This is a genomic window from Micromonospora sp. NPDC005257, from assembly GCF_042872445.1.
Taxonomy (GTDB): Bacteria; Actinomycetota; Actinomycetes; order Mycobacteriales; family Micromonosporaceae; genus Micromonospora.
Window position 1 is genome coordinate 287,397 of record NZ_JBIAKL010000001.1, and the last position, 57,671, is coordinate 345,067.

Here is a 57,671-nt window from a genome sequence, read left to right on the forward strand (position 1 = left end):
GGCCCCACGGCCGCTTCGTGGTGGCGCCGCTGGTGCCCTCGCCGGCGAGCGCGGCCGTGTCGATGTGCGTCACCCCCTCGACCCGCTCCACCTCCTCGACGTGCCGGGCGACCAGCCGGACCTCGACCTGCCGGGCGCGGCCCGGGAAGAAGCGCCGCCAGCCGGTGCGCGCGGCGCGCGGCAGCGCACCCGACCGCACCCAGCCGTCGTGGACGTTGGCCGGGTCGGTGACCACCATCTTCGGCAGGCTGCCGGAGAACGACGCCGTGCTGAGCAGCTTCTGCATCACCGGGCGGCCGGGTGCGCCGATCCGGACCAGGTCGGCCATGCCGTCCTCGGCGAGGATCGCCTCCACCTGGTCGAAGAACGTGGCGTCCGGCTCGGCCGGCCGGCTCCGGACGCTCTCCACTCCGAACCGGTCCGGCACCGGCGCGCCGAGCGTGCTCTCCGCGGCGGCCGGCGCGGTCGCGTCCCCCGTCCGCAACCCCGTGTGTACGGCGAGAGCGACGGTGCCCGAGGCCTCGACCGGTCCGGCGGCGGGACGGCCGGGCCGTACGAGCCGGGCGACGAACCGGATCGGCACCGTCACCTCGGTCAGCCCGTCGACCTTGACCGTGGTGGTGGACGTGAACGTGTCCTTGTGCTCGGTGGAGTGCTCGGTGACAGGCGCCGTCGGCATCGAGCCGCCGACGCCGACGACGACACCGGGCATCGCGGTGACCGTCGCCTTCGGCTCGACCCGCTGGTCCCGGTTGTGGCGCAGCTTGTGGGTGAGGTTCTCCCGCGTCTTGGCGGTGACCTTGCGCTTGTCGTCACGGGCCCGGTCCACGGTGAGCGCGTCCCAGTCGAGGACGGCGGTGACCCGCAGTTCGGCCGGGCGCCCGCCGACAGTGACCGGGTAGGGGCGGCCCTCGCCGAGGAACTGGTCCACGTCGTCGCGGCTGTCCGCCGCCACCGCGTCGATGACGTCGTCGGCAAGGCCGGGGTCGAGGGTGCGCAGCGCCGCGCCGAGATCCGCGTTCTCGGTGGCGCGCAACTGCTCGGCGAGCCCGAGCGTCCGGCTCTCCCGCAGGTAGGACGACAGGCTCCGGCGTACCTCGTCGGAGGACGGCAGCGGCGCTGTGGTCTCGGTGGCCGGCGACGTGCCGTCCGCGGTGTCCTCTCCGGTGGTGGTCTCTCGTGCGGTGTCCCGTTCGGCGGTGGTCTCGCCTGGGGTGTCCTCCGCGGCGGTGGTCTCGTCCTCGGCGCTCTCTTCTGCCGTGGTGTCGTCGTCGGTCGACCGGGTGGCCGGGTCGTCGGCCGGCGCGGACGTGGCGAGAGCGTCGTCGTTGTCGCTGTCGTCGCTTCTGCCGCTGCCGCTGTCGCTGTCGCTGCCGCTGCCGCTGCCGCTGTCGTGATCGCCGAAGTCGCCGTGGCCGTCGCCGTCGCCGAACAGGTCGAAGCCGCCGGAGTCGCTGTCGCTGTCGGTGTCGCTCGCCGTGGCCGGCGGTGGCACCCGGCGTGCGTAGGTGACGTGGCCCGTCGGGTCGATCGTGCGGACCAGCTCCAGCCGGCCGCGCGGCCTGGCGCCGACAACGGGATGGTCGCGCGGCGGCCCACCCTGGTCGTCGTACACGATCAGGTGCACCTGGGTGCCGCGGGCGGCGGCGAACTCGACCACGTCGTGCGCGTTGGCGATGCGCCGCCGCTCGGCGTCGTCGATCGGCGTGTCGCGGCGCTGCGGTCCGGGGTCGGGGGCGAGCACGGCGCGGACGAAGTGGCCGTTGTCGTACGGGTTGCGCTGCCGCATCGCCGCGGCCTCGTCGAGACTCATCGCGTCCCGGCCGGCGCGCAGCGTGCGCATCCGCAGGTCGTCCGCGTCGTCGCCGGGCAGCTCGGCGGCGATCGTGTCGTAGAGGGAACCCGGTTGCCGGCCGAGCCCGCCGCGGTCAGCGACGGCGGTGGCGGCGGCGAACTCCTGCTGGACGGTCCCGGAGTCGTCGGACGTCGCCAGCAGGTGCGCGGCGACGAGGCGCTGGCTGTTCGGCAGGCCCACGGTCCGCGCCGGCCGCGCCGGATCCAGGTCAGGGTCGACGGCGGGTGGGACGTCCGGTGCCGGGGCGGCGCCCGGTGCCGGCAGCGAGACGGCGGTGAGGTAGCGGTTGTGCGGTTGCGCGCCGAGCTGCCGGAGCTGCTGCGGCGTGAGCGTCTGCTGCCACGTCTGCGAGCCGGGTGCGACCTCGGTGGGCGCGGCGAACGGCTTCGGGGCGGCGACGGCCGGCTTGCGCAGTTCGGCCCGGTACTCCTTGAAGCCGGTGCCCTCGGTGTAGAACAGCTGCCGGTTGACGTTCGTCGGCACGGCGTGCGACTGCGGCAGGAAGTTGCCGACGGCGAAGTCGGCCGCGAGCCGGGACAGGTCGGTGGGCGTGGCGGCGCCCACGAAGTCCGTCATGAAGGCCAGATCGCGGTCGGGATGCCTGTTGTTCTGCGACTCGACCTGGACATCGACGGTGAGGACGTCCGCGGGCAGGTCGGCCGGCGTCGCCGCGCCGTGGGCGACGGCCAGCTCCTCGCCGTACGCCTGGTGCAGGCTCTCGGCCAGCATGAGGAACTCCGCGCCCGCCTCGCCGAACCGGACCTCGGGCCGGCCGAGGGTGAGCAGGCCGTCGACGAACAGGTTCGGCTCCGGCGAGTACGGGAGCATCGGGTGGACGGTGGCCTGCCGGTCCCGGGACCGCATGTCCTCGTTCACGGCGTCGGTGAAGTCCTGGACGAAGGCGTCCCGCCCGGCCTGCGTGTCGAACCTGGCGAGGGCCTCCTGGGCGGCGGTCAGCTTCTGCCGTTCGATCCCGAGTTCCCTGCGCGAGCCCGGGCCGCGTGCGGTGAGCTCCGCGATCCCCGCCTGGTGGTCGCTTACACGCCGTTCCAGCCGCTCCCGGGTACGCCGGATCAGCTCCTCGGTGTCGCCGACCCGGTAACCACCGGAGATCATCAAAGGCCGGGCCGGCGGCTCGTCCTGCGTTCCGGTCGACTCCGCGTCGAAGCGGGTCCGGGTGTCGATGCGGTCGAAGACGTGTGTGCCGTCGGCCGTCGTACGGGCACCCAGATCGAAGTCCTGGATCGACACGTACGGGTAGCGCGCGTCCTCGCGGGCCGGGCCGCCCTGGACGAGACCCTGGATCGCGGCCACCGTGTCGGGGTCGCGGAGCACCTGGTTGCGGGTGCGGCCGTACGGGAACTTGCCGCCCTTCGTGCCGACCGCGTAGCCGTTCACCGCGACCGGCACGTCGAGACCCTCCGCGAGCCGCGCGGCCCGGGCGACCGCGTCCCGGAAGGCGAGGTCGGGCACCTCGGCCGTGGTGTTGACGCCGAAGACGAACGCGACCGTGGTGCCGGGGGCGAGCCCTTCGGTGATGGCGCGGACCACCTCGGGGATCTGGTCGACGTCGTCGGCGGGCAGGATCGAGTTGACGACGAACCCGATCGGCGCTCCCTCGTCCTTGAGGACGGCGCTCTCCTGCCGGTAGTCGCCCGGACCGACCTCGCGGGTGTGCCGGGTCAGCTCGTCGAACCGCGCGTTGCGGGCGCCCGCCACCCGTACCGGCTCGAAGCGGACCGGCGCCGTCCGCGGCGGCAACCCGCCGCGGTCGGGCGAGAGCACGTCGCCCTGCTGACCGGCGATCCGGTCGACGTTGCGCGCCAGCAGCCCCGGATCGTGCTCCGGCGTGGTGGTCGCCATCAGCGAGGTGTCGCCCTGGACGAACGTGGGGTCCAGGGCGCGGTTCGCCACCTGGTACTCGTCGCGCAGGCCGAGGAAATGCCCGATCTCGTGCGCGAGATCGAGGTCGGACGAGTGCGTCGACCAGGTGGTCTGGGTGGTCGGTGCCGGAGTGCCGTGCAGCGCGACGGTGGCGTGCGCCTCGCTGGGCGTGGTCACGAACTCCACTGTGACGTTCAGTTGGTCGTCGCCGATCCGGAAGCCCTGGTTGTAGACGCGGTCGACCGCGTCGCGTACCCGGGTCTGGATGTCGGGCCGGGCGGACGCCGCCGTGTCGTCCCGCGCGTCGAGGAAGACCTTGACCGTGAAGTCCTGCACGTTACGGTCGCCGAGGTCCAGCACCCGATGGTCGTACGCGATGCGGTTGTCGACCGCGTCGAGGCGCGGGCGCGGGCGGTCGCCCGCCGGAAGGGGCAGACCGGCCTGCTCGTACGAGCGCGCCACAACGCCGGGCACCCGGGTGTCGGGATGGAGTCCCCGGTCGACGACGTCGTACGCGCTGGTGTTCGCGACCCGGTGCGGCGCGGTGTCGCGCTGCGCGGCGCGTGCCTGGGTGATCTCGTCGCGGGTCTTGGGCACGTCGAACCGGGGCGGCGGGACGCCCTGCTGACGCGCGGCGGTGTCGATCGGGGGCGCGCTCGGCGACGTGTCGGCGCGCGGGCGGGCCTCCGGGTCCAGCGGCAGCCCGGTGACCGTGGCCAGGGCCTGGTCGACCTGATCGGAGCCGGGCTCGCCGAGCGCCCCGCGCCACCTGTCGAAGTACGTGCGGACGGCGCCGTCGCGGTCCTCGACGAAGTCGCGCAGCGCGTCCGGGTCCGTTCCCGTACGGAGGTGGTGCGACGCCCGGGCGAGCAGCGTGCGGCCATCGCTCAGCCCGGGGTCGCCGCGGAACGACGCGGGCTCGTGCTCCCAGGGGCGGGTGTCACCGGCGGACGCGGTCACGGAGAGCGTGGGTCTGCCCGCCGCGAGCGACTCCTGCCAGGTGTTCGCGCCCTCGGTGGCCACGAACGTGGCGCGCTCGCGCAGCGCGGCCATCTGTTCCGGCGTGAGGTGGGGCAGGGCCACGATGTGGACCGGGTCCCCGGTCGGGGAGAAGGTCCGCTTCTCGTCACCGACCACGAGGACGACGGTCGGTCGGTCCTGCCGGGCGGCAGCCGTCAGCCGGCCGACCACGTCGCCGTGCTCCGGAGTGACCTGGGTCTTGCCGTAGTAGACGAGCACCACGTCCGTGCCCTTGTCGTCGACCAGGTCCGCGGGGCCGCCGGCCTCCGGACCGCCGGTGGCCCTGACGACCGCCGCGGCGCTCGGCGGCGGGGTCGCCGCCGGCCGGCCACGGTAGGACGGGACACCGGTCAGAATCCTGTCGAGATCCTTCACCGGTGCGTTCGGACTGTAGAAACGGCGGGGGAACTTGTCCCACAGGAACGGCTGGAGCGTGAGCAGGTCGTGGTCGCCGTAGGCGTCGCGTAGGTGGTCCACCCAGGCCTCCTGGAACCACTTCTCACGCTGCTCGTCGGTCATCTCCGACTGGTCGTGGTTCTTCGGCACGTCGACGGCCGGCAGCACGGTCAGGACCGTGCCCGGGGGAAGCGGGCCGACCTTGTTGAGGCGCAGGCCCTGGGTGTTGTTCTGCTCGTCCTCCGCCTTCTTCCGGAACCCCGGCTGCAGCTCCTTCTGCCAGCCGGCGGCCTGTGCGGCGCCGGGCCACTGCTTCGTCTTCCAGTTCACCTCCGTGCGGAGGGCGGCGGCGGGCGTCTGCTCGGCCGGCTGTTGCGGTCGCATGACGACGTCCATGTCGCCCCGGCGACCGGTCCACTCGCGGTGGAACAGGTCGTAGGAGCCCGTCGGGTCGTCGAGGTCGGCTTTCCGGCCGAGCTGCCCGGCGTAGTACGGCGTCTTGTTGCTGGGGTAGGTCAGCACGACGGTGCCCCGGTAGCCGGTCGCGGCCAGCCCGTCGAGCATGGCGACCGTCGCGGCCTGGTGACCCAGGCCCGGCGAACCCTGGTCGAGGACGTGCACTACCTGGTACTTCGCGGTGAGCCGCTGCCCGACCGCCGTCGGCACGGGCTGCTGCCGGGGTGGCAGCGTGGCTGCGGAGAGGTCCGCCGTGCGTGGGGCCGGATTCGGTCCGGTCGCCGGAGGCGACAGGAGCCCGGGCGCGCCCGGGGGCGGGGGCATCCCTGGGGGAGGCGGTGGGCCCGGAACACCCGGCGGGGGCGGTGGCACCAGGGCGGCCGGTGGTGGTGGCGGCGGTGGCTCCGGGGCGCGGGACGGGACCTGCGGGTTCGGGTACGGGTCCGGCGTCTGGTCGCGCGGCGCCTGCGGCGCCGGAAGGTCGCGCACCGGTCCCGCGGTCAGTGCGACGTCGTGGATCGTCGCCAGATCCTGCGCGGTGAGGTAGTCGACCGGCCCGGCCGAGGTCGCGGCCTGCTCCGGGGACGTCGGCAGGGTGGCGACGTCGACACCCATCACCCCCGGCCGGGGCGCAGTGGTGAAGAGGTGCTCGGGGGGCTGGTGACCCTCCTTGGCCCCGAGGTAGTGCATCACCTCGTGCACCATCACGGTCGGGCGGTCGCCGGTGTTCCACAGGTGCTGGTCGGTGCTCGCCCCGTTCTCCGAGGTCACCTCGACCGGCGGGTTCCGGCGCGGGTCGCCCTGCCAGTCGCGGGTCATGCCGTCGCGCCACGGCGGCGTGTCGACGACCAGGTCGATGTGCAGCAGGCGACCGTCGGGCAGCGTGTACCTGCCGTTGACCATCTCGTCGAGGGTGCGCTGCACCGTCTCCGCGACGTCGCGCAGCTCGCGCGGGGACATCTGGTCGTTCTTCGAGACCAGATCCAGGTGTACGTCGAACGACCGGTAGTCCCGGCCGTCGGCGGTGAACTCCCGGGTGGTGAAGTCGATCGTCGTGATCTCGCCGCGCAGCAGGTGCGTGCCGGGGACGACGGTGTTCTTCCAGGGCACGTACCGTTCGGTGCGCAGCCGTTTCGGCTCCGCGCTCGCCTTGGCCTGCTGGAACTGCGGGCTCGGCGTGGGCCGGGTGGGCGCGGAAAGGTCCGTGCCGGCGAGTGGCGCGGGAGGGGCCGGCGTCGGCTCGGCGGTCCCGTGCTGCTCCGTCGTCGGTCCGTCCGGCGTCGGCGTGGTGTCGACGGCACCCGTCTGCGGGTCGCCGGGCCGGTCCGTCCCCGTGCCGGGGCCGTCGGCGTGCACCTGAGCATCCGACGTGACGTCGCCCGGCGCGGCGGCGACCGGGCCGGGCGCCGCGACGACGGGCTCCGGCGAGGGCGGCGCGACGGCACCGGTATCGGTGGCCGGTGAGGCGGCAACGGCCGGACCGTCGACCGAGATGCCGCCGCCGGGCGCCAGCGGCGGCGCAGGCGCCACCGCGGCTCCGGCGACGTCACGCGGGGCACCGGTCGGTTGGCCGGTGGTCGTCGGATTCGACGACGTGCTCGTGATCGGTTGGCCGGTGCTCGGGGCGCCGGCCGGCGAACTCGTGGACGGTGTGCTGGTGGCTGTCGGCGAGCCGGTGCTCGGTGTGCCGGAGTCGGGCGTGCCGGTGGACGGTGAAGGGCCGGCCACCACTGCCGCCGGGCCGGCGGTGGTGCCGGGCGGGGTCACGGGTGCCGGCGCGTCGAAACCGGGAAGGCCGCCGCCGTGGGGCACGGTGACGTCGGCGACGGCGGCCGGGGTGCCGGTCGTGGGCGCACCGGTGCTCGCCGGGTTGCCGCTCGGCGCGCCCGTCGCGTCCGCGCGCGGTGTCGTTCCCTCGCCGCCCGTGACCGGGCCCGTGGCGGGGTCGCCGACCCCACGCGGATCGGTGCCGGTGCCCGGTCCCGCGGCGCCGAGCCCGCTCGGGCTCTGGCTCCCGGCGCCGTTCGGGCTCGTGCCGCCGCTCTGGGTGCCGCCGTGCGACCCGTCGCCGACCTGACCGCCGACGCCCGGACCATTCGCGGTCTGTCCGCCCGAGATCTGTTCGCCCGGGGCGCGGCCGTCGGCGGTCTGGCCGCCGGGGGTAGGACCGCCTGCGGTCTGCCCGCCCGGGACCAGACCATCGGAGGTCTGGCCGCCCGAGCCTCGGCCGGCCGAGGTCTGGCCGTCCGGGTCTTGGCCGCTGGGTGTCTGGCCGCCCGCAGTTTGACCACCCGCCGTTTGCCCGTTCGGGGTCTGGCCACCGGGGGTCTGGCCACCGGGGGTCTGGCCACCGGGGGTCTGGCCACCCGGGGTCTGGCCGCCCGGGGTCTGACCGGCCGGGGTCTGCCCGCCCGGGGTCTGACCGCCGGGGGGTTGACCGGCCGGGGTCTGGCCCCCGGCAGGCGGCCCCCCGGTGTTCGGGCCGCCCGAAGGCTGGGGACCCGGATCGCCGTTCTGACCGCCCGGGCCGGTGGGAGAGCCGGCGGGTGGGGGTACGGCTGGTCCGTCCACCGTCGTCGGCGGCGGCGTGGGCGCGGTGGTCGTGAGGTTCTTCGTCTCGATCGTCGGCGGTGGCGCCCCGGCACCGGCGCCGGGACCGTAGCTCTCGCCGACCACTGTGGCGTAGTGGTGGGCCATCCCGCCGATCATGGACGAGGTCATGGTGGCCCACGGGTTGAAGCCGCCGCCGCCGACCATCATGGTGAACAGACCCTCGAACAGCGTCTCGGCGAGCGCCGACAACCCTTCCCGCGAGAGGACGTTGTTGTTGATCTTCGGGAAGAACTTGCCGCCGATCATCTGGACGCCGCTGACGCCCGCCCCGATGAACGCGCCGCCGGCGAACGCTATCGCCAGATCCTTGTAGTCGAGGGACTTGCGGTTGCCCTCGATGATCTGGGTCACCTGGGCTGCGGCGCTCTGCCAGAGTTCCTCAAGGCCCTCCTGGAACGCCTCCCAGGCGAGCCGCATCAGCAGGTTCCGCAGCCGCTGGCGGAACAGGCTGATCAGAGCCCCGACGATCTCCTGCCCGATCCTGATCAGAGCGGGCACCGCCGCCGCGCCGAAGCCCGAGGCCAGCGCGATGGCGATCTCCACGACCTGGGTGAAGGCCGCGATGACGATGTTGTACTGGGTGTTCTCCGAGTCCAGCGCGAAGTTGTAGGCCGAGCCCCCCAGCGCCAGCGCGATGTTGCCGCCCGCCGGCACGTTCTTGGTGATTCCGACCTGGTACTGCTGGAACGCGTCCATCGCCGGGCCGGACAGGCTGCCGGCCAGTCCGTAGCCGAGGTTGGCGGTGGCGCCCATCCCGTTGAGGATGGTGCTGCTGAGCGCGTACAGCTCGTCGCCCATGGCCCGCAGGGCGGTGGGGTCGGCCTTCGGGTACTCCTCGCCGACGGCGACGAGGATCAGGTCGTACGCCCACTGCCACTGCGGGTCGTTGGGGATGTGGAAGTCGGGCATGTCCTACCGGGGCGCCTGTGGGTGGCTCAGGCGCCGAGGATGATCGGGGTGGGTGTGCCGTCGGGCGCGTAGCTCAGGTACAACGGCTGGTAGCCGGGTGCGGTGGGGTCCACGACCGGGTTCTCCTTGACCACGAAGAACCGGCCCTGTCCGGGGTCGATCGGCTGACCGTCCGGAGTGGTCACGGGCGTGCCGGCCAGCGGGGTGATCGAGTCGTAGAGGTTCGCGTCCACCCGGGTGCTGCCGTCCTCGAACGGGTTGAGTGAGATCAGCCGGTACTCCTCGGGCAGCGGCCGGCCGCCGACGTGCGCGGTCGCGTACTCCGGCCGCATGAAGTACGACGAGATGGCCGGGTGGGCGGGGGTGAGCGGGGTCAGCGGCTCGGCGGGCTGGACCGGCAGCATCGGGGTGCCGTACTGCCGTGGCGCGAGCGTGGCCTGGTCGGCGGCCGGTACGGCGACCCGCTCACCGACCGCCAGGCGCCTCAGACGGGGGCGGTGCGGCTCACCCTGCTCGGCGTCCGGCTCGCCAGCCGGCACACCGACCGCCAGCCGGCGGGACATCAGACGGGCCCGGTGCGGCTCGCCCGCCTCGGTGGGCTCCAGCGCCGGGCTCGCGACCGCCCTCCGCGTCGGGTAGGTCAGGCCGTCGAAGTCCTTGGCCATCTTCCGGCTGACGTCCAGGGCGGCCTCGTCCGCCTCGCGGTACGCCCGGCTGCTCTCCGTGAGCCCCTGGGCGGTGTAGCGCAGGGTTCCCCGGACGCTGCCGATGATCGCTTCGAGGTTGTCCAGGCCCTCCAGGAACTTCGTCGAGAACTGCTCGCCCATGTCGTCGTCGCCCCACGCGTTGGCGTACCGGGCGCGCAGGGCGGTCAGCTCGGCGAGGTAGGACTCGTAGAGCTGCACGTGCGCCGCGTACGCCTTGCCGAGCCCTTCCACGCCGTCCGGGTCGACCCACAGCCGCCCGCCGGGATTGTTGCTGATCATTCGGGCCCCCGGGTCAGGAGTTCCCGCACACTCGTCACCATCCGCGGTTCCCTGGGCAGGAACGCGTCCGTCCCGGCTTGGCCCCGGACCAGCTTGTGGGCGTCCACACCGTCCGGCAGCATCGGCGCCAGCACGTCTGCCGCCTGGTTCATGACCTGCTCCTTGGCGTCGGCATAGGTGTCGAGGATGAGCCGGGTCAGATCCGCGGTGGTGAGCCGCTTGTGGGCGCCGGAGGGGAACTGGATGTCGGTCAGCACGCCGTTCTGGCCGACGGTGACGCTCACCTCTCGGCGCGGTGACATCGCGGTGGCCGAGAGCGCGCTCATCCGGGCCTGCATCTCGGCGAGGCTGTTGCGCTGACGCTCGTACTCCTGGAACAGGCCTTCGATGCGCTCGCTGTAGTTCACGACGGACCACTCCCTCGACGTCGCGGTCAAGTGAAGACGCCACGCCGTCGCGCCGGAACTCCGGTCGGGGATCAGTGCATGAAAGTGCAACCACTCTTCCCGGGCGGTCGGCCGGCGCCGCCGGTTCCGGGGGCGCTGCCGTGCAATGTTGGGTGACGTTCGGACATGGTGGCGTAGCCGGGTTGCCGCCGGGCACGGCCGCGGATCAACACTCTTCCCTGCCACCTTTCCCTGACACGAGGAGTCCGGCCGTGACGATGCCGACCGTCAGCACCACCGAAGCGGGTATGCAGCGGGCTGCCCAGGAGTTCTCCAACAAGGCCACCGAATTCACCGGCCAGCTGCGCGCCGTCAACGGGCAGATGGCCATCCTGATCTCCTCCTGGACCGGCCAGGCGTCGCAGGGCTTCAACCAGGCCATGGACAACTGGGAGAACGCGTTCCAGCGGGTGATCAACGAGCTGCTGAACATGCTCGAGGTCATGGGCGTGACCACCAAGGGCTACCAGACGGCCGAGGACGAGGCGTCGAGCGTGGCCAACTCCTTCGGCGCGGCCCTGCCGGGCATCTGAGCTTCACCCCCACCCCCGATCTCCCGAGAGGACTGACGTGTCCAACTACACCTTCGATTTCGTGCAGGCAGACGCCGTGCTGACCGATATGCACCGCATCAACGGCCAGATCCAGTCGGCGCTGGACGAGATGGAGCGCACTGTCGAGGCCAGCCTCGCCGAGTGGACCGGTGCCGCCCAGCAGCAGTACAAGGTCTCGAAGCTGGTCTGGAACCAGGCGGCCGACTCGATGGTCGGCTACCTGGAGCAGGCTCGGCAGACGCTGCTGCAGATCTCCGACAACTACGGCACCACCGAGCAGCGTCACGCCATGATCTGGAACGACGTCCGCGGCGGCTGATCCGCCGGGCGGCCGCCGCGGGCACGCGGCGGCCCGCGTCGCCCGTCCCCGGTCCGGTGAGCTGGACGACCCGGGCCGCTGGGGTCTGTGCCTTCGTTCCGCCGTCGAAACCCGAGTGGAGTGAGCTCCTTGGCCCGCATTGACTGGGGATATCCCAACGACAAAGCCATCAGCACGATGGACGCCTACGGCATGGGCGACACCGCCCTCAAGCAGCCCCACGGCACTGTGCAGGCGGCGTACGACTCCTGGATGGACTACTACACCAAGCACGGCACGAACAGCCAGTACGGCACCGGGGTGAACCTGGAGGGGTGGAAGAACCAGGTCCGCGCCGAGCATCCGGAGTGGATCGACGCCCGCGAGTGGTACGTGAACAACATCCTCGACGGCGGCGGCTGGCAGAACCTCGTCAAGACGTACAAGGACAGGATCACCGACCCGTCGAACGTGACGCCGCCCGCGTTCACCGACAAGTCCGACTGGATCGACGAGCCGACGAACTCGGGCTTCAAGCCGCCGGGGGTCGACCCGACGTTCAAGGGTGACACCGCCTCGACCAACGGCGTGGCGGTGAACACCGCCGCGCTGAGGTGGTTCGCGAACGAGGTGCTGGGCAAGGTCGCCGGCCCGGGGAACATCCTGCTCACCACGGCCGACCGGCTCAGCGCGGTCGACCCGCGGCCCGGCGCCTTCGCCCGGGCCGAGGTGCTGCGGCAGGCGGTCGTCGGGGCGACGGCCCAGGACGGCGGCGTCAAGGGCGACATGAAGGACATGTTGGTCAACATGAACACCGCCCTCCTCGCCGTGCAGGAGGCCCTGCTGAAGATGGCCACCGACTACGGGAACCTCGAAGAACTCAACGCGATGACCACGGACAAGCTCGGCGAGATCATGGGTGACTCCTTCAAGGGCCTGGACAATCTGGGCACCTACGGCCAGAAGATCATCAAGACCGACGGCAACTGACGCGGGCGGACGGGTCCGGCAGCTCGCGAAGAGGGACAGGGCATGGGCAACGGCCTCGGTGAGAGCAAACTCGACGGGTGGAACGACCCCTCGGAGGAGGCGGCCACCTTCCCGCCGAAGGTGATCCCGGTCGGCGACCTGTACGACTACCGGACCTGGGCGACCGAGACCCGCGGCTGGCGCAAGCTCGAGGCCGCGGTCAACGGCGGCGCCGCGGTGGTCAGCGAGGCGGGGCGGACGTACGCGGAGACCCGCGTCAACGTGGGGTCGGTGATCGCGGCCGCCCAGGCCTTCCAGGCGACGCAGGATCTGCTGATCTGGCTCGAACAGACCATCCGCACCGCCGTGGCGTCGATGGTCGGCGACGACAAGGCGTGGAAGGGGCCGGCGGCCAACGGGTTCCGGGACAAGATGAACTTCTACGCCGACCTGCTCGGCAAGCAGGCCGAACACCTGGCCGGCGGCGCGGTTCCGGACTCCACCACGGCAGCCAACAGCATCAACTCCTCGACGAACGTCACGTCGCTGCCGTCGCAGCTCTACGACGCCGCCAACTATCTGTCCTGGGCCCAGCAGACGATCACCTATCTGGACCGCGCCTGGGCGTCCATCGCCTCCACCAACGGGGTCGGCAACGAGAAGGACCCGGTGCCGATCAGCGGTACCGAGTACGAGAAGCCGATGGCCAAGCAGATGTCCGACGTCGTGCACACGGTCGCGGAGCAGTACAAGATCGCCACCGACAAGGCGGGCACGTCCGGGGTGACCATGCCCACGACCGGCATCAACATGCCGACGGGGCCGCCGCCTCCGTCGGTGACCTTCACCTCGCCGAATGTGACGCCCCCGCCGACGCTCACCCCGCCGGTGTTCACCACGCCACCCGTCGGCGGCATCACCACGCCGGGCTTCACCACGCCGCCGAACATCACGGTGCCCACGATCACGCCGCCGAACCTGGCGGGTGGCCCCGGCGCCGGAGGACCGGGCGCCGGTCAGGGGCCGGGAACCTTCACCCCGCCGTCGTTCTCCGGCCCCGGCGGGATCGGTGGCCCCACGCCCGGTGGCGGCGGCAGCGGGCTGCCCGGCTTCGACGCGCCCGGCATCAACCCGCCCGGCATCAACGGGCCTGGCATCAACGCGCCCGGCGGCGGCTTCCCCGGCGGTGGCCTCCCGGGGGGTGCCGGCCTACCGGGCGGGCTGGGGCCCGGTGTCGTCCCGCCGGGCATCAAGCCACCGGGCGCGGGCGGCGCCGGCGGCGGCGCGGGCGGCGCCGGTTCGATCAAGCCGCCGTCGTTCTCCGGCCCCGGCGAGGTGGGCGGTCCGAAGCCCGGAGCCGGCGCGGGCACCGGAACAGGCGTCGGCAGGCCAGGCGGGGGATTCACCGCGCCGAGTGTGCCGGGCATCGGCTCGCCCGGCGGTGCCGGGCCGGGCGCGGGCGGCAGCCCTGGGCTGCCGGAGAAGCCCGACGCCAACGGGCTGCTCGGCAACGGCGACGACTTCGCCCCCGGCGCCGTCGGCGGTGTGGACATCCCGGCCGCTCCCGGTGGCGCAGTGCCCGGTGGCGGCGGCTTCCAGTCGCCGATGATGCCGGGTATGCCGGGCGCCGGTGCGCCAGGCGCCGGCGGTGGTGCCGGCTCGGGTGTCCCCGAGGCGCCGGACGCGAAGGGCCTGGTGGAGGGCGACGAGGCGGACTGGCGGCCACCTGGGTTCGACGGCGTGCAGATTCCCGGCGCACCCGCCGGCGCCTCGTCCGGCGGCGCCGGGCTGGGTGCTCCGATGCCGGGCATGCCGGGGCCGGCGGGCGGCGCGAACAGCCCCGGTGGAGCCGAGTCGCCCGACGCCCGAGGGCTCGTCAGCGGCGACGCCGAGACCTGGGGACCGGTGGGTGTGGACGCGGGCGTGCCGGACGGGTCCGGCGGTACGCCGGCCGGTGGCGACGGGCTCGGCGTCGACGGCCCGCAGATCCCCGCCGTCCCGCCTGTGGCACCGGGCGTCGATTCGCCGGTCGCGGCGCCGGCCGGTGCCACCATGCCGATGATGCCCGGAGCGCCGGGTGCGCCGGGCGCCGGTGCGGGCACGTCCGGCAGCGGGGTGCCGGAGGCTCCCGACGCATCCGGGCTGATCGAGGCGGACGCCGACGACTGGCGCCCGTCGACCCCCGACGCCGCGGCACCGCAGGCGCCCACGGGGGCGGTCGCGGGCGGCGCCGGGTTGGGGGAGCCGGCTGGTTTCGCTCCGCTGAGCACCGGCGCGACGCCGCCGGTGGCCGGCCTGCCGGGCAGCAACGCGCCCGCCGGAAACACACCCCGCAACGCGTCCGACGCGTCCGGCCTGATCCGGCCGGACGAGGCCGACTGGATCCCGGCCGGACCGGGCGACGGCTCGCCGGAGGCGGGCGACGGCACGGCCTCCGGCGGCGGAGGACTGGACGGCGCCGTGCCGGTTACCGGCGTGCCCGGCCCGCGGCCGGGACCGGGCGAGGGCACGGCGGGCGGCCGCGCGGACGCCAGCGGTTCTCGGCCGGACGCCGACCTGCCCGGCCCGCAACCAGATCCGGCCGGTCCGGTCGGCCCGGATCCGGGCGTGCCGGAGGCCGCCGCCGGGGCACCTGCCGCGCCGGATGTTCCGGCAGCGCCAGTGCCCGCCACCGGCGGTACGTCGCCGGCCGCGCCGGTGCCCGAGGTGGTGGCGCCGCCGGTGGCGGTGGAGCTGCCGACCGTGGTCGACCTGTCTCCGGGGGTGGAACCGCCGTCACGGGCCGAGCCGCCCGCAGCCGTCGCGCCGGCTCCGGTGGCCGCGGCCCAGCCGGGCCAACCCGCCCAGCCGGGCCAACCAGGGCCACCCGGCCAGTCAGGACAGTCAGGCCAGCCAGGACAGTCAGGACGGTCAGGACAGTCCGGCCCGGCGGCGCACCCGCCGGCCCAGACGGCCGCACCGAACCCGTCGACCACCCCGGGAGGCGGAAGCCCGGAGGGGACACACCGCAGGACCGGCGTCGCCGCTGTCGTGGCCGACGGTGAGGTGGCCGTCGCGGTCCCCGGCGCGCTCGGCCTGGCCGGCGCCGCAGCCGTGGCCGGAGTCGCCGGTCCCGGCCCGCAGGGGTCCGGCTCGGACGCCGACGACGCGGCCCGGGCCGGTGGGGTCCGGCGCCGCTCCGACCGCGACGACGACGGTGAGCCCGGTGCCGAGCGTGAGCCCGCCGCCGGCCTGCGTGAGGACGACGCCGTCTGGGGAGGTGACCACGCCCGGCCGGCGGCCGACGACCACGTGCCGCTGGTCCGCCCGGACGACGACCCGGACGACACGACGGGCTGGGACGACCTCAGCGACGCGGACTGGCTGACCGGCACGTCAACTGACGACGGCAGGGAAGGGTGACCATGTCGGAGACACCGCAGCCGCCCCGCGCCGTGTGGCGGCGGGTCGCGCCCGCGAAGGCGGCGCCCCGGCCGTCCGACGGCACCGTCGACTTCTTCAGCGCCGACCCGGAGAAGATGCGCCCGTGCGGCGAGCCCGGCGTCAGCGACGCGGAGTTCACGAGGTCGCTCGCCGAGGAGGAGAAGGCGGCGGCCGCCCGCGCCGAGGCGTTCTGGGCCGAGCAGGAGCGGCTCCGCAAGGACGAGGAGGAACGCGCGAAGAAGGAGAAGAAGCGCCAGGCCGAGGAGGACGACGACGTCAAGGTCGCCGAGCGCTACCGCAACGACCGCTACGCGGTGAAGCTGCTGCGCCAGGAGCGCACCGTCTGGGGCGGCGACGACGCCGGCGCGGGGACGATCGGATGAGTACGGTCACCGTCAAGCGCCCGCCCCGCGCGCCGGGTCCGGAGGCGCCGGAAGGCTCGGTCGAGCTCCAGGAGCCGCCGCTGATGGCGGAGGAGGCCCCGCTCGACTTCCGCTCGTTCGCGATGGTCGTGCCGATGGGCCTCGGCATGGGCGCGATGCTCGCCATGTTCGGCCTCTACAACCGCACCCCGATCATGTACGTGATGGGCGGCGCGATGGCCGGCGGCATGCTGCTCATGGGCGTCATGCAGATCGGCCGGGCGGCGTCCGAGCGCAAGCGCAAGATGCGCGGCGAACGGCGCGACTTCCTGCGCTACATCGGGCAGTTGCGCAAGCAGGCCCGCGAGGCGGCCGACCAGCAGCGCCGGCACGTGCTGTGGAACAACCCGCAGCCGGGCTGGCTGTGGTCGATCGCGATGGGCAGCCGGCTGTGGGAGCGCCGACCCAGCCACGACGACTTCGGCCGGGTCCGCATCGGCCTCGGCCGGCAGACCGCGATGCTGAAGTTCAACCCGCCGTCCACCAAGCCGATCGAGGACCTCGAACCGCTGTCGTCGATCTCGCTGCGGCGGTTCTCCGAGGCGTACCGGACGGTGTCCGGCATCCCGACCTCGGTCGGCCTGCCGAGTTTCACCAGCGTCGAGTTCGAGGGCGCGATCGATCCGGCGATCGACCTGGCCCGCGCCATGGTGGCGCAGTTGGCCACCTTCCACGCCCCGGACGAGCTGCGGATCGCGGTGCTCGCCGCCGAGGTGCACCGGGGCCCGTGGGAGTGGGTCAAGTGGCTGCCGCACAACGCGCATCCCACCGCGTACGACGCGGCCGGCCCGGTACGGATGTTCGCCGGCAGCCACGACGCGCTGATGGACATGCTCGGCCCCGAGATCACCGACCGGGGCGATCACGACCGGGCCGTCAGGCCGACCACCAGCGAGCCGTTCCTGGTGATCGTCGCGCATCTGGTGGACCTGCCGGACAGCTCCCGCCTGCTCGGCGCGGGCATCCGCAACGTGGTGCTGCTCGACCTCACCGGCGCGATGCCCGGCGGCCCCAAGGTGCTGCGGTTGACAGTCACCGACGACGTCGTGGAGTTCCCGGCCGGCGCGACGACCGGCTCGGCCAGGCGTGACGGCCTGGACCGGACCCAGTGCGAGGCTCTCGCGCGGATCATCGCGCCGAAGCGGACCAGCGGCACGCTGGAGGTGTCCGACGAGCCGCTGGACACCAGCTTCGAGCTGACCACGCTGCTCGGCATCCGCGACGCGATGACCTTCGACGTGCCGGCCCTGTGGCGTACCCGGACCCCGCAACGCAACCGCCTCATGGTGCCGATCGGCGTCACCGAGGAGGGCGAGGTCATCGAGCTGGACCTGAAGGAGTCCGCGCAGGGCGGCATGGGCCCGCACGGCCTGCTGATCGGCGCCACCGGCTCGGGCAAGTCGGAGCTGCTGCGTACCCTCGTCTGCGGCCTGGCCGCGACGCACAGCTCGGAGATCCTCAACCTGGTGCTCGTCGACTTCAAGGGCGGCGCCACCTTCCTCGGCATGGACAAGCTGCCGCACACCTCGGCGGTGATCACCAACCTGGCCGACGAGCTGCCGCTGGTCGACCGGATGCAGGACGCGCTCAACGGCGAGATGACCCGGCGGCAGGAGATGCTGCGGGCCAGCGGCTACGCCTCGCTGTTCGACTACGAGAAGGCGCGCGGCAACGGCGCCCAGCTCGTGCCGTTCCCGGTGCTGCTGATCGTCGTGGACGAGTTCAGCGAGCTGCTGTCCAGCAAGAGCGAGTTCATGGACCTGTTCGTGTCCATCGGCCGGCTCGGCCGGTCGCTCGGCGTGCACCTGCTGCTCGCCTCCCAGCGCCTGGACGAGGGGCGGATCAACCGGGTCGAGGGGCACCTGTCGTACCGGCTGGCGCTGCGTACGTTCTCCTCGATGGAGTCGCGGTCGGTTATCGGCGTGGGCGCGGCGTACGAGCTGCCGCCCGAGCCGGGCAACGGCTACCTCAAGGTGGACACCACGAACCTGGTGCGCTTCAAGGCGGCGTACGTCTCCGGCGCGTACACCGGAAGTGGACGCCGCGGCGGCGTCGCGGATGCCGGGGACGAGCCGACCGCGGACGTGGTGCCGTTCACCACCCGGCAGGTGGCGGTGCGCCACGACCCCGGGCCGGAGCGTCCGGCCCAGCAGATCGAGGAGGCCGCCGCCGACGCGAACGGGCCGAGCCTGGTCGAGGTGCTGCTGGACCGGCTCGCCGGCTCGGGCCCGCCGGCCCGTCAGGTCTGGCTGCCGCCGCTGTCCTACGCGCCGAGCCTGGACTCGCTCATGCCGAGCGTGCTGCCCGATCCGGTACGCGGCATGACCATCGACGACCCGAACGCCCAGGGTGGCCTGCGGGTTCCGGTGGGCGTCGTGGACCGGCCCGCCGAGCAGCTGCGCGAACTCCTGGTGGTCGACCTGAACGGCGCCGACGGCCACGTCGGCATCGCGGGCGCCCCGCAGAGCGGCAAGTCGACGCTGCTGCGCAGCCTGATCCTGGCGCTGTCGCTGGCAAACACGCCGCGCGAGGTGCAGTTCTACGGCCTGGACTTCGGCGGTGGCGGCCTCGCCTCGATCGCCGGCCTGCCGCACGTCGGCTCGATCGCCACCCGGATGGAACGCGATCGCGTCGTCCGGACGGTCGAGGAGGTCCTGCAGGTCATGGAGAAGCGCGAGGCCGAGTTCGCCCGGCACGGGCTCGACTCCATGTCCAGCTACCTGGCCAAGGTCGCCGAGGGGGTGATCGAGGACGGCTTCGGGCACGTCTTCCTGGTCATCGACGGCTGGTACACGATGAAGCAGGACTTCCAGGAGCTGGAGCAGAAGTTCCAGGAACTCGCCTCGCGCGGCCTGTCCTTCGGTGTGCACGTGATCGTCACGGCGACCCGGTGGTCGGAGCTGCGTACCTGGATGCGGGACCTGCTCGGCACGAAGCTGGAGCTGCGGCTCGCCGACGCGATGGAGTCCGAGCACGGCTCCCGCAAGGCGGCCACCGTCCCCAACCAGGTCGGCCGGGGTCTCACCGACGGCGCGCTGCACTTCCTGGCCGCGCTGCCCCGGATGGACGGCAGCTCCGACGTGGGCGATCTGGCCGAGGCCACCAAGTCGGTGGTCGAGGAGATCGGCACGTTCTGGCCCGGCCCGGCCGCCCCGCCGGTACGGATGCTTCCGGCGCACCTGATGGTCGAGACGCTGCCGCCGCCCGAGTCCGACTTCAAGTTCGTCATCGGCCAGGACGAACAGCGTCTCGCCCCGGTCTGGCACGACTTCATGGCCACGCCGCACATGCTGGTCCTCGGCGACAGCGAGACCGGCAAGACCAACCTGCTCCGGCTCGTCCTGCGGTCCATCCAGCAGCACTACCCGCCGGAGCGGGCGAAGGTCGTGCTCGGCGACTCGCGCCGCGACCTGGACACCGCGATCGGCGCCGCGTACCAGGTGGGCTTCGCGTTCACCGGCGACAAGATGCACGAGCTGGCCGGCCAGGCGTCGGTCTCGATGAACCGGCGGATGCCCGGTGCGGACGTCTCGTCCGAGCGGATGCGCAAACGCGACTGGTGGGAGGGGCCGGAGCTGTTCGTCATCGTCGACGACTACGACCTGATGACCAAGAGCACCGGGATGGGCTCGACGCTGGACCCGCTCCTGCCGTTGCTCGCGCAGGGCGCCTACATCGGCCTGCACGTGATCGTCGCGCGCAGCACCTCCGGCGCGATGCGGGCCATGATGGACCCGGTGATCCGGCGGATGTGGGAGCTGGGCACGCCCGCGACGCTCTTCTCCTACCCGAAGGAGGAGGGCAAGTTCCTCGGCGAGGCGAAGCCCCGCCAACTGCCGCCCGGACGCGCCCAGCTCGTCACCCGGCGCGGCGTACGCCTGATGCAGACCGGTTTCGTGTCGGACACGGCCCGATGAGAGAGGCTCGCTGGTGACCGCAGCGCTGAACGACCAACTGTGCCGGATCACGGTGATCGGGCCGGCCCGCCGGGCCGACCTGGCCGTGCCGGTACGGATGCCGGTGGCGAACCTGATGCCGCTGCTGGTGCGGCACACCACCGATCTGGCCCGGGTCCCCGACGGCGAGGCGCCCGACGAGTCGTGGGTGCTGCAACGCGTCGGCCAGGCGCCGTTCGAGCTGTCCGGCACGCCGGAGAGCCTGGACTGGCTGGAGGGCGAGGAGCTGCACCTGCGCCCGGCGCAGGACCCGCTGCCCGAACTCGACTTCGACGACCTGGCCGAGGGCGTCGCCACTGTGGTCAACCGACGGGCCGACAGGTGGCAGCCGGAGTACCGCCGGGTGCTGTTCCTGGTGCTCTGTGTGGTGGCGATGGGCCTGATCGCCGCCGTGCTCGTGGACCGGGGCCCGGTGCTGCCCCAGGTGATCGGCGGCGCGGTGCTCGCGGCCGGCCTGTTCACCGCGTCGATGGTCAGCGCCCGCCAGCAGAGCGACGGCGCGTTCCCGTTGCTGTTCGGCGGCGGCGCGGCGTTCTTCGCGGCGGTCGCCGCGTCCAGCGCCGTCGACGGCGACCCGGACGGCGTGGCCTGGAACGCCACCGCCGGGCTGGCCGCCGCCGTCGCGATCGTCGCGGTGACCGCGTTCCTGCTGATCGCGCAGCGGACGGTCACGCCGGTCATGCCGTTCGCCCCGCTGCTGATCGTCGCGCTGACCGCCGCGATGGTGGTGCTCGTGCTGCTGGCCGGCGACGGCTTCGCGCTCACCGCGCCGGAGGTCTCCGCCGTGGCCGTGTCGGTGATCCTGGTGCTGATCGTGATCGCGCCCCGGGCGGCGGTGAAGCTGGCCCGGCTGCGCGGACCGCAGTTGCCCAAGACCGGCGCCGACATGTCGTACGACATCGAGCCGGAGGACTCCGACCTGGTCAAGTCGCGCGCCGACGAGGCGGACACCTACCTGACCGCCTGCATGACCGCGTCCGCGCTGGTCCTGCCGTTGCTGATGCAGCAGACCATGCGGGCGCCGGGCTGGTCCGGGTGGACGCTCGTGCTCGTGACATCGAGTGCAATCCTGTTGCGCTCGCGTACCTTCTTCGGATTCTGGCAGCGGATCGCCCTGGTGGCGGCCGGTACCGTCGGCTACCTCATGGTGGCCCTGATGTTCTCCGACAAGCTCGCCCCGACCGGCCGGTACGTCCTGCTCGGCGGGCTCGTCGCCCTCCTGGTGCCGCTGGTGATGGCCGCGCTGCGGCCGTGGCCGCGCCGGATGCTGCCGTTCTGGGAGTACACGGCCGGCGGGCTGGACGTCGCCACCGGACTGGCCGTGCTGCCGGTGCTCGCCCAGGTGCTGGGGCTCTACGCCTGGGCCCGCGGGCTCTTCGGGTAGCCGGCCGTGCAGACTCAGCGCGACCACGTCCACGCCCACCAGTTCATGATGGGCCGGTTGAGTTCCGCCCTGGTGCAGGGTGACCCGTCGACGGCGGAGATACCCGGGCAGCGCGCCGTCACCGGCCTGGCCTTCGGCGTGCTCATCAGCGTCCTGGTCGTGGCCGGGTTCGCCGTCTACGGCTGGATCGTCCCCGGCGGCAGCAAGGCGTACACCAAGAGCGGCGTGATCCTGGTGGAGAAGGAGAGCGGCAACCGGTACGTCTACCTCGATGGCGTGCTGCGCCCCACGCCGAACCTGACCTCGGCCATGCTGATCCAGGGCGGCGGCGCCACCGTGAAGCTCATCTCCAAGGAGTCGATCAAGGACGTTCCGCGCGGGCCGTCGATCGGCATCGACGGCGCCCCGCAGTCGGTCGCCATCGGGTCGATGGTCGCCGGCCCGTGGCTGGCCTGCCTGCCCGGCTCGGTCGCCGACGAACCCGGCGACCGGCTCGGCATCAACCTCGACCCGCGCGCCGAGGCCGTCCCGGTGCCGGCCGACCGCTTCGCCGTCGTACGCCGCGCCGACGGGCCCACCTACCTGGTGACCGCCGGCCGCAAGCACCGGGTCACCGACCCGGCCGTGCTCGCCGCCCTCGGCGCCACCACCACCCGCAAGGTGCCCGCCCCGCAGGACTGGCTCGGCTTCCTGCCCGACGGGCCGGACCTGGCCCCGGCCACCATCCCCGGCGCGGGCCGCTCCGGCCGGGTCGGCGACCGCACGTACCCGATCGGCACGCTGTTCCGGCAGCGACCCGACACCGGCGCCGAACAGTTCCTGGTACTGCGCCGCGACGGACTCGCGCCGCTGAGCCGGACCGAGTTCCTGCTGGCCACCGCCGCCTCCGGTGAGGAGCCGGTGGAGCTGAGCGCCGCCGCCCTCGCCGCGGCGCGGATGTCGGCCGACCGGTCGCTGCTCACCCGGCTGCCCGACCTGACCGGCCTCACCCCGCAGGAACCCGGCCCGTACGCGCTGTGCCTGCGCCAGAGCCCGGTGGACGGGACGCGGTTCGACAGCACCGCGGTGCTCGTCCCGCTGGCCCGCTCCGGCGTCCGCCCCGACGGCCGCACGTCGGTGCTCACCGCGCCCGGCAGCGGCATGGCGGTGCTCCCGGCGCCGGTCGGCTCCGGTGCGGCGCAACCCCTGCCGACGTACATCGCGGACGACGGAAAGGCGTACCCGATCGGCGACCAGGACGCGGTGCGGGCACTCAACCTCGACCGGGTCGTGAACGTTCCCTTCCCGAGAGAGCTGCTCGCGCTGGTGCCCCAGGGGCCGGGACTGAGCATGAGGGCCCTCGCGGCCGCAGAAGTGGGGTAGGTCGATCATGGCAACCCGGATCCGGGACCTGTTCGGCGGCGGCAAGGACCGTCCGGAGGGCGTCGTCCAGCACACCGTCGGCAACGCGCTCGTGGTGCACGCCGAGGACGCCATCAGTCCCGAGGCCCAGTCGCTGGCGCTGTCCATGATCGAGGACGCGGAGAACGACGTGGTCGTGCTCGACCTCGGCGACGGGATGCCGATCAGCGCCTGGGAGTCGATGGCCGGGATGCTGCCGCGCCGCCGCCGCGGCATCCGGCTCATCGCCTGCGGCCGGCACGGCAACTCGGCGGCGATGGCCGGTCAGTGGCTGTCCGAGCGCCTCAACCGCACAGTCATCGCCCCGGACGGCGACCTGGTACGCGGCTCGGCCGGAACGCTGTTCGTCCACTCCGCCCCGGGCAGCGGCTGGGTGCGGTTCCGGCCCGGCCGCCCGCCGGCCTGGGACGCCAAGCGCTATCCGACGCCGCGATGGGACCGGGCCGCGATCGACACCCGGCCGTCCAGCGCCACCGCCGAGATCGAGCCGATCCCGGCCGGGGTCTGGATCCACAGCAATCGCGACCCGCAGGTGGTCGACCCGCAACGGCAGCGGCTCACCGCGTACGTGCCCTGCCAGGCGGAGACCATGACAGTGCTGCTGGGCTGCCCCGGCACGCCGCCGCTGTCGCTCGACGACGTGGTGCGCTTCTGGCGCGGACTCGACGAGGAGAACCGGCAGCGGGTGCGCTTCGTGGAGTTCGGTGAGGTCCGGATCCCGGAGGGCGAGGCGTTCGGCCAGGCGCTCGCCGACCTGCTGAACACCGAGGTCACCTGCTACACCGGCGTGCCGATCGGCAGCCCGCAGCGCTACGAGATCCGGACCGTGCTGCCCGACGGCACGTTCGGCTGGGCGCCGTACGCGCTGGAACTGTCCTACTCGCCCCGGGCGCACCCCAACTCGCGGGCCCGCCGGCCCACAGTGCTCAGCCACCGCCCGCCGCTGGCCGGGGCGGAGGAGGTCGCACCCCGGGTCTACTGGTTCGCCCCCGGCGCGGTGGTCGAGGTGGTGCAGACCGGCCTCTGGGTGCGCTCCACCGCCGAGCCGAGGAACGCCGATCAGGTCCGGTCCGCGATGCTCGACGCGCGCAGCGGCACGCTCGTCTTCGACGACACCGTCCACTCGACCGCCCACCGGATGCGGGAACTGGCGCTGGACCTGGGCGCGCGGGTCGACGGCATGGCGGGTACGAGCCGCGCGCTGATGCCGGCGTCGGTGCTGGTACCCGGCGCGAAACCGCCCAGCCGGGCGGAGATGGTCGTCGATCTGGAGGCCGGGACGGCCGCGGCGGACACGACCGTGCCGTTGCGCGCGTACCTGGAGGTCACCCCACCCGCCGCCGTCGCCCCGCCCGCGGCGGACGGTGTGGTGGTCGCCGTTCCCGCCCCGGTCCCGGCCCTCGCCGCCGAGCGGACGCGCACGCTGCCGCCGCCCCCGGCGGTGCCCGAACTGCCGCCGTCCCCGGTCGCGCCGCCCGGATCCGACTTGCCGGCTCCGCCCGCGGTGCCGTTCGTGTCCGCGCTGCCGGATCCGCCGACGGCCCCGCTCAGGTCCGAGCGGCCGGTCCCGCCTCCGGCCGGGTCCGAGCGGCCGCTTCCGTCGCCGCCTCCGGCCCTGTCCGAGCGACCGGTTCCGGCAGCGCCTCCGGTCGCGGCCGTCCTGCCCGAACCACCCTCGGCGCCACTCAGGCCGGAGCTTCCGGAACCCCCCTCGGTGCCGCTCGGGTCCGAGCTGCCGCCGCCACCCGCGATGCCGTTCCCGGCAGCGCCGGTCGTGGTGGCCGCTCCCACGCCGCCGGTCGTCGTCGGCGAGCCGGTCACGCCCGCCGCGCCGGCCACCACTCCCGAGCCGGCCGCCTCCGCCGAGCCGGCCGCACCTGCCGCGCCTGCCGCACCCGCCGCGCCGACGGCGCCCACCGCGCCCGTGGTCGCCGGGCCGGTGGTCCCCGACTCCGGGCGCGGGCCGTCGGCGGCGCCGGTCGAGGAGACCGGACGCGAGGCGTACCCCGGCCCCTCCACCGTGCCGGCCGGCTTCGACGAGCCGGCGCCGCCGACCATGCCCGCCGGTTTCGGTCAGGCGCTCGCGACGCCACCGCCCGTGGCGGCCGGGCCGGTGGCGGCCCCGGCGTCGATGCCGGTCGTCGCCGTCGACCTGCCGCCCGCCGCGCACGCCGCCGCTGGAGCGGCGCAGACGGCCACGCCGGCGCAGACGGCCACGCCGATGGAGACAGCCGGGCCGGTGGAGACAGCCGAGCGGGCGACGACAGCCGAGCGGGCGACGACGGCCGGGCCGGCGCAGACAGCCGAGCCGGTGGAGACGGCCGAGCCGTCGGAGGTGGCCGCCGAGGCGCGGGTGCAGCCGGTGCCCTCGGCCGGCGCGGGCGCGCTGCTGTCGGAGAAGAAGGGGCTCGCCGACGAGCGCGCCTGGCTGCGCCGCACGCTGAGCCGCGAGTTCGACGTGATGGCCAGCTCGGTGTCCCGGATCATGTCCGAGCACCCCGGCATGCAGGGCTCCGGCGTGTCCACGGACGACGTGCTCGCCGACTCGGTCGCGCTACGCCTCTACCTGACCGGCCGTGGGCCGGGCGTCGACGCGGGCCTGCGGTCCGGCCGTAAGGGGCCGCACGTGCCGTTCGCGCGCTGCGTGGTCGCCGGGGTCTCCCGGCTGCCGTCCTTCCGGGGCACCACCGTCTACCGGCTGTCGCCGACCGCCGGGGAGTGGGCGCTCTACCAGGACCGGCGGCTGGTCACCGACTGGAGCTTTCTCAACGCGCTCACCCAGCCGTGCGCGTCCGAGGACGGCGACACCGACGTGCTGATCTGGTCGATGACCGCCCGCCGGACCAGCCTGCTGGAGCCCGACGGCGACGAGCACGTCGAGGACCGGGTGCTGTTCCTGCCGGGTACGAGCTTCAAGGTGCTGGAGCTGCGCCGGCCCGCGGCGGGTGAGCGCGGCGTGATAATGCTGCGGGAGATCGGCGCGAACGAGATCGACGACACCGGCCGGGTCGACTCCAACCGGCTGTCGCTGGACGAGCTGGCGATCACGTCGCTGCGGCGCAGCGTCGACCGCTGGGCCGCGGCCGAGCCCCGGGTACGCATCGGAGCGGCGGCCCGCGGGCGCCTGCGGGTGCTGCCCGGACTGGACCGGAAGGGGTGACGCGGTGAGTCGGCAGGTTCTTGTGGTGGGCGACCGGAGGCCGGGATCCCATCCGACGATCGGCGCCGCGCTGTCCCGCGCCGAGCCCGGCGCCACGATCGACGTCCATCCCGGCCGGTACGTCGAGAAGCTCGTGGTCGGCGACCGGGTGACGATCAGCGCGGTCCAGCCCGGCACCGTCGAGGTGCACGTGGAGGAGGGCAGCGTCCTCGTCGTGCGCGGTGAGGGCGCCCACCTGCGGGGCATCACGCTCAGCAGCGCCGACGCCACGCTGGCCGCCGTCGACGTGTACGCGGGTGAGGTGGCGCTCGACGACTGCCGGGTCAGCGGGGCCTCCTGGGTGACGCTGCTGGCCCGCATGCAGGGCACCGTCGCGTTGCGCGGCTGCGACGTGACCAGCTCGGCCGGCGCGGGTGTGGTGGTGATGTCGGCCGGTTCGAGCACGATCGAGGACACCGATGTCCACGACGTCGTCACGAGCAGCGTGGTGGCCGGGGAGCAGAGCGCGCTGACGCTGCGCCGCTGCCGGCTGCGCACGGCCGGCGCGAACAGCGTGTGCGCCGGCGGCGACGCCCGGCTCACCGTCGAGCAGTGCGAGATCACCGGAGCCGGCAAGCCCGCCCTGGTGGTCGAGCAGCGCGCCTGGGCGCGCATCCGCGGCCTGTCCGTCACCGGCAGCGGCAACGTCGACGTCTTCGTCCGGGGCGAGGCCGACGTGCAGATCAGCGACTCGACGTTCACCGGCGCCGCGGTGCAGTCGGCGCACATCGCCGAGGGCGCCTCGCCGTCGTTCCGCAACTGCACGTTCGCCGGCGCCGGGCACACAGCGGTCCAGGTGCTCGGCGGCGGCCGGCCGACCTTCACCGACTGCACGATCCAGGACGCGCCGGTGGGTGTCGCCGTCAACGGTGGCGCCCCGCGCTTCCTCGGCCTGACCGTGCGGGGCACGCGGGACAACGTGGCCGTGTTCGCGGGTGAGTCGGCGGTCGTGCTCCAGCGGCTGCGCGCCGAGATCACCACGGGCTCCGGGGTGCTGGTCCAGGACGGCGCCTCGCTGGAGGGCGCCGACCTCGTGGTGGACGCGGGTGAGGCGACGGCGCTCGCGCTGACCGGAGCGGCGCGGGGCGTCGTGCACGAGGCCCGCCTCACCGGCACCGGCGCGGCCTGCGTCCGGGTGGGCGCCGGCGCCGACCTGACGCTGCGCGCGGCCCTGCTGCGCGGTTCCGGCGTGCTGGCCGAGGGGGCGCTCCAGCTCGGCGACAGCGAGATCGTCGGCTCGGCCCGCGACGGCCTGCGGGTCACCGGCTCGGCGAGCGTCACGCAGACCCGGGTACGCGACGCCCGGGCCGACGGGATCGTCTTCGAGGCGGGCTCCCGCGGATCGGTGAGCGACGGGGAGGTGCTCGGCAGCGGCGCGGCCGGCATCGGCGTGGACACCGAGGAGCCGGTCGCGCTCACCCGGTGCGTGGTGCGCGACAGCGGCGGCGAGGACGTGCGCCGCGCGCCCGGCGCGACGGTGACCACCGAGGCGCTGACTGTGGGCCGTCCGCAGGCCACGCCCGCCGGCCCGCCGGCCGCCGCGCCGCTCCCGGCGCCCGACGCCGGGGGTACGCCGGAGGAGAGCGGCGCGGACGAGCTGAGCGAGCCGCTTCGCGAGTTGAACAGCCTGATCGGCCTGCGCGGGGTGAAGCAGGAGGTCACCGCGCTGATCAACCTGATCAAGATGTCGCAGGTCCGGCTCCAGATGGGCCTGCCGATGCCGCCGATGAGCCGGCACCTGGTCTTCGCCGGCCCGCCCGGCACCGGCAAGACCACAGTGGCCCGCCTGTACGGCTCGGTGCTCAAGGAACTGGGCATCCTGTCCAAGGGCCACATGGTGGAGGCGGCGCGGGCCGACCTGGTGGGCCAGTACATCGGCTCCACCGCGATCAAGACGACCGAGCTGGTCACCAAGGCGCTCGGCGGGGTGCTCTTCATCGACGAGGCGTACACGCTGTCCAGCGGCTCCGGCGGCTCCGGGCCGGACTTCGGCCAGGAGGCCATCGACGCGCTGATGAAGATGATGGAGGACCACCGCGACGAGCTGGTGGTGATCGTCGCGGGCTACTCCGAGCTGATGGAGCAGTTCCTGGCCTCCAACCCCGGTATGGCGTCCCGCTTCACCCGCACCATCGAGTTCCCGAACTATTCCGTCGAGGAACTCGTCACCATCACCTCGAACCTGGTCAGCAAGCACTACTACGAGCTGACCGACGACGCGGTGGAGGCCCTCACCGCGTACTTCACGCGGGTGCCGAAGAACGCCACGTTCGGCAACGGCCGGGTGGCGCGCAAGCTCTTCGAGGCGCTGATCAACAACCAGGCGTCGCGGCTGGCCACCACGCCGCCCACCAAGGACAGCGAACTCAACCGGCTCACCGCCGCCGACGTCGAGCCCGAGCTGGCGCTGCTGGAGGACCTGCCGGTCGAGCAGGGCGAGCAACCCGACGCGGCGACCGATCCCACCGGCGCGATAAACGCGGCCCGGAGCTGGAAGCGGATCTGTGGCCTGGTCGGCGGGCAGCGGGTGAAGGAGGCGGCTGGGCAGACGCTGTTGCAGCTCTGCGAAGGACGCAACCGCCGCCGCGGCCCCGGCCGCACCGGCAACGTGCTGCTCGGCGGCCGGGCCGGGAGTGGCCGCAGCGAGTACGCCCGGCTCTACGCGGCCTGCCTGTCCGAGCTGGGCCTGGTGCCGGTCGGTCACCTGGTGCGGGTGGGCACCAGCCGGGAGCTGGCGCCGCAGTGGCCCGGCCAGGCCGGCAGCCTCGTCGACGCGGTGCTCGACGACGCGGCCGGCGGGGTGCTTCAGCTCGACTACGTCGACGACGGCTCCGGCGTGGCACCGGAGATCGCCGAGGCGCTGGTCGGCCGGATGCGCTCCCGGCTCGGTGACCCGATGGTGGTGCTGACCGGCGAGGAGGCGGCGCTGGCGAGCCTGCGGGCAGCGGTGCCGGCCGTGAACGAGGTGTTCGGCCAGCAGTGGTCGGTGCCCGAGTTCAGCACCGACGAGCTGGCCGCGATCGTGCTGCGGCACCTGGTGCGGCGGGGCCACGAGGTGCCCGACGACGTCCGGGCCGCGCTGACGCAGATGGCCGGGCGGTTACCCGAGCGCACCGTCCTCGCCGCCCACCAGTTCTCGCTCGCGCTGACCCGGCGCACCGGCTCCCGTACCCTCGCGCTCGCCGACCTGGCCGCGCCCGGCCCGGCGGTCGGCGAGCGGCTCGGCGGCCTGGCCGCCGTCGGCTGACCACCCGTCCGTCCCAGACAGAAAGGCCCGGCATGCAGCCCGAGTCCAAGCCGGTTCCGCCCTCGTTCCAGGAGTTCATCGAGAACGCGCAGCGCCTGGAGGACCAGATGCGCAACGCGCAGTCGGAACTGGAACGGGCGATCGTCACCGGCCGCTCGCAGGACGCCACAGTGGTGGTCATGGCCAGCGGCCTGGGCAAGGTCCAGGTCGTCCGGGTCGACCCGGTGGTGTACGAGCGACGAGACGCAGCGTCGTTGCAGACGGCGATCATGGAGGCGATCCAGGCCGCGGCCGAGAATGCGGGGAAGCTCGCGACGGAGAAGATGGGCCCCGTCGAAATCAATCTTCACTGACTGAAAAAAGTCTGACCAGCGCTTACGCGTGCGTCTTCACGCCTTGTCGCCATCCGGCGGGAGACTGTGGAGATTTCCTGAAGGACTCTCCATGAGACTGTCAGCCCCTACTGACAGTGATGGAGATGGCTGTGGAGCAAGTTGCCGTCTTTGTGCACGCGCCCGACCCGCTGACCCACACCGGCCTGACCGCCCACCTCCGGTCGTGCTCCGACATCACGCTGCTGGACAGCGCTGACCGCACCCGGGCGCAGGTCCTCGTCGTCGCCGCCGAACGGCTCACCACCGACGTGATCGCCATGCTGCGCCTCGCGGCGACCGAGATCAGCGCCCCGGTCGTCCTGATCACCACGGAGGTCAGCGAGCAGGAACTGCTGACCGCCGTGGAGTGCCGCGTCGTGGCGGTCCTGCCGCGCGCGGCGGTCACCGCGGAACGCCTCGTGCACAGCGTCCGGGCGGCCGCCTCCGGTGGCGGCGTCCTGCCCCCGAACCTGGTGGGCGAGTTGCTCAAGCACATCGAACGGCTCCAGCGCGACGTGCTCAACCCGAACGGGCTGAATGCCTCCGGCCTGACCGCGCGGGAGATCGACGTGCTGCGGCTGATGGCCGAGGGCTTCGACACCAACGAGATCGCCGACGAGCTGCGCTACTCCGAACGTACGGTGAAGAACGTCATCTACGGCCTCAACCACCGGCTGAAGCTGCGCAACCGCTCGCACGCGGTGGCCTACGCCCTGCGCTCCGGCATGATCTGAGGTGATCACGCGCCACACCGTCGGCAACGCGCTGGTGCTGCACGCCCGCGAACGGATCAGCACGGAGGCCCGTACGGTCGCGCTCTCGGTGGACCGGGATCCCGACAACGACATCGTGATTCTCGACCTGCAACACGAGCTGCCGTTCGACATCTGGGACACGGTCGCGACCGAGCTGCGCCGGCAGCGCCTGCGCCGGGGCATCCGGCTGGTGGTCTGCGGCGCCCGTCCGGAGACCGGGGCGCTCGCCGGCCAGTGGCTCTCCGACCGGCTGGGCCGGCCGGTGATCGCGCCCTTCGGGCGGATGATCCCGGGTGCGGCGGGACTGCTGTTCGTGCACGCGACCGACCTGGGCGGCTGGGTCTGCTACCGGCGCGGCCACACGCCGGTCTGGCAGTCGAAGCGCTATCCCGTACCGGCCTGGGACGGCGCCGCCGTCGACCACCTGACGGTCAGCTCGACCTGCGCCGCCGAGCCGCTACCCGGCGGCGTGTGGCTGCGGGAGAGCCGCGACGAGGCCGCCGTCGCCGTACACGGAAGCCACCTCACCGCGACGATGCCGTGCCTGCCGGACGCGATGCCGGTGCTGGTGGGCTGCCCCGGAACGGCGCCGCTGCGCCTGGACGACATCGCCCGGTTCTGGCGCGGCCTGGCGCCGGAGGGCCGTGAACACGCCCGCTTCGTCCAGTACGGCCCGGTCGCGTTGCCCGAGGGCGAACAGTTCGGGCAGGCGCTGGCCGACCTGCTGTGCTGCCCGGTGCGCGTCTTCGCCGGCGTGCCCACCGGCCGTCCGGACGGTCCGGCGATGTTCACAGTCGACGCCGGCGGGCGGCCCGGCTGGCAGGTCTTCGCCGAGGAACTGGGCTACCGTCCCCGGGAGACCCTGGGCGCGAAGGCGGTGACGCCGCGCATCCTGCGCCACCGCGCGCCGCCGGAACTCGGCGAGCCGATCGGCCCTCGCGTCTACCAGTACGCCCACGACGCGGTGGTCGAGGTGATCCCGTCCGGCCTCTGGCTGCGTGGCCCCGAGCCGCCCCGGCACGCCGACCGGATCCGCGCGGCGCCGATGGACCCGAACCGCGCCCGGCTGGTGGTGGACGATCCGGCACCGGCCGTGGCCGACCGCCATCGGGAACTGGCCGGTGACCTGGCGGCGCGGCTGGACCCGGCGACCCGCGGGCGCGCTGCGGTGCAGCCGTCCTCGGTCGTGGCGCCGGGACGCCCGGGGCTCTCGGCTCGCGGGATCGAGGCCGGGACGTACCGGCCCACGACTGAGCACGCCGCCGGACCGGTTCCCGCGCCGCGGGTGCCGGCGGCCTTGCCGGAACCGGTGTCCGTCGCCGTGGCGGGTCCACCCGCGCCGTCGACCGGCGGGGTGGCCGCCGACGGGGTGGCCGTTCCCGCCGCCCTGCCGGACGGCGCCGGGCCTCCCGGGCCGGCGCCGGAGGTGGCCGGGCTTCAGGGCGCCGGGCCGGACACGGCCGGGCTCGGCCGCGTGGCGCTGGACGCGGCCGGGCCGGACGTGGCGGCGCCCGACGTGGCCGGGCCCGTGCTCGGCGGCGGCGCGGCGTGGGCGACGGGCCCGACGATGACGTTGCCGGTGCACCGCCCCGCGCCGGCGCCGGTCCGCTTCCAGCGCACGCCCGGCGACGACGCGCGCGGCGTACGCCCCGGACCCGACCTGGACGAGGAGCGGGCCTGGTTCCGGCGCGCGTTCCGCCGCGAGATCGCCGCCCTCACCGCAGACGTGGCGGACGTGCTCGCCGCGCATCCGGCGCTGGCCGGCGGCGCCGACGCGGTGGAGTACGCCACCGCCGTCCGCCTCTACCTCTCGGCCGCCGGTGACGGCCTCGACGAGGCGCTGCGGTCCGCCGCGCCGGGTGGTCACGTGCCGTTCGCCAGGTGCGTGTCGGCGGGCGTGCGCCGGCTGCCGGTGCATCGCGGCGTCGCGTACGCCGGCGCCGAGCTGACCACGGCGGACCTGCGCCGGATCGCGCAGCGCCGGGTGCTCACGGACTGGGGGTTCACGAACGCGCTCGCCGAGCCGCCCGCCGACCTGCCCGGCACGGTCGAGGTGCTGATCTGGTCGGCCACGGCGCGGCGCACCGCCGCGTTCGAGACCGGCGACGGCGTGCCGGCCCGGGTCCTCTTCCTCCCCGGTACGGCGTTCACGGTGCTCGAGGTGCAGGAGCCGGAGGCCGGCGCCCCGGCCCGGCTGCTGGTGCGGGAGCTGGCGGTGGAGGAGCCGCCGGTCGACGGGCGGGTACGCTTCGACGCCCTCGCCCTGGCCGCCCTGCGCCAGCACCTCGCGCGCCGTACCGGCCCGGGTACGCCGGTCCCGGCGGCCGCCGCGCGCCGGTTCACCGGCGTACCCGGGCTGTGCTGAGGGTCGCTACCGGTCCGGCCCGTCGAGGAGGGCGGCGAGCGTCGCCCGCTGCGCCTGCGACAGCCGGTGGCTCGCCAAGGCCCGGCGCACCAGTTCCCGGCCCGCCTCCGGCGCGTGGCGGAACAGCTCGACGCCGTGCGCGACCAGCCAGCTCACCAGCCATTCGTCCACCTCGGGCGGGCCGGCGAGCAGGTGTTCGGCGATCCGGGTGACCGCGCCTCCGTTGTCAGCGAGCGCCTGTGCCGCGTGCCGGTGCAGCGTCGGGCGCAACGCGGCGGGGATGCCGGCGGCGAGCGCCCGCCGCAGCACGGGTTGCCGGAACGCCAGCTCGCTGCCGGCGGCCACGAGGACGTCGGCGGCGACCGCCTCCTCCAGCTCGGCCATCAGGTCGAACGGCGACCGTCCGGTGACCGCGGCGACCTCGGCCACGGCGAACTCGCCGCCGAGCAGGGCGGCGTAACGCAGCGCCTCCCGGGCGCCGGGGGAGAGGTGGTCGAGGCTGGCCCGCACGGTGTCCAGGAGCGAGCGCGGCATCTCGTCGGCTCGCGCGTCGACCTCGGCGAGTCCGTCGACCACCCGTACCGCGTCCTCCGCCACGAGTCCGGCGACCAGCTCCCGGGCGTACAGCGGGTTGCCGGCGGCCAGCGGCGTCAGCGACCGCAGCGTGGCGCCGGGCGGCACGCCCACCGTCGTACCGAAGATCTGTTCGATGTCCGCCGCGGGCAGCGGGGTGAGCCGGATGAGGTGCCCGTCGCGGGTGCTCACCCCGCGCCGCAGCCGGGCCAGGTCGCGGCGACCGGGTTCGGGCCGGGCGGTCGCGACGAGCAGCAGCGGCAGCCACCGGGTCAGCGCGGCCAGCCGCTCCCAGGCCAGCAGGCTCACCTCGTCGGCCCACTGGAGATGGTCGACGGCCAGCACGAGCGGACCCGTGGCGGTCAGCGCACGGACGTGGTCGAGCACCCGGTCGACGGCCGTGGCCCGGTCCTCGTGCGGCGCGTCCTCCAGGTCCAGCGCCCGGAGCATCACGTGCAGCGGGATGCGGCTGGTGAGTTCCTCGGCGACGCCGCGCGCGACCCGGTGGCCCCGCGCCCGCGCCTCGTCCAGCGCGGCGTCGAGCAGCGCGGACTTGCCGATGCCCGGCTCGCCCTCGATCCACACGATCGCGCTGCGGCCCGCGCCCAGCGCGTCCAGCGGGCCGCGCAGCAACGCCAGGTCGCCGTCGCGTCCGACCAGGGCACCCCGCGACGGTACGGCGGGCGCCGCCGCTGCCGTCGGTGCTGCCGCGGCTGCCGGTGCCGGCCGGCCGGCCGGTGTGGGCTGGACTGCCGGTGTGGGCTCGGCGAGGATGCGGCTCTGCAACCCGCGCAGGGCCGGGCCGGGTTCGACGCCGAGTTCGGCCGTGAGCACCCGGCGTGCGGCGTGGAAGACGTCGAGCGCCTCGGTGCCCCGGCCGGCCCGGTGCAGCGCGCGCATCAGCAGCTCGTGGAACGGCTCGTGCAGCGGGTGGTCGCGGACCAGGGCGGTCAGGTCGGCGATCAGCGCGTCGTCGCCGCCGCCGGCCAGGACCAGCCGGGCCCGCCGCTCCGCCGCGGCGATCCGCAGCTCCGTCAGGCGGTGCCGGTCGAGGTCGGCGAAGGGTCCGGTGACGTTCCCGTACGCCTCGCCGTGCCAGAGCGCGAGCGCCTCGTCGAGCAGGGCCACGGCCTGCCCGGGCCGCCCGGCGGCGGCCGGCGCCCCGGCTGCCTCGCACAGCGCCTCGAACCGGTCGGCGTCCAGCGCGCCCGGTTCGAGGCGCAGCGTGTAGCCGGTCCGGCCGGAGCGCAGCAGCCCGCCGGCCGGGCCGAGGCTGCGCCGCAGCCCCGAGACGTAGGTGTAGATGTTGCCCGCCGCGGTGCTCGGCGCCGACTCGCCCCAGAGCGCGCGGATCAGCTCGCCGCGGGTGACCGGGCGGTTGGCGTTCGCCGCCAGCACCGCGAACACGGCCCGCCGCCGGGCCGGTCCGAGGTCGATCTCGACCTCGCCGTTCCAGGCGCGTACCGGCCCCAGAACGGTGACACGCAGTCTTCTCACCGCTGCCCGGTGGCCGCTGTCCCGACGGCGATCCGGTCCATCTCGGCGCGCCTCGCGGCGTCCCCGGTGTGGGCCGACACCCAGCTCGCCTCGGCTCCGGCGGGCAGCCCGCTGCGGTGCAGCACCCGGGCCAGCTGCGCGGTGAGTAGCTCACGGGCCGGCGCGGAGAGGCCGGGTGCGGAGACGGCGTGCCGCAGCACCGCGATCGCGGGCGCGGGGGCGGTGGCGCTCAGTTGCGCGGCGTGCGCGATCAGCCAGTCCTGCACCCACGCGTCGACAGGCACCGGCCCGGCCAGCAACTGACCCGCGACCCGGCCGAGATCGCCGCCGGCCTCGGCGAGCCGCTGGGCGAACTGCCTGTGCATCAGCACCCGCAGCGCGGTCGGGATCGCGCCGCGCAGGACCCGGCGGATCACCGGGTGCCGGAACCGCAGGCGGCGTCCGTCCTCGACGAGGAGCCCGGCGGCCAGCGCCTCCTCCACTGCCGGCAGGAGTTCCGGCGCCGACCTGCCGGTTACCGCGGCCAGGTCGGTCACCAGGTAGTTGTTGCCGAGGAACGCGATCGCCCGCAGCAGTTGGCGGGTGTCGTCGGCGAGCGGTTGCAGGTGACGGGAGACGGCGTCGGTCAGTTCCGGTCCGGGCGTGTCGGCGGTCCGGCCGTCGCGGTCGGCGAGCACGAGATGCCGCAGGTAGTACGGGTTCCCGGCGGCCGCCGCGACGAACGAGCGCGCGGTGCCCAGACCCGGGCCGGGCGGGCGGGACCAGGCGCGTACCAGGCCGGCCGCCGTGTCGTCGTCCAGCGGGCCGAGTTCGATCAGCGCGGTGCCGTCGCGGGGCAGCACCCGGCGCAGGAGCCGCACCTCGTACCCGGCCGGCACCGGGCGGGCGGCGGAGACGAGCAGCAGCGGCAGCCGCGTGGTGAGCTTGTGCAGCGCGTGCCAGACCAGCAGCGACATGTCGTCGGCCCACTGGAGGTCGTCGAGGACCAGCAGCAGCGGCCGCTCGGCGCACCGCGCGACCACGAACCGCTGGACCGTGTCGATCACCGTCATGGTCGGTGGCGCCCCGCCCGTGCAGGCGTGCAACGAGGCGGGCAGGCCGTCGTCGCCCAGGGACAGGCACTCCAGCACGATGCTCAACGGCATCCGGTACGCCAGCTCGTCGCCGACGGCCCAGCCGACCCGGACGCCGAGCGGGGCCGCGCCGCTCAGTCCCTCGGCCAGCAGCGCGGACTTCCCGATGCCGGCCTCGCCGCTGACCCAGACGCTGCCGCCGCGTCCGACCGCCAGGCCGGTGACCGCCGACCGCAGGCGGGCCAGCGCGGCGGAGCGGCCCCGGAAGCCGGGGTGCCGGGACGGCGCCGGACCGGGGGCGCGCGCCGGCGCCGGGTTCCCGCCCAGGAGCTGTTCGTGGATCTGCCGGAGCGCGGCGGCGGGTTCGGTGCCGGCCTCCTCGACCAGCCGGTCCCGCAGTGTGGCGTACAGCGCCAGCGCCTCGGCGGTACGCCCCTGCACGGCCAGCGCCCGCATGGCCACCGCGTACAGGCTCTCCCGGGCCGGGTGGCGGCCGGCGAGCGCGAGCAGACGGTCGACGACCTCGCCGCCGCGTCCGAGGCCCAGCAACAGCTCGGCCTGGCGCTCCACGGTGGTCAGGTAGAGCTCGCCGAGCCGGATCCGATGGCCGGCGGCTCGCGGTCCCGGTACGCCGACGAGCGCCTCGTCGCCCCGCCACTCGGCCAGCGCGGCGTCCAGCGCGGCCAGTTCACCGGCCGTGTCCCCGGCGGCGCGCGGCGCGCGGCTGCGCTCCCGCAACCGCTCGAAGCGGTGCACGTCGACCGCATCGGCGTCGACGTGCAGCCGGTAGTTGCCGCCCTCGGACGTGAGCACCCCGCCGGAGGACCACCTGTGGCGGTCCGGTTCGAGCATGCGGCGCAGGGCGGAGACGTACGTGTAGAGGTTGCCGCTCGCGCTGGCCGGTGGATGCTCACCCCAGACGGCGGCGATCAGCTCGTCCCGGGACAGGCCCCGCTCCGGGGTGAGCGCCAGCGCGCTGAAGACGGCCCGGCGCTGAGCCGAGCGCAGTGGCAGTTCCCGCCCGGCGTACGTCATCCGGAGACTGCCCAGCAAGCGGATGTCGAAGCCACTGCGCTGTGCCGTCATGCCGTCCTCGTGGTGACCGGATACCTGCCGCGGTGACAACCGTTCGGCGGAACCCTAGCCCAACTATCTGCCATGTCAACTTCGTGTGGATGGCCGAAAAGCATACGGCGCAGCGCTTTCCGGTGCGCGTGGTGTTCGTCGCGGATCGCCGGCGGTGGCGCTAGCAGGGAGTCTTCCCGAGGGCCGGTCCGCACCGTCGACGAGGGACCGGCGGTCGGCCGGGCGTCCCGGCGAGACGATACTCACCCCGCCGGGGGCCGGCGTCCGGCGCCGGCCCCCGGCCGAGGTGGTTCAGCTGCCGGCGCAGGTGGCGGTGGCGCCGCCGCCGCTGCCGGTGCCCTGGAATCCGAAGGTGGTGGTCTGCCCCGCGCCGAGCCCTCCATTGTAGCTCTGGTTGGCCACCGTGACGGTGCCGCTGGTGCCGCTCGGCACGCCGTTCCACAGTGAGCTGATCGCGGCGCTGCCGGGCAGGGTGAGCGTCACCCGCCAGCCGGTCAGCGCGGCGTTCCCGGCGGTCACCGTCACGTTGGCGACGAAGCCGCCGTTCCACTGGTCCTGGACGGCGTAGACAGCGGTGCAGGAGGCCCCGCCGGGCGGCGGAGTGGTGGGCGGCGGAGTCGTGGGCGGGGGAGTGGTGGGCGGCGGAGTCGTGGGCGGGGGAGTGGTGGGCGGCGGGGTCGTGGGCGGCGGGCCGTCGAGCGTCAGGTTCTTCTGCTGCACGCTCCACTGGGTGCGGCACAGACCGCAGTCCGGGCCGACGAAGTTGGCGCCGGCGCCGATGTCGCCCTTCAACCGCCACTTGAGGTAGAGCACCGCGACCCGGCCGAACTCACCGCCGTTGGGCTGGTCGTACGTGCCGCCGTGCCCGACGTTCAGGTTGCCCATGAAGGCGGGCAGCCCGGACGGCAGCTTGCCCCAGTCGTCCATCGCGTTCGGGTACGCGATGTCGCTGGTCCCGCCGACGAAGTACGCGATCGGCTTGGTCAGCCTGCGCAGCTGGTAGTCGTCGGCGTCGTTGAGCAGGCCACTGCTGAAGATGCCGGTGGTGGTGACGCGCGGGTCGTTGGAGACCGCGTACGCCTCCAGGCCGCCGCAGGAGAACCCGGCCACGGCGATCTTCGTGGTGTCGATCCGGTTGTAGTACTTGCCGCCCGACCGGGAGTTCTCCGCCACCGCCCAGTCGATGGACTGGGTGAGCATCTGGGAGTTCGTGGAGCCGGAGCCGTTCGGTGCGCCGTTGGCGATGGCGAGGAAGCCGTGGGAGGCGATCTCGCGCAGGAAGTTGCCCTGGGACAGGCCGTTGGCCGAGCACGCGCCGTTGCCCCACACCAGGACGGGAAGGCGCTCGGACGGGAGCGTCTGGGGCCGGAAGATGGTGTGGTTGGGCAGGCTCGACGAGGTTTCGTAGTCGGCGGGGTAGGGCCCCGAGCCGCCGATCGCGGCGCTCGCCGGTGTCGCGCCGAGCCACACGATCACCGAGGCGATCGGGACGACGGCGGCCGCCAACCCGGCGTAGATCTTCGATCTTGTTCTCATGCGTCCTCCAGGGACGTCGTGACGGCGCTCCCTGGGAGGTGGTGGTGGCGGTGTGTCGGCCACGTCGACGTGGCGCCGCCGGGTGCGTCCCCGCGGAGGGACCGGCGGGAGCTTTGCAGTTACTATCACCGCCGTAACGAAATGTGTCAATGCATGCCGGTCGATGCCTGCCGCCCGGCCCACGGACCCCTTGCGCAGATGTCTTGCATAGCAAGGTATCTTGCGACGCATGGACGGCGCACGCGAGCGGATCACCACGAACATCCGCAAGGGCGTGCTGGAGTACTGCGTGCTCGCGTTGCTCGCGAGACGCGACATGTACGGCCTGGAGCTGGCCGAGTGGCTCGCCGTCCGTGGCCTGACCGCGAGTGAGGGCAGCCTGTATCCGCTGCTCGCCAGGATGCGGCAGGCGGGCACCGTGGAGACCCGGTGGGTGGCGCCCGAGCAGGGGCACGCCCGGCGGTACTACACGATCACCGATCAGGGGCGGGCGCACCTGCGGTTGTTCGCGGGGGTGTGGCGGGAGATCCAGCCGCACGTGGACGAGCTGATGGCGGAGGAGACATGAGCGACGACGGTTTCCCGGCGGCGGCGGAGACCTACCTGCGGGCCCTCGACGCGGAGTTGTCCGAGGTCCCGCCGGACGCGGCGGGCGAGATCGTCGCGGACGTCCGCGCGCACATCGCCGACGCGCTGGACAGTGGACGCGACATCGCCGAGATCCTCGCCGGGCTCGGCGAGCCGCACGCGGTGGCGGCCCAGGCGCGGGAGGAACTGGGCCTGCCGGTCCGGCACGGCGCGGAGCGGACCGCCCGGATGCTCTCAGTGGTCGCGGTGGCGGCCGGTGTGCTGATCGCCGTGTGCGTGAGCTTCCTGCTGCCGTCCACCGTGCCGGTGGAGCCGCTCGGCGCCGAGTCCGGCGAGCAGGGCGTCGTCCGCCGGTTCGGTCCCGGAATCGCGCTGCTCACGGTGCTGCCGGCGCTCCTCGCGGCAGCGCCGCTGGTGCTGCCCGACCGGGTCCGCGGCGCGGCCCGGTTCGCCGGTGCGGCGGTGCTGGCGCTCTTCGCCTGCGCGTCCGGCGAGATCGGCCTGTACTACCTCCCGCTCGCGCTGGTGGCCGGTGCGGCGGCGCTCGTGCCGTGGGCGATGCGGCGCGGCGCCGGTGGACGGTGGTGGCACTACCTGACCGGCGGCTTCGTGGCGATGCCCGGCGTGCTCGTTGCGGTCGCGTCGGCGGGCGGCTCGGTCGGCGTCGGCTGGGTGGGCGCGGCGCTGTGGATCGCCGGGCCACTCGCCGTCGGCGCGCTGTGCGCGTACGGGATCCGGGCCGGCTACGCGGTGACCGCCCTGGCCGGCGCGATCGTCATGACCCTCGCGATGACCGGGCGCGGCTTCCTGTTCGCCGCGTTCTGGCTGTTCGGTGGGCTGTACCTGGCGATCGGCGCGAGCGGGTACGCCGCGTCGCGGGCCGCCGCGGCGGACCCGGCCGGGGCGCCGGATCCGCCGGTACGACAGCGACCCGCGCCGGCCCCCGGCGCCTGACCGGCGGCCGGGCGCCGGTCAGGCGCGGGCCGCGGAGCGGCCGGCTAGGCGGCGGCTGTCCGCGGATCGGCTGTGGCGTCGTGCGCGGCCATCTCCTCCTGGCGTCCGGACTCCTCGCGCAGGATCGCGGCGTGCAGCCACGCGTCCGGGATGGCGAAGCCGTCCACGAGCGTGCGCATGTACGGCCGCAGTTCCTTGAGCAGCCCGTTCACCACGCTGGTGATCGTCTTGGACCGGGCCGGGGTGAGCCGGCCGTGCTCCAGCAGCCAGCCCTTGTTCGCCTCGATGACGCTCAGCGCGTACAGGTCGCAGACCCGGGACAGCAGCTCCTTGACCGCCGGGTCGGCGGTGGCGTCGATGCCGGCGACGAACGCCTCCAGGGTGACCCGGTCGACGTGCGCGGCGGCGACGGCGAGCACGTGGTCCTGCACGTCGTTGAAGATGTCGAAGGGGCGGTCCTTCTTGGTGGACGCGCCACCGCGCAGCCGGCGGACCGCGCTGTCGAGCAGGTGCTCCTCGCGGTCCTCGAACACCTTGAGCTGCCAGCCCCGGTCGGTCACCGCGACCTCGTCGTCCCGGCCCGGCACCGCGCCGACCAGCCGTGCGATGAGCGCCCGCGCGGCGGTGCGCTCCAGCACCATCTCGCGCACCTGCTCGGCGACGAAGGAGGCGCGCCCCCAGCCGTCCAGCGAGCCGAACTCGTCCCGGTACCCGGTCAGCAGCCCCTTGGCGACCAGCTGCAGCAGCACCGTGTTGTCGCCCTCGAACGTGGTGAACACGTCGGTGTCGGCCTTCAGGCTGGGCAGCCGGTTCTCGGACAGGTAGCCGGCGCCGCCGCACGCCTCCCGGCACGTCTGGATGGTGCGTGTCGCGTGCCAGGTCTGCGCCGCCTTGAGCCCGGCGGCCCGGGACTCCAGCTCCCGCTGCCGGTGCTCGTCGACCGGCCCGTCGCCGCCCTGGATCTCGTCGAGCGCGGCGACCAGCTCGGTCTGGGCGAAGTGCAGCGCGTACGTGGTGGCCAGCGCGGGCAGCAGCTTGCGCTGATGGGCCAGGTAGTCGTTGAGCAGCACCTCACGGTCGCCGTCGCCGTCGCTGAACTGGCGGCGGATGTCGCCGTAGCGCACCGCGATGGCCAGCGCCGCCTTGGTGGCCGCCGACGCGGCGCCGCCCACGCTGACCCGGCCCCGCACCAGCGTGCCGAGCATGGTGAAGAAGCGCCGCGAGTCGCTCTCGATCGCGCTGGAGTACGTCCCGTCCTCGGCCACCTGCGCGTACCGGTCCAGCAGCATGTCCCGCGGCACCCGCACGTGGTCGAAGCTGAGCCGCCCGTTGTCGACGCCGAGCAGGCCGGCCTTCGCCCCGGCGTCGCCGATGGTCACACCGGGCATCGGCTTGCCGTGCTCGTCGCGGATCGGCACCAGCCACGCGTGCACCCCGTGGCGGTGTCCACCGGTGACCAGCTGGGCGAAGACCACAGCCATCCGCCCGTCCCGGGCGGCGTTGCCGATGTAGTCCTTGCGCGCCGCCTCGTGCGGCGTGTGCAGGTCGAAGGTCTGCGTCTGCGGGTCGTACACGCAGGTCGTGCGCAGCTGCTGCACGTCCGAGCCGTGGCCGGTCTCGGTCATCGCGAAGCAGCCGAAGGTCCGGCCCTCGACGATGTCCCGGAGGTAGGCGTCGTGGTGCCGTTTCGTGCCGAGGGCGGCGACCGCGCCGCCGAACAGGCCCCACTGCACGCCGGCCTTCACCATGAGTGACAGGTCGACCTGCGCCAGCATCTCGGTGGCGACGATCGAGGCGCCCACGTCGGACCGGCCGCCGTACTCGGCCGGGAAGCCCGCGGCGATGCCCAGCTCGACCGGGAGTTCGCCGAGCAGCCGGGTGATCCGCTCGCGTGCCTGGTCGCCGGTCTCGCCGTAGACCGGGAGGAAGCGGTCGTCGAGGTGTTTGCGGTGGGCCTGGCGGACCTCGGACCACGGTCCGTCGAGCGTCTCCTGGAGGCGGGCGATGTCGATTCGGCCGGACGCGTGATCGAGCATGGTCGCTCCTCTGGGGCAGCGGACATATGGGTGCACTCTCGTCCTGATCAACATTACCGGCGGTCACCGGGCCCCGCTGGCGGAGGCCGTGGTGAGCCGTGCCACCCGCCTCGGTCGCTTCCGAAGCTGAGGTTAGGCTGTCCTCACTTCGAGCACTGGAGGCGTCCCCTCGTGTCCCCGCAACCCGCCGGCCGCGCCGTCACGGCCCGGTACGTGCTCCGCCAGGCGTTGCGTCGCCAGCGGCGACCGGTGCTGATCGGCGTCACGCTGCTCGGCCTGCACCAGGTCGCCGAGGCGCTCGTGCCGGTGGCGATCGGCGTCATCATCGACCGGGCCGTGGTGACCGGCGACCCGTGGGCGCTGGCGTACTCGGTCGCCGGCCTCGCCACCCTGTTCGCCGTGCTCGCGTTCGCCTACCGCAACGGTGCCCGGCAGGCGTTCGGGGCGGTGGAGCGGGAGGCGCACCTGCTGCGGGTGGAGATCGCCGAGCGTGCCCTCGACCCGCGCGGGCACCGCTCCGGCCTGCGCGACGGCGAACTGCTCTCGGTCGCCGCCTCCGACGCCGAACTCTCCGCGCTCGTGGTGCGGGTGGCCGGGTTCGGTGTCGCGGCGGTGACCGCGCTCACCGTCGCGGCGACCGCGCTGCTGGTCATCGACATCCCCCTCGGGCTCGGCGTGCTCGTCGGCGTGCCGGTGCTGGTCCTGGTGCTGCAACGGATGGCGCCGCTGCTGTCCCGGCGCAGCACCTCCCAGCAGGAGGCGCTCGCCGAGACCACAGCGCTCGCCGTCGACCTCGTCTCCGGCCTGCGCGTGCTGCGCGGCATCGGCGCGCAGCACCACGCCGCCGGCCGGTACGCCGCCGCCAGCCGCAACGCCCTCGCCGTGACGCTGCGCGCCGCCAACACCAAGGGACTGCACCTCGGGCTCACCACCGCCGCCAACGGACTGTTCCTCGCGGCGGTCGCCGGGGTGGCCGGCTGGCTCGCCCTGCGCGGCCGGCTCACCATCGGCGAGCTGGTCACAGTGGTCGGGCTCGCGCAGTTCGTCGCCGAGCCGGTGCAGACCATGGGCTGGTGCGTGCAACTGTTCGCGATGGCCCGCGCCTCCGCCGCCCGGGTGGCGCGCGTGCTCGGCGCCGAGCCGCTGACCCGGCCCGGCGACGCTGCGGCGCCGCCGTACACGGACGGGCCACGGCTGGCCCTCGACGACGTCGGGCACGCCGGACTGGACGGGGTGAGCCTGCACGTCGGGCCCGGCGAGGTGGTCGGTGTGCTCGCGTACGACCCGGCCGACGCCGAGGCGCTGGTGGCGCTGCTGTCCGGGCGGGTGCCGCCGGACCAGCGCCGGGGCGCCGTACGCGTCGACGGCGTGCCCGCCGACGAGCTGCACGTCGACGCGCTGCGCGGCACGGTGCTCGTCGAGCCGCACGACGTGACGCTGTTCGAGGGCACGGTGGCGGCCAACCTCGCCGCCGGCGCCCGGACCGAGGAGGCGAAGCTGCACGCCGCCGTCCGGGCGGCCGCGGCCCAGGACGTGGTGGACGCGCACCCCGGCGGCCTGGACCACCGGCTCGTCGAGCGGGGCGCGAACCTCTCCGGCGGGCAGCGCCAGCGGCTCGGACTGGCGCGGGCGCTACACGCCGACCCGCCGGTGCTGGTGCTGCACGACCCCACCACCGCCGTCGACGCGGCCACCGAGGCGCAGCTCGCCGACGGACTGGCGCGGGCGCGCCGGGCCGAGCCCCGGGGCACGGTACTGATCACCAGCAGCCCGGCCCTGCTGCGGATAACCGACCGGGTGGTGGTGATCGCCGAAGGCCGGGTGGCCGCCGAGGGGCCGCACGAGCGCCTGCTGGCCTCCGACACCCGCTACCGCGAGGAGACGCTGCGGTGACCCCCGACCCGCACACCCCCGGCCGGCCGCTGCTGCCGGTCGCGTCCGCCCGGCAGACCTGGACCACGCTCGGCGCCCAGTTCCGCGCCCGGCCCGGACTCAGCGCCGCCGCCGCGACGGTGCTCGTGGTCGCCGCCGCGGGTGGCCTGGTCGCGCCCTGGGTGCTCGGCCGCCTGGTCGACGACGTGATCGCCGACGCCCCGGTCTCCCGGATCGCCGGACGGGTGGCGGTGATCGCCGCCGCCGCGGTGCTCACCGGCCTGCTCACCGCGCTCGGCGCCGCGCTCGCGTCCCGGCTCGGCGAGACGGTGCTGGCCCGGCTGCGTGAGCGCGTCCTCGACCGGGCGCTGCACCTGCCGTCGGCGACGCTGGAACGGGCCGGCACCGGCGACCTGCTGGCGCGCGTCGGCGACGACGTGGCGGTGGTGACGAACGTGATCGCGGTGAGCGGCCCGGCGTTCGTCGGCGCGCTGCTGTCGGTGGTGCTCACCGTTTTCGGGCTGGTCGCGCTGGACTGGCGGCTCGGCCTCGCCGGGCTGGTCGCCGCGCCCGCGTACGCGCTGGCGTTGCGCTGGTACCTGCGGCGCTCGGCGCCGTACTACGCCCGGGAGCGGGTCGCCACCGGCGAGCGGACGCAGGCGATGGCCGGCGCGCTGCGCGGCGCGGCGACGGTGCGCGCGTACCGGACCGAGGGCGCGCACGTGGCCGCCATCGCCGAGCGTTCCGGCGTGGCGCGCGACCTGTCGCTGGAGATCTTCAACCTGCACACCCGCTTCGGGCTGCGGATCAACAGGTCGGAGTTCCTCGGCCTGGCCGCGGTGCTGGTGGCCGGGTTCTTCCTGGTCCGCGACGACCTGGTCACGGTCGGCGCGGCGACCACCGCCGCGCTGTACTTCCACCGCCTGTTCAACCCGATCGGCCTGCTGCTGATGGAGTCCGACTCGGTGCTGCAGGCCGGCGCGAGTCTCGCCCGGCTGGTCGGCGTGGCCGACCTGCCCGACACCGCGCCGCCCGCCGCGTCCGGCCCGGCCAGTGCGTCCGGCCCACCCGGTGCGTCCGGCCGGGCCGCCCGGCCCGCCGGCCCGCGTGGCCCGGCGGCGCTGGACGTCACGGTGCGCCGGCACCACTACGACGACGGGCCGCTGGTGCTGGCCGACGTCGAGCTGCGCCTGGCGCCGGGGGAGCGGGTCGCGCTGGTCGGCGCCAGCGGCGCCGGCAAGAGCACGCTCGCCGGCATCGCCGCCGGGATCATCGCGCCCACCGACGGATCGGTACGCCTGGACGGCGGGCCGCTGACCGGGACGGGCGAGGCCACATCCCCCCGTGACGTGGCGCTGGTCAGCCAGGAGGTGCACGTCTTCGCCGGGCCGCTCGCCGCGGACCTGCGCCTGGCCGCCCCGGACGCGACCGACGCCGAGCTGCTCGACGCGCTGGACCGGGTCGGCGCCACCACCTGGCTGCGTACCCTGCCGGACGGGCTGTCGACGCCGGTCGGCGAGGGCGGCCACCGGCTGACCGCCGCGCAGGCCCAGCAGGTCGCCCTGGCCCGGCTGGTGCTCACCGCGCCCGCCGTGGCCGTCCTGGACGAGGCGACCGCCGAGGCCGGCAGCGCCGGAGCCCGCGACCTGGACCGGGCGGCGCTGGCGGCCACGCGAGGACGGACCACGCTGATCGTGGCGCACCGGCTCAGCCAGGCGGTCGGCGCGGACCGGATCGTCGTGCTCGACCACGGTCGGATCGTGGAGCAGGGCACGCACGAGGAGTTGCTGGCCGTCGACGGCCGGTACGGGCACCTGTGGCGATCCTGGCGCGTCCCGGTATGATCACCGACCGCTCCACGGCCCAGGCGAGGTGCCCATGACCGACCTGCCGACCCGCTTCGTGCTCTTCCCGGGGCGGCATCACCTGCTGACCCGGTTCCAGGCCGACTACCTGAGCCGGCTCGCCGGCGACGAGGCCACAGTGGTCTGGGCGGTGACGTCGGCCAACCACGAGAACACCAGGCGCAACCCCGTCGCGTACCACAGACGGGAGGCCGCGATCGAGCGGTTCAGCGTGCTGACCGGGCTGCGCTCGCTGGCCGTGCCGATCTTCGACACCGCGTACACCGACGCGTTCGCGGAGGTGACGCTCAAGAGCATCGCGGTGGCCACCGGGATCGACCTCGTCCCGGCCGACACGGTGGTGGCCTGCTCCACCCCGGAGGTCGCGAAGCTGTACGAGCGGCTCGGCTTCCCGATCGCGCCGGTGGAGGCCGACCCGGACCTGCCCGAGACGCCCGAACGGCCGTGGGACGTGCTGCTGCGCCTGGCCGCCGGGGACGACACCTGGCGGACGCTCACCCACCCGGCGACCATCGACGTCTTCGAGCGCTACCGGCTGGTCGAGGCGATCCGGTCGGTGGTGAACGACCCGCTGGTCGGCGACGAGGGCGGGCTCACCGTGACCCGCGACTACCGCACGTACGTGGAGGCGTTCGCCTCGGCCGCGCAACGCAAGTGGGACTCGGTGCGCCGGTACGTGCAGCCCGGCCGCATCGTGGACATCGGCTGCGGCGCAGGCTCGGTCCTGGAGCTGGCCGACCGGGAGGCCGCGCTGCGGGAGAGCGACCTGATCGGCGTGGAGGTGGCCCGCCACCTCTACCAGGAGTGCCTGCACAAGAAGGCGCAGGGCGTGTTCCGCAACGCCAACGTCTACTTCTTCCACCGCAACGTGCTCGGCGGCGCGGTGTTCAAGGACCGGTCGGTGGACACCACGCTCACCTTCGCGCTCACCCACGAGATCTGGTCGTACGGGCGGCAGCGGGAGTCGCTGCTGCAGTTCGCCCGCCGCATCCACGACCACACCGCGCCCGGCGGCGTCTGGATCAACAGTGACGTGTGCGGGCCGGACGAGCCGGACCGGCCGGTGATCCTGCGACTGGCCACCGACGACGGGGACAACCCGGCGACACCGCGCCGGGATCTCGCCGGCCTGTCCTCGGCCGAGGTCAAGCGGTACGTCTCCGGGCTGTCCACCCGGGCGCGGCTGGACCAGTTCGCCGTCGACTTCGCGTTCGGCTGCGCGTACGAGCCGCTCGCCGACGGCGCGGTCCGCATCGGCCTGGGTGCGGCGATGGACTACCTGACCCGCAAGGACTACACCGACAACTGGCTGTCGGAGACGAGGGAGCAGTTCTGCGGCCTGAGCTTCGCCGACTGGACCGGCCTGCTCACCGAGGTGGGCTTCGAGATCGGCCCGGCCTCGGCTCCGGTCCGCAACGACTGGGTGATCGACAACCGGATCGCGCCGGTCGCGTCCCTGACCGGCCTGGACGGCCGGCCGCTGGACTGGCCGACCACCCACGTCCTCACCGTCGCCCACCGCCCGCGCAACGCCTGACCCGGTGCGCCGCCCGACCGGCACCCCGCCGGTACGGCGGCCGGCGGAGCCGGCAAGTTCCAGCTGCAAATCGATGCCGAGGTCGCGCCGGATCGGCCCACGAACCCGTCATGCGAATGCACCCTGGTGCGGGTCTTTCCGACCCTAGTGTGGGCTCATGGACATGATCACGAAAGCGCCGCACCCGCTTCGCTCCGCCGTCCGGGGCCGGGTCCTGGTGCCGGGGGACGCCGGTTTCGACGCGGCCGGGCGGCCCTGGAACCTGGCCGTCGCGCAGTCGCCGGCGGCGGTGGTCGAGGCCGCCGACGCGGACGACGTCGCCGCGCTCGTCCGGTACGCCCGCTCGGCCGGACTGGGCATCGCCGTGCAGCCCAACGGGCACGGCGCCACCGGCCGCGCCGACGGCACGATCCTGCTGCGGACCGGCCGGCTGGACATCGTGCGGATCGACCCAGGCGCCCGCCGGGCCCGGATCGGCGCGGGTGTCTCCTCCGGCCGCCTCCAGGCCGCCGCCGCGCCGTACCGGCTCACCGGGCTGCCCGGGAGCTCCCCGGTGGTCAGCGTGACCGGGGTGGCGCTCGGCGGCGGACTGAGCTGGTTCGGCCGCGCGTACGGCTGGGTGTCCGACGCGGTCACCGCGTTCGACGTGGTGGACGCCGAGGCGCGGCAGCGGCGCGTCACCGCCGAGACCGATCCCGACCTGTTCTGGGCGCTACGCGGCGGCGGCGGTGACTTCGCGGTCGTCACGGCGCTCGAAGTCGCGCTGCACCCCGCGCCGAGCCTGTTCGGCGGACGGATGCTGTGGGCGGCGGCGCACGCGGGCGACGTGCTGCGGGCGTACCGGGGGATCACCGCCACCGCGCCCGACGAGCTGACCGTCTGGATGGACCTGCTGCACTTCCCCGGCGCCGAGCCGATGGTGGCCCTCGACGTCACGTACCTCGGCGACGACACCACGGCCCGGGACCTGCTCGCCCCGCTGGACCGGTTGGCCCCGCCGATCTCCGACCGCAGGCGGATCATGCCGGTCACCGAGCTCGGGGGCATCACCGCCGAGCCCACCGACCCCGGCCCGGGCGCATCCCGCGCCGAACTGCTGACCAGGCTCGACGACGAGGCGGGCGAGGCGCTGCTGGCCGATCCGATCGCCCCGCTGCTGAGCGTCCAGCTCCGCCACCTGGGCGGTGCCCTCGCCCGGGCCTCCGACAGCCCGCACGGCCCGCTCACCGAGCCGTACGCGCTCTACCTCTTCGGCGTGCCCACCGACCCGGCGGCGGTCACGGCGCGGCAGCGGGCCCTGGCCGAAGCCCTGCCGGTCAGCGGGCGCAAGCCGGTGACCTTCCTCAACCCGGACGAGACGCTGGCCGACGCGTTCACCCCCGCCGTCCTGGACCGGCTCCGGACGGTCAAGCGCCGCCACGATCCGGACGGCCGCATCCGGTCCAACTTCCCGGTGGAGGGCTGACGCTCCAGGGTGCGACCGGGTCGGGCCGGCGGGTGCTTCGCGGTCGCCGGCTCAGCGGGCCTTCTTCGTCGGCCGTTTACGAGGCGGCGTCAACAACTCGGCGATCGCCGAGATCGCGGACGGCACCAGGCGGTAGTACGCCCACACGCCCCGCTTCTCCCGCTCGAGCAGGCCCGCCTCGGTGAGGATCCGAAGGTGATGGCTGACGGTCGGCTGGGAGAGACCGAGCGGCGCGGTGAGGTCGCTGACGGACGCCTCGCCCTCCGGAGCGGATTGAATCAGGCTGAGCAGGCGCAGCCGGGCCGGGTCGGCGAAGGCCTTCAGCACTCCCGCGAGCCGTTCGGCATCGGCGCGCTTGATCGGCTCACCGGCGAGCGGCGAGATGGCAGGGGTGGCAGTTTTCGCAGTTCCCACGCCTGCATCGTTGCATCAACGCCGGCCGCGTGCCGGTGCAATCGGGACCGGACCACCGTCAGTGCAACCCGTCGGGTGACCGTGCGGGCGGATGTCAGGTGGTGGCGCGCAGCTCGGCGAGCAACTGTTCCACCCGGGTGCGGATCTCGTCCCGGATGGGACGTACCGAGTCGACGCCCTTGCCCGCGGGGTCTTCGAGCTTCCAGTCCTCGTACCGTTTGCCGGGGAAGACGGGGCAGGCGTCGCCGCAGCCCATGGTGACGATGACGTCCGAGGATTCCGCCGTCTCGTACCGGAGGAGCCTGGGGGTCTGGCCGGTGATGTCGATGCCGACCTCCCGCATGGCCTCGACGGCGGCAGGGTTGACCCGGCCGGCGGGTGCGCTGCCGGCGGAGCGGACCTCGACGGTGTCGCCGGCGAGGTGGCGCAGCCACCCGGCGGCCATCTGGGACCGGCCGGCGTTGTGCACGCAGACGAAGAGCACGCTGGGCTTGTCGTTCATCGGGTCTCCGTGTGTCATGGCCGGGCTCCCGGCGGGGCGAACAGGCGGGCGCGGGCCCACAGCGACACGTAGACCAGGCCGACGAGGACCGGGACCTCGATCAGCGGGCCGACGACGCCGGCGAGAGCCTGGCCGGAGGCGATCCCGAAGGTGCCGATCGCGACCGCGATGGCCAGTTCGAAGTTGTTGCCCGCCGCGGTGAACGCCAGGGTGGTGGTGCGTTCGTAGTTCAGGCCGATGGCCCGGCCGAGCAGGTAGGACCCGGCCCACATGAGGGCGAAGTAGACCAGCAGCGGCAGGGCGATGCGGGCCACGTCGACCGGCCGGTCGGTGATGGCCTCGCCCTGCAGTGCGAAGAGGATGACGATGGTGAACAGCAGTCCGTACAGTGCGACGGGTCCGACCCTGGGCAGGAACCGCCGCTCGTACCAGTCGCGGCCCCTGACCCGCTCGCCGAGGCGGCGGGAGAGGTAGCCGGCGAGCAGTGGGATGCCGAGGAAGACGAGCACGTTACCGGCGATGTCCCAGCCGGAGACCTGCAGCGCGGCGCCGTCGAGTCCGAGCCAGCCCGGCAGCACGGACAGGTAGAACCAGCCGAGCAGGCCGAAGGCGAGGACCTGGAACACCGAGTTGAGGGCGACGAGGACCGCCGCTGCCTCCCGGTCGCCGCAGGCGAGATCGTTCCAGATGACGACCATCGCGATGCAACGGGCCAGGCCGACGATGATCAGACCGGTGCGGTACTCCGGCTGGTCGGCCAGGAAGACCCAGGCCAGGGCGAACATGAGGGCGGGACCGACGACCCAGTTGAGGACCAGCGACGAGACCAGGAGACGCCGGTCACCGGTGACGGTGTCGAGGCGGTCGTAGCGGACCTTGGCCAGCACCGGGTACATCATGATCAGCAGGCCGAGCGCGATGGGCAGGGAGATGCCACCGACCTTGACGGCGTCGAGAGCGTCGTCCAGGCCGGGAACGATCCGGCCGAGCAACAGGCCGGCGACCATGGCCAGGCCGATCCAGACCGGCAGCAACCGGTCGAGGCGCGACAGGCGTGCCGCCACCGGCGGGGCGTGGTCGGCTCCGGTGGCGGTGCTCATGCGCGACTCCGTGGGTGTCGGCACCACGGCGGCCTACCGCTGCGCCGCGGCGGCGGGCTCGACCGACAGCAGGCCGGCGAGCTGACGCAGGATCTGCGGCCGAGCCCGGTAGTAGACCCAGGTGCCCCGCCGCTCGGCGTCCACCAGGCCCGCCTCGCGCAACGTCCGGAGATGGTGTGAGATCGTCGGCCCGGTCAGGTCGAACGCCGGGGTCAGGTCGCAGACGCACACCTCGCCGCCCTCGGCGGAAGCGATCATCGACATCAGCTGCAGCCGCACCGGGTCGCCGAGCGCCTTGAAGGCGGGTGCGAGCACCGCAGCCGTCTCGGCCGGGACCCGGCGCTGCGCCAGCGAGGGGCAGCACTGTGTGTCGGCGTCGAGCTCGACCAATGGGCTCAGCGCCTGTTGCTTCGGCATGCCTCTAGGTTGACATCTATCTAATCAGCGTGCAAGTCTCTGTTTAGACATGCATCAAGGCAGGGGTGTTCGGGTGGCGGGTCCGCCGCCGCGCGGGTCGCCGGCTCCGGTGTCTGCTAAGCTTCATCGTCAATCGGCGATTAACGATAAAGGGGTGACGGTGGCCGACCTCCTCGACCGGGACACCGCGCAGACCTACGCGTCGTGGTTCCGGGCACTGGCGGACCCGACGCGGGTGCAGGTCGTGGAATACCTGGCCCGCCACGCCCGCCCCATGAGCGTGGGCGAGCTCGTCGCCGCCGTCGGGCTCGCCCAGTCCACCGTCTCGCAGCACCTGAAGATCCTCACCGAGGTGCGGTTCGTCCTCGTCGAGCGAGTGGGCACCGCCCGGCACTACCGCATCAACGACGCCTGCGTCGGCTGCTTCCCGTCCGCAGCCGACGTCGTCATGGGCCGCCCGGCCCCCAATCCGGTCGGAGCCTGCTGATGGCCGCCGTCACCATCCGTCCGGCGCCGATCGGCCGGCACCCCGTCCGGCGGCGCGACTGACGCTGCTCGGGCGACGCCGTCGCGTCACCACCTGACCTCCAGTTCGATCCCGCCCACCGCGCCTACTTGATTCGACAATTCTCAACACAGAGGAGTCGCCGATGAGTGTCCTGGACGAGTCGCCCGTCGTGGTGATCGGCGCCGGCCCGGTGGGTCTGGCCGCCGCCGCCCACCTGCACGAGCGTGACCTGCCCTTCCTCGTCCTGGAGGCCTGCGACACCGCCGGCGCGGCCGTGCGGCAGTGGGGGCACGTGCGGCTGTTCTCCCCATGGCGGTACAACGTCGACCCGGCCGCCCGCCGGCTGCTCGACGACGCCGGGTGGGTCGCCCCGCCCGAGGACGCCCTGCCCACCGGCGCCGAGCTGGCCACCGACTACCTCCAGCCCCTCGCGGAGCTGCCGCAGCTCAAGCCCCACCTGCGCTACGGCGCACGGGTGGAGGCGATCAGCCGGCTCGGCCTGGACCGGCTGCGTACCGCCGGCCGTGAACAGACGCCGTTCCTGATCCGCCTCGCCGACGGCGACGAGCTGCCGGCCCGCGCCGTCATCGACGCCTCCGGCACCTGGGGCACCCCCAACGTCCTCGGCGCCTCCGGCCTGCCCGCCCGGGGCGAGAAGGACGCGGCAGCGTTCCTCGAGCACGCCCTGCCCGACGTGCTCGGCGCCGACCGGCACCGCTTCGCCGGCCGGCGCACACTCGTCGTCGGCGCCGGCCACTCCGCCGCGAACACCCTGCTCTCGCTGGCCGAGCTGGCGGCCGCCGAGCCCGGCACCGAGGTGGTCTGGGCGATCCGCTCGGCCAGCCCGGCCCGCACCTACGGCGGCGGCGACGCCGACGCCCTGCCCGCCCGCGGCGCGCTCGGCGCCCGGCTGCGCGACCACGTCGACGCCGGCCGCGTCCGGCTGCTCACCGGATTCTCCGTGCACGCCCTCACCCCGGCCGACGGCCGGGTCGCCGTGGTCGTCAGGCACGCCGACGGCACCGACGAGTCCGTGACCGTGGACCGCGTCGTCGCCGCCACCGGCTTCCGCCCCGACCACTCGATCGCGGCCGAGCTGCGTCTGGACCTCGACCCGGTCATGGGCGCCACCCGCGCCCTCGCCCCGCTGATCGACCCGAACGAGCACTCCTGCGGCACCGTCCCCCCGCACGGCGCCGCCGAACTCGCCCACCCCGAGGTCGGCTACTACGCCGTCGGCATGAAGAGCTACGGCCGCGCGCCGACGTTCCTCATGGCCACCGGCTCCGAGCAGGTCCGCTCCGTCGTCGCCGCCCTCGCCGGAGACTGGGAAGCCGCCCGCGACGTCCAGCTCGACCTGCCCGAGACCGGCGTCTGCAACAGCAACCCCGCCGACTCCACCGACACCGACAACTGCTGCGGCTCCGGGCCGGCGGCCCAGCCGGCCACACAAGGGCTGGCAACCGGGATCTCCGGGGGCCTGCTGTCCGCACCGCTCACCCTGGTCGGCCTCGACACGCCGGCCGGCGGCCAGACCGGCGGCTGCTGCACCAGCTGATGACCACCACGACGGCGCCCGCCGGCCCCACGGTCGGCGGGCGCCACGGGTGGCGCATCGTCGCCGCCCTCGCCGTCACCAGCACCATCGGGTACGGCACTCTCTACTACGCCTACGCGGTTCTCCTCGGCCCCATGGCCGCCGGCCTCGGCGCCTCCACCACCGCCGTCACCGGCGCGCTCACCGCCAGCGTCCTCGCCGGCGCGCTGACGGCCGTCCCTGTGGGCAGGTGGCTCGACCGGCACGGCGGACGAGGCCTGATGACCGCCGGCTCGATCGCCGCCACCGCCCTCCTGGTCGCCTGGTCCCAGGTCCGAACCATCGGACAGCTCTACGTCGTCATGGTCGGCATCGGCGTCACCGGCGCGATGGTCCTCTACGAACCCGCCTTCGCCGTCGTCATCTCCTGGTTCACCCCAGACAGACGCCCCACCGCGCTGCTCGCGATCACGGTCGTGGCCGGGTTCGCCAGCACCGTCTTCATGCCCCTCACCGGCGTACTGGTCACCAACGTCGGCTGGCGCGACGCGATCCTCGTCCTTGCCGCGATCCACGGCACGGTGACCATCCCGCTGCACGCCCTCACCATCCGCACACCGCCGCACCGCACCCCCGCCGGCCCTGCGGCGTCACCTGTCGTCGCGCGACAAGCGGCGGCCCGCGCCGCGATGCGCGACCGCCGATTCTGGATCCTCACCGCAGCCCTGATCGCCCACGGCGCCGCCACCAGCACCGTCGCCGTCCACCTCGTCGGCTACCTGACCAGCCGCGGGCACCCCGCGACGTTCGCCGCCGCCGTCGCCGGCCTCCTCGGCGTCCTGTCCGTCACCGGACGACTCGTCCTCACCGGCGCCCGCCGCCGCCTCCCGACCGCCACCGTCGTCGCCGCGATCTTCGCCGTCCAAGCCGTCGCGGTCCTCGCCATGCCCCTCACCGCTGGAAGCCGGGTGGGCGCCGTCATCACCGTCACAGGGTTCGGCCTCGGCTTCGGCATCTCCAGCCTCGCCGCCCCCGCGATCCTCGCCGACCGGTACGGGACCACCGCCTACGCCACCATCGCCGGACGGCTCACCGCCCCCGTCACCACCGCCAGAGCCGCCGCGCCCCTGCTGGCCGCCGTGCTCCTGTCGAACGGCGGCTACCACCTGCTGCTCGCCGCGGTCACCACCGCCTGCCTTCTCGCGGCCGCCGCGATGCGTGCCGTAGGACGCCGAGGCGACCGGCACGAGCGCGCCGGCTAGGCGAGCAGCGTCCGCAGCGCCTCGGTCAGGCCGGTGCCGGTGGCGACCGGGCGGGTGAAGGGCAGCCGGGTGTCGGCGTGACCGTCCGGCCGCTCCGCGCGCAGCACGATGCCCTCGGCGTCGAGCGCGACCGGGACGATCCGGGCCGCGCCGGCGCTGACGGCGGGGTCGACGAGCGCGGCGAGCCGGTCGAGGACGTCGCCGTGGCACCGGGTCAGGTGCGCGAGGTGGACCGCCTCGTCGACGGCGATCGGATCCGGCCGGGCGACGAGGTACGCGCCGGGGTCCACCGCGACGGGAACGGCGGCCCGGTCCAGGACGATCTCGTCCGGCTCGATCGCCCACAACGCCACCGAGGGCAGGTCGAGCAGCGACATCACGGTGACCGGGTCGCAGGCGTCGAGGGCGGCCGGGTCGAAGCGGCGGACGGTGCCGAGGACCCGCAGCCGGGCCCGCACCCGGGAGCGTACGGCGACCGGGGCGAGGTCTGTGACGTCGAGGCGTACCGCGCTGCCCTGGCCGCGCGCGGCGACCAGCAGACCGCCGGTACGGCTCATCGCGTCGACGGCGAGGACGATCGTGCCGTCGGGGAGGACGACGTGGGCGGAGAGGAGATCGGCTGTGGTGTCGCCGAGCGTGAGGCGCAGCGAGGAGGCGGCGCTCAGCACGCACCGGGCGGCTACGGCGTCGCGGGGCGTGGCGGTGACCGCCGACGGCCCTGCGGTGAGCGGGGCGACGCCGGCCGACGGGGCCGGACGCCCGGCGGGGTGCAACGCCATGTCTGTCTCCTCGGCCGGGAAGGGTGATGTCGGCCCAGGTCAGACGGTAATAGGTAAGGCTTACCTGTGCAACGGCGGTCGGGTGCCGCAGGTGCGGTACGGGTCACGACGGTGACCGTCGTGACCCGTACGAGCGCGGTGTCCGGATCGTCAGGCGGGCTGGTAGGTGAGGCAGTCGCTGACCGTGGCGCCCGGCCCGACCGTGATCGACTCGGCGGTGCAGGCGAGGTTGGTGTTGAACACGCACTCGGCCCGCGCGCACGCGCCCACCGCACCGGTGACCTCCGCGATCCCGCCGCTGAGTGACGACTCGACGAACGTCGCGCAGGAGGCCGCGTCGGCGGACGCCGCCACGGTGATCGCGGGGGCGTGGCAGCCGTTGTCGTTGAAGCTGCACGCGGTGGCGGCGCACTCCCGTACCGGCGGAGACTGCAACAGCGTCTTCATGGTGCCTCCAAGTCATGCGGGCCGGCGGAACGGAAAGGCCGGCCTCGTGGTGCTCGAACGCCATCTGGTATTTGCCGTGCGGCCGGTTCCCAAACCCGTCGGCCACCAGTGCGGATCACGCTCACCCTAACAACGGAATACGGGGCCGCCGGCCGTTATCGGCCGTTTCCGTGCGGTGTCCCGGACGAGAGAAGGTAAGCCTCGCCTTCGTTAGGGAAGGCTTCGTTTGCTCGCGCGTAGCTGCTGTTTCCGAGCCGATTCCGGCCTGGTCCGGTGCGGGAGAAGGCACCCGGGAATCGGCCTCCGAGGCCCACGGGGGAATGGCCCCGAGCGGAAAGCGGAACTGCGCGGCCGGGCCGGTCAGCGGGCCCGGGACGGAGGCAGTTCCGGGGCGTTCGGCACACCGATACCGTGGTCGCGCGCCCGGGCTATCGCCTCGGCGCGGCTGCCGAGGCGGAGTTTCACCAGAATGGCGGAGACGTTGTTCCGCACCGTCTTGGCGCTCAGCCCGAGCCGATGCGCGATCAGCGGGTTCGACAGGCCCCGGGCGAGCAGGTCCAGCACCTCACGTTCCCGGTCGGTCAGCTCCGGGAACGGGCCGTCGGCGCGGGCGCCCAGCAGGGCGGCCGCGCGGTCGGCGAGCGGGCCGCCGAGGACCAGGTCCCCACCGGCCACACCCCGGATGCCCCGTTCCACGTCGGCGGCCGAGGCCCCCTTGAGCACGTAACCACGCGCTCCGGCACGTACCGCGGCGACGAGTGAGGCGTCGTCGTTGAGCATGGTCACCACCAGCACCCGGACCTCCGGGTGCTCCCGGCTCAGCGCGCGGGTGGCCTCGATCCCGGATCCCTGCCCGAGGTGGAGGTCCATCAGCACCACGTCGGGCCGGACCCGGTCGACGAGCGTCCCGGCCCCGGCCGCGTCGGCGGCCTCGCCGACGCACTCGATGCCGTCGAGGGTGTCCAGCAGCGCGCTCATGCCGAGCCGGAAGACCGGGTGGTCGTCCACCACGACGACGCGGATCGGGCGTTCGGTCACCGGCGCTCCAGGGGGACGGTCAGGCAGACGGTGGTGCCGCGGGAGGCGGCCGGTCCGACGGTCAGCGTCGCGCCGACCGCCTGCGCCCGTTCCCGCATGGCGTGCAGGCCCACACCGGGGCGGACCGGCCCGGCGGGCACACCCCGGCCCTCGTCGGTGACCGTCACCCGGAGCAGGTCCGGCCGCCGGTCCAGCGACACGACGCAGCTGTCCACACCGGCGTGCCGGTGCACGTTGCGTACCGCCTCGGCGGTGACGCCGTACGCGGCGGTGGCGACCGGCTCCGGCAGCGGGTCCAGCGAGGCGGGAGCCCGCATCACGATCCGCAGCCCGGCCCGCGCGTACTGCGCGCGCAGCACGTCCAGGGCGGGACGCAGCCCGCCGTCGGCGAGCACCGGGGGCAGCAGGCCGTGTGCCATCTCCCGCACCTCCGCCGCCCGGGCGGTCAGCTCCTCGGTCAACCGGTCCAGCAGCTCCTCGGCCCGGTCCGGGTCGCGGCGCAGCAGGTTGCGGGTGGCCGCCAGGCCCAGCCCGATGCCGCTGAGCGCCGGCCCGAGGCCGTCGTGCAGGTCCCGCCGCAGGGAGCGGCGCTCCTCGTCGCGTACCTCCGCCAGCCGTTGCCGCGACCGGGCCAGATCCCGGTTGGTGCCGACCAGCTCCACCATCGCGGCGA

37 protein-coding genes (2 of these 37 cut by a window edge) are annotated in these 57,671 nt (G+C 74.0%); 22 read left to right on the forward strand and 15 right to left on the reverse strand.

The window, feature by feature from the left end:
- The 3 genes in view from ACFYO8_RS01145 to ACFYO8_RS01155 are tightly spaced (at most 26 nt apart) and all read right to left on the reverse strand, a layout consistent with a single transcriptional unit that may run on beyond the window.
- Positions 1-9,133 carry the start of a DUF6531 domain-containing protein gene (locus ACFYO8_RS01145; RefSeq protein WP_387256625.1) on the reverse strand. It extends 10,754 nt beyond the left edge of the window, so the window shows 9,133 of its 19,887 coding nt (coding positions 1-9,133); its start codon is at positions 9,131-9,133; its stop codon lies beyond the left edge, outside the window.
- 26 nt (positions 9,134-9,159) lie between these two features.
- The gene (locus tag ACFYO8_RS01150) at positions 9,160-10,119 is read right to left on the reverse strand and encodes a hypothetical protein (RefSeq protein WP_354864172.1); all 960 of its coding nucleotides are present in this window, start codon (positions 10,117-10,119) and stop codon (positions 9,160-9,162) included.
- Positions 10,116-10,526, reverse strand: a complete 411-nt coding sequence (locus ACFYO8_RS01155) for a YbaB/EbfC family nucleoid-associated protein (RefSeq protein ID WP_354864170.1) — start codon at positions 10,524-10,526, stop codon at positions 10,116-10,118. The genes ACFYO8_RS01150 and ACFYO8_RS01155 overlap by 4 nt, the downstream gene beginning before the upstream one ends.
- Positions 10,527-10,777: 251 nt before the next feature.
- Here ACFYO8_RS01155 and ACFYO8_RS01160 point away from each other — a divergent pair, with 251 nt between their 5' ends.
- The 13 genes from ACFYO8_RS01160 to ACFYO8_RS01220 all read left to right on the forward strand — a co-directional run bounded on the left by ACFYO8_RS01160 (position 10,778) and on the right by ACFYO8_RS01220 (position 32,912).
- On the forward strand, positions 10,778-11,098 hold the full coding sequence (locus ACFYO8_RS01160) for a WXG100 family type VII secretion target (protein WP_354864168.1): 321 nt from the start codon (positions 10,778-10,780) through the stop codon (positions 11,096-11,098).
- 37 nt (positions 11,099-11,135) lie between these two features.
- Positions 11,136-11,438, forward strand: coding sequence for a WXG100 family type VII secretion target (locus ACFYO8_RS01165; protein ID WP_354864166.1), 303 nt, complete (start codon positions 11,136-11,138; stop codon positions 11,436-11,438).
- Positions 11,439-11,558: 120 nt separating this feature from the next.
- Positions 11,559-12,407, forward strand: coding sequence for a hypothetical protein (locus ACFYO8_RS01170; protein ID WP_355047409.1), 849 nt, complete (start codon positions 11,559-11,561; stop codon positions 12,405-12,407).
- 42 nt (positions 12,408-12,449) lie between these two features.
- Complete coding sequence (locus ACFYO8_RS01175; protein ID WP_357708462.1) at positions 12,450-15,788, forward strand: hypothetical protein; 3,339 nt, start codon at positions 12,450-12,452, stop codon at positions 15,786-15,788.
- 2 nt (positions 15,789-15,790) lie between these two features.
- Positions 15,791-16,192: a hypothetical protein gene (locus ACFYO8_RS01180; protein ID WP_354864160.1), complete on the forward strand. Its 402-nt coding sequence runs from the start codon at positions 15,791-15,793 to the stop codon at positions 16,190-16,192.
- On the forward strand, positions 16,189-20,148 hold the full coding sequence (gene eccCa, locus ACFYO8_RS01185; protein ID WP_355095537.1) for a type VII secretion protein EccCa: 3,960 nt from the start codon (positions 16,189-16,191) through the stop codon (positions 20,146-20,148). Before ACFYO8_RS01180 ends, eccCa begins: the two co-directional genes overlap by 4 nt.
- A 13-nt stretch (positions 20,149-20,161) precedes the next feature.
- The gene (gene eccD / locus ACFYO8_RS01190; protein ID WP_354864156.1) at positions 20,162-21,571 is read left to right on the forward strand and encodes a type VII secretion integral membrane protein EccD; all 1,410 of its coding nucleotides are present in this window, start codon (positions 20,162-20,164) and stop codon (positions 21,569-21,571) included.
- Positions 21,572-21,577: 6 nt separating this feature from the next.
- Complete coding sequence (gene eccB / locus ACFYO8_RS01195; protein WP_354864154.1) at positions 21,578-22,933, forward strand: type VII secretion protein EccB; 1,356 nt, start codon at positions 21,578-21,580, stop codon at positions 22,931-22,933.
- 7 nt (positions 22,934-22,940) lie between these two features.
- Entirely contained in the window at positions 22,941-26,132 is a 3,192-nt protein-coding gene (locus ACFYO8_RS01200) for a hypothetical protein (RefSeq protein ID WP_354864153.1), read from the forward strand.
- 4 nt (positions 26,133-26,136) lie between these two features.
- On the forward strand, positions 26,137-29,418 hold the full coding sequence (locus ACFYO8_RS01205) for a right-handed parallel beta-helix repeat-containing protein (protein WP_354864151.1): 3,282 nt from the start codon (positions 26,137-26,139) through the stop codon (positions 29,416-29,418).
- A gap of 32 nt (positions 29,419-29,450) precedes the next feature.
- A complete protein-coding gene (locus ACFYO8_RS01210; protein WP_354864149.1) occupies positions 29,451-29,771 on the forward strand; it encodes a YbaB/EbfC family nucleoid-associated protein in 321 nt (106 codons plus the stop codon).
- A 119-nt stretch (positions 29,772-29,890) separates the two neighbouring features.
- Complete coding sequence (locus tag ACFYO8_RS01215) at positions 29,891-30,526, forward strand: response regulator transcription factor (protein ID WP_354864147.1); 636 nt, start codon at positions 29,891-29,893, stop codon at positions 30,524-30,526.
- Position 30,527: 1 nt separating this feature from the next.
- Positions 30,528-32,912: a hypothetical protein gene (locus ACFYO8_RS01220; protein ID WP_355096103.1), complete on the forward strand. Its 2,385-nt coding sequence runs from the start codon at positions 30,528-30,530 to the stop codon at positions 32,910-32,912.
- A 6-nt stretch (positions 32,913-32,918) separates the two neighbouring features.
- Here the strand turns inward: ACFYO8_RS01220 and ACFYO8_RS01225 are convergent, their stop codons facing one another.
- The 3 genes from ACFYO8_RS01225 to ACFYO8_RS01235 form a co-directional block, all read right to left on the reverse strand.
- A complete protein-coding gene (locus ACFYO8_RS01225) occupies positions 32,919-34,982 on the reverse strand; it encodes a BTAD domain-containing putative transcriptional regulator (RefSeq protein ID WP_357708471.1) in 2,064 nt (687 codons plus the stop codon).
- On the reverse strand, positions 34,979-37,141 hold the full coding sequence (locus tag ACFYO8_RS01230; RefSeq protein ID WP_354864141.1) for a BTAD domain-containing putative transcriptional regulator: 2,163 nt from the start codon (positions 37,139-37,141) through the stop codon (positions 34,979-34,981). Before ACFYO8_RS01230 ends, ACFYO8_RS01225 begins: the two co-directional genes overlap by 4 nt.
- Before the next feature lie 291 nt (positions 37,142-37,432).
- On the reverse strand, positions 37,433-38,677 hold the full coding sequence (locus ACFYO8_RS01235) for a cellulose binding domain-containing protein (RefSeq protein ID WP_355095811.1): 1,245 nt from the start codon (positions 38,675-38,677) through the stop codon (positions 37,433-37,435).
- Between the two features lie 229 nt (positions 38,678-38,906).
- Between ACFYO8_RS01235 and ACFYO8_RS01240 the strand changes: the two genes are divergently transcribed.
- On the forward strand, positions 38,907-39,245 hold the full coding sequence (locus tag ACFYO8_RS01240; RefSeq protein WP_355095809.1) for a PadR family transcriptional regulator: 339 nt from the start codon (positions 38,907-38,909) through the stop codon (positions 39,243-39,245).
- Positions 39,242-40,219 (forward strand): HAAS signaling domain-containing protein, encoded by a 978-nt coding sequence (locus ACFYO8_RS01245; protein WP_355095807.1) that lies wholly within the window; start codon positions 39,242-39,244, stop codon positions 40,217-40,219. Before ACFYO8_RS01240 ends, ACFYO8_RS01245 begins: the two co-directional genes overlap by 4 nt.
- Positions 40,220-40,263: 44 nt before the next feature.
- Here the strand turns inward: ACFYO8_RS01245 and ACFYO8_RS01250 are convergent, their stop codons facing one another.
- Entirely contained in the window at positions 40,264-42,255 is a 1,992-nt protein-coding gene (locus tag ACFYO8_RS01250; RefSeq protein WP_387187996.1) for an acyl-CoA dehydrogenase, read from the reverse strand.
- A 171-nt stretch (positions 42,256-42,426) separates the two neighbouring features.
- Between ACFYO8_RS01250 and ACFYO8_RS01255 the strand changes: the two genes are divergently transcribed.
- The 4 genes from ACFYO8_RS01255 to ACFYO8_RS01270 all read left to right on the forward strand — a co-directional run bounded on the left by ACFYO8_RS01255 (position 42,427) and on the right by ACFYO8_RS01270 (position 48,994).
- The gene (locus ACFYO8_RS01255) at positions 42,427-44,148 is read left to right on the forward strand and encodes an ABC transporter ATP-binding protein (protein ID WP_354864131.1); all 1,722 of its coding nucleotides are present in this window, start codon (positions 42,427-42,429) and stop codon (positions 44,146-44,148) included.
- Positions 44,145-45,971: an ABC transporter ATP-binding protein gene (locus tag ACFYO8_RS01260; protein WP_387187999.1), complete on the forward strand. Its 1,827-nt coding sequence runs from the start codon at positions 44,145-44,147 to the stop codon at positions 45,969-45,971. Before ACFYO8_RS01255 ends, ACFYO8_RS01260 begins: the two co-directional genes overlap by 4 nt.
- Before the next feature lie 34 nt (positions 45,972-46,005).
- Positions 46,006-47,529: a class I SAM-dependent methyltransferase gene (locus tag ACFYO8_RS01265; protein ID WP_355097025.1), complete on the forward strand. Its 1,524-nt coding sequence runs from the start codon at positions 46,006-46,008 to the stop codon at positions 47,527-47,529.
- Between the two features lie 157 nt (positions 47,530-47,686).
- Positions 47,687-48,994 carry an FAD-binding protein gene (locus ACFYO8_RS01270; RefSeq protein ID WP_354864125.1) on the forward strand — a complete coding sequence of 436 codons (1,308 nt, stop codon included), beginning with the start codon at positions 47,687-47,689 and terminating at the stop codon, positions 48,992-48,994.
- A 51-nt stretch (positions 48,995-49,045) separates the two neighbouring features.
- Here ACFYO8_RS01270 and ACFYO8_RS01275 read toward each other — a convergent pair whose 3' ends face one another.
- The 4 genes from ACFYO8_RS01275 to ACFYO8_RS01290 form a co-directional block, all read right to left on the reverse strand.
- Complete coding sequence (locus tag ACFYO8_RS01275) at positions 49,046-49,408, reverse strand: metalloregulator ArsR/SmtB family transcription factor (protein WP_354864123.1); 363 nt, start codon at positions 49,406-49,408, stop codon at positions 49,046-49,048.
- A 94-nt stretch (positions 49,409-49,502) separates the two neighbouring features.
- Positions 49,503-49,910, reverse strand: a complete 408-nt coding sequence (locus ACFYO8_RS01280; RefSeq protein WP_387256626.1) for an arsenate reductase ArsC — start codon at positions 49,908-49,910, stop codon at positions 49,503-49,505.
- 14 nt (positions 49,911-49,924) lie between these two features.
- Positions 49,925-51,010: an ACR3 family arsenite efflux transporter gene (gene arsB / locus ACFYO8_RS01285; protein WP_354864119.1), complete on the reverse strand. Its 1,086-nt coding sequence runs from the start codon at positions 51,008-51,010 to the stop codon at positions 49,925-49,927.
- A 33-nt stretch (positions 51,011-51,043) separates the two neighbouring features.
- Complete coding sequence (locus ACFYO8_RS01290) at positions 51,044-51,427, reverse strand: metalloregulator ArsR/SmtB family transcription factor (RefSeq protein WP_354864117.1); 384 nt, start codon at positions 51,425-51,427, stop codon at positions 51,044-51,046.
- A 160-nt stretch (positions 51,428-51,587) separates the two neighbouring features.
- Here ACFYO8_RS01290 and ACFYO8_RS01295 point away from each other — a divergent pair, with 160 nt between their 5' ends.
- The 3 genes from ACFYO8_RS01295 to ACFYO8_RS01305 all read left to right on the forward strand — a co-directional run bounded on the left by ACFYO8_RS01295 (position 51,588) and on the right by ACFYO8_RS01305 (position 54,734).
- A complete protein-coding gene (locus ACFYO8_RS01295; protein ID WP_354864115.1) occupies positions 51,588-51,914 on the forward strand; it encodes a metalloregulator ArsR/SmtB family transcription factor in 327 nt (108 codons plus the stop codon).
- Between the two features lie 163 nt (positions 51,915-52,077).
- The gene (locus ACFYO8_RS01300) at positions 52,078-53,493 is read left to right on the forward strand and encodes an NAD(P)-binding domain-containing protein (protein WP_354864113.1); all 1,416 of its coding nucleotides are present in this window, start codon (positions 52,078-52,080) and stop codon (positions 53,491-53,493) included.
- The gene (locus tag ACFYO8_RS01305) at positions 53,493-54,734 is read left to right on the forward strand and encodes an MFS transporter (RefSeq protein ID WP_354864111.1); all 1,242 of its coding nucleotides are present in this window, start codon (positions 53,493-53,495) and stop codon (positions 54,732-54,734) included. Before ACFYO8_RS01300 ends, ACFYO8_RS01305 begins: the two co-directional genes overlap by 1 nt.
- Here ACFYO8_RS01305 and ACFYO8_RS01310 read toward each other — a convergent pair.
- From ACFYO8_RS01310 to ACFYO8_RS01325, 4 genes are all read right to left on the reverse strand, one after another.
- On the reverse strand, positions 54,731-55,513 hold the full coding sequence (locus ACFYO8_RS01310) for a DUF2470 domain-containing protein (RefSeq protein ID WP_354864109.1): 783 nt from the start codon (positions 55,511-55,513) through the stop codon (positions 54,731-54,733). The two genes, ACFYO8_RS01305 and ACFYO8_RS01310, sit on opposite strands and share 4 nt — an antisense overlap.
- 150 nt (positions 55,514-55,663) lie before the next feature.
- Positions 55,664-55,960: a DUF1540 domain-containing protein gene (locus tag ACFYO8_RS01315; RefSeq protein WP_013286940.1), complete on the reverse strand. Its 297-nt coding sequence runs from the start codon at positions 55,958-55,960 to the stop codon at positions 55,664-55,666.
- A gap of 360 nt (positions 55,961-56,320) precedes the next feature.
- A complete protein-coding gene (locus tag ACFYO8_RS01320; RefSeq protein ID WP_354864106.1) occupies positions 56,321-56,998 on the reverse strand; it encodes a response regulator transcription factor in 678 nt (225 codons plus the stop codon).
- Positions 56,995-57,671 carry the final stretch of a sensor histidine kinase gene (locus ACFYO8_RS01325; RefSeq protein WP_357708835.1) on the reverse strand. It continues 1,279 nt past the right edge of the window, so 677 of the gene's 1,956 nt are visible here — the last part of the coding sequence; the start codon falls outside the window, past its right edge; its stop codon occupies positions 56,995-56,997. The genes ACFYO8_RS01320 and ACFYO8_RS01325 overlap by 4 nt, the downstream gene beginning before the upstream one ends.

What these genes read in the sequence shown, in the direction of transcription:
- ACFYO8_RS01150 (WP_354864172.1), bottom strand. Translation starts at nt 10,119, where the DNA reads ATGATCAGCAACAATCCCGGCGGGCGGCTGTGGGTCGACCCGGACGGC.
- ACFYO8_RS01175 (WP_357708462.1), top strand. Translation starts at nt 12,450, where the DNA reads ATGGGCAACGGCCTCGGTGAGAGCAAACTCGACGGGTGGAACGACCCC.
- ACFYO8_RS01180 (WP_354864160.1), top strand. Translation starts at nt 15,791, where the DNA reads ATGTCGGAGACACCGCAGCCGCCCCGCGCCGTGTGGCGGCGGGTCGCG.
- eccCa (WP_355095537.1), top strand. Translation starts at nt 16,189, where the DNA reads ATGAGTACGGTCACCGTCAAGCGCCCGCCCCGCGCGCCGGGTCCGGAG.
- ACFYO8_RS01200 (WP_354864153.1), top strand. Translation starts at nt 22,941, where the DNA reads ATGGCAACCCGGATCCGGGACCTGTTCGGCGGCGGCAAGGACCGTCCG.
- ACFYO8_RS01210 (WP_354864149.1), top strand. Translation starts at nt 29,451, where the DNA reads ATGCAGCCCGAGTCCAAGCCGGTTCCGCCCTCGTTCCAGGAGTTCATC.
- ACFYO8_RS01215 (WP_354864147.1), top strand. Translation starts at nt 29,891, where the DNA reads ATGGAGATGGCTGTGGAGCAAGTTGCCGTCTTTGTGCACGCGCCCGAC.
- ACFYO8_RS01230 (WP_354864141.1), bottom strand. Translation starts at nt 37,141, where the DNA reads ATGACGGCACAGCGCAGTGGCTTCGACATCCGCTTGCTGGGCAGTCTC.
- ACFYO8_RS01235 (WP_355095811.1), bottom strand. Translation starts at nt 38,677, where the DNA reads ATGAGAACAAGATCGAAGATCTACGCCGGGTTGGCGGCCGCCGTCGTC.
- ACFYO8_RS01240 (WP_355095809.1), top strand. Translation starts at nt 38,907, where the DNA reads ATGGACGGCGCACGCGAGCGGATCACCACGAACATCCGCAAGGGCGTG.
- ACFYO8_RS01245 (WP_355095807.1), top strand. Translation starts at nt 39,242, where the DNA reads ATGAGCGACGACGGTTTCCCGGCGGCGGCGGAGACCTACCTGCGGGCC.
- ACFYO8_RS01250 (WP_387187996.1), bottom strand. Translation starts at nt 42,255, where the DNA reads ATGCTCGATCACGCGTCCGGCCGAATCGACATCGCCCGCCTCCAGGAG.
- ACFYO8_RS01265 (WP_355097025.1), top strand. Translation starts at nt 46,006, where the DNA reads ATGACCGACCTGCCGACCCGCTTCGTGCTCTTCCCGGGGCGGCATCAC.
- ACFYO8_RS01270 (WP_354864125.1), top strand. Translation starts at nt 47,687, where the DNA reads ATGGACATGATCACGAAAGCGCCGCACCCGCTTCGCTCCGCCGTCCGG.
- ACFYO8_RS01280 (WP_387256626.1), bottom strand. Translation starts at nt 49,910, where the DNA reads ATGAACGACAAGCCCAGCGTGCTCTTCGTCTGCGTGCACAACGCCGGC.
- arsB (WP_354864119.1), bottom strand. Translation starts at nt 51,010, where the DNA reads ATGAGCACCGCCACCGGAGCCGACCACGCCCCGCCGGTGGCGGCACGC.
- ACFYO8_RS01290 (WP_354864117.1), bottom strand. Translation starts at nt 51,427, where the DNA reads ATGCCGAAGCAACAGGCGCTGAGCCCATTGGTCGAGCTCGACGCCGAC.
- ACFYO8_RS01300 (WP_354864113.1), top strand. Translation starts at nt 52,078, where the DNA reads ATGAGTGTCCTGGACGAGTCGCCCGTCGTGGTGATCGGCGCCGGCCCG.
- ACFYO8_RS01305 (WP_354864111.1), top strand. Translation starts at nt 53,493, where the DNA reads ATGACCACCACGACGGCGCCCGCCGGCCCCACGGTCGGCGGGCGCCAC.
- ACFYO8_RS01310 (WP_354864109.1), bottom strand. Translation starts at nt 55,513, where the DNA reads ATGGCGTTGCACCCCGCCGGGCGTCCGGCCCCGTCGGCCGGCGTCGCC.
- ACFYO8_RS01315 (WP_013286940.1), bottom strand. Translation starts at nt 55,960, where the DNA reads ATGAAGACGCTGTTGCAGTCTCCGCCGGTACGGGAGTGCGCCGCCACC.